General features: G+C 65.9%; 55 protein-coding genes (1 of these 55 running past the window's edge). 22 read left to right on the top strand and 33 right to left on the bottom strand.

The features are described from left to right. Nucleotides 1–2,097, top strand: partial view of an alanine--tRNA ligase gene (alaS, locus tag U8330_RS09560; protein WP_323105008.1) — the 3' portion only. 570 nt of this gene lie to the left of the window's left edge; only the last 2,097 of its 2,667 coding nucleotides appear in the window; its start codon lies beyond the left edge, outside the window; the stop codon is at nucleotides 2,095–2,097. Nucleotides 2,098–2,494: 397 nt separating this feature from the next. Here alaS and U8330_RS09555 read toward each other — a convergent pair whose 3' ends face one another. Together U8330_RS09555 and U8330_RS09550 are read right to left on the bottom strand one after the other, a co-directional pair. Continuing rightward, nucleotides 2,495–3,124, bottom strand: a complete 630-nt coding sequence (locus tag U8330_RS09555; protein ID WP_323105007.1) for a glutathione S-transferase family protein — start codon at nucleotides 3,122–3,124, stop codon at nucleotides 2,495–2,497. A gap of 141 nt (nucleotides 3,125–3,265) precedes the next feature. After that, nucleotides 3,266–4,480: an NADP-dependent isocitrate dehydrogenase gene (locus U8330_RS09550; protein WP_323105006.1), complete on the bottom strand. Its 1,215-nt coding sequence runs from the start codon at nucleotides 4,478–4,480 to the stop codon at nucleotides 3,266–3,268. 179 nt (nucleotides 4,481–4,659) lie between these two features. Between U8330_RS09550 and U8330_RS09545 the strand changes: the two genes are divergently transcribed. The 5 genes from U8330_RS09545 to U8330_RS09525 all read left to right on the top strand — a co-directional run bounded on the left by U8330_RS09545 (nucleotide 4,660) and on the right by U8330_RS09525 (nucleotide 10,557). Next, nucleotides 4,660–6,681, top strand: coding sequence for an FUSC family protein (locus U8330_RS09545; RefSeq protein WP_323105005.1), 2,022 nt, complete (start codon nucleotides 4,660–4,662; stop codon nucleotides 6,679–6,681). Then, nucleotides 6,678–7,193: a hypothetical protein gene (locus U8330_RS09540; protein WP_323105004.1), complete on the top strand. Its 516-nt coding sequence runs from the start codon at nucleotides 6,678–6,680 to the stop codon at nucleotides 7,191–7,193. Before U8330_RS09545 ends, U8330_RS09540 begins: the two co-directional genes overlap by 4 nt. A gap of 78 nt (nucleotides 7,194–7,271) precedes the next feature. Beyond that, entirely contained in the window at nucleotides 7,272–8,141 is an 870-nt protein-coding gene (locus tag U8330_RS09535) for an RNA methyltransferase (RefSeq protein ID WP_323105003.1), read from the top strand. Then, entirely contained in the window at nucleotides 8,131–8,973 is an 843-nt protein-coding gene (gene murI / locus U8330_RS09530; protein ID WP_323105002.1) for a glutamate racemase, read from the top strand. The genes U8330_RS09535 and murI overlap by 11 nt, the downstream gene beginning before the upstream one ends. 72 nt (nucleotides 8,974–9,045) lie before the next feature. Next, nucleotides 9,046–10,557 (top strand): ATP-binding protein, encoded by a 1,512-nt coding sequence (locus U8330_RS09525; protein WP_323105001.1) that lies wholly within the window; start codon nucleotides 9,046–9,048, stop codon nucleotides 10,555–10,557. Here U8330_RS09525 and U8330_RS09520 read toward each other — a convergent pair whose 3' ends face one another. Together U8330_RS09520 and U8330_RS09515 are read right to left on the bottom strand one after the other, a co-directional pair. Continuing rightward, nucleotides 10,558–10,992, bottom strand: coding sequence for a TA system VapC family ribonuclease toxin (locus U8330_RS09520; protein WP_323104999.1), 435 nt, complete (start codon nucleotides 10,990–10,992; stop codon nucleotides 10,558–10,560). After that, on the bottom strand, nucleotides 10,989–11,216 hold the full coding sequence (locus U8330_RS09515; RefSeq protein ID WP_323104997.1) for a CopG family transcriptional regulator: 228 nt from the start codon (nucleotides 11,214–11,216) through the stop codon (nucleotides 10,989–10,991). Before U8330_RS09515 ends, U8330_RS09520 begins: the two co-directional genes overlap by 4 nt. A 267-nt stretch (nucleotides 11,217–11,483) precedes the next feature. Here U8330_RS09515 and rpsD point away from each other — a divergent pair, with 267 nt between their 5' ends. The 4 genes from rpsD to U8330_RS09495 all read left to right on the top strand — a co-directional run bounded on the left by rpsD (nucleotide 11,484) and on the right by U8330_RS09495 (nucleotide 15,014). After that, complete coding sequence (rpsD, locus tag U8330_RS09510) at nucleotides 11,484–12,101, top strand: 30S ribosomal protein S4 (protein WP_323104995.1); 618 nt, start codon at nucleotides 11,484–11,486, stop codon at nucleotides 12,099–12,101. A gap of 114 nt (nucleotides 12,102–12,215) precedes the next feature. Next, on the top strand, nucleotides 12,216–13,166 hold the full coding sequence (locus U8330_RS09505) for a glutaminase (protein ID WP_323104994.1): 951 nt from the start codon (nucleotides 12,216–12,218) through the stop codon (nucleotides 13,164–13,166). Nucleotides 13,167–13,344: 178 nt separating this feature from the next. Next, on the top strand, nucleotides 13,345–14,190 hold the full coding sequence (gene ttcA, locus U8330_RS09500; RefSeq protein WP_323107243.1) for a tRNA 2-thiocytidine(32) synthetase TtcA: 846 nt from the start codon (nucleotides 13,345–13,347) through the stop codon (nucleotides 14,188–14,190). Continuing rightward, nucleotides 14,187–15,014 (top strand): inositol monophosphatase family protein, encoded by an 828-nt coding sequence (locus tag U8330_RS09495; RefSeq protein ID WP_323104993.1) that lies wholly within the window; start codon nucleotides 14,187–14,189, stop codon nucleotides 15,012–15,014. Before ttcA ends, U8330_RS09495 begins: the two co-directional genes overlap by 4 nt. Before the next feature lie 83 nt (nucleotides 15,015–15,097). On the opposite strand, the gene U8330_RS09490 is transcribed toward U8330_RS09495, so the two are convergent. After that, a complete protein-coding gene (locus U8330_RS09490; protein WP_323104992.1) occupies nucleotides 15,098–16,366 on the bottom strand; it encodes a multidrug effflux MFS transporter in 1,269 nt (422 codons plus the stop codon). A 69-nt stretch (nucleotides 16,367–16,435) separates the two neighbouring features. Then, complete coding sequence (locus U8330_RS09485) at nucleotides 16,436–17,683, bottom strand: multidrug effflux MFS transporter (RefSeq protein ID WP_323104990.1); 1,248 nt, start codon at nucleotides 17,681–17,683, stop codon at nucleotides 16,436–16,438. Between the two features lie 376 nt (nucleotides 17,684–18,059). Here U8330_RS09485 and U8330_RS09480 point away from each other — a divergent pair, with 376 nt between their 5' ends. Beyond that, nucleotides 18,060–18,896: a protein-L-isoaspartate O-methyltransferase family protein gene (locus tag U8330_RS09480; protein WP_323104989.1), complete on the top strand. Its 837-nt coding sequence runs from the start codon at nucleotides 18,060–18,062 to the stop codon at nucleotides 18,894–18,896. A gap of 78 nt (nucleotides 18,897–18,974) precedes the next feature. On the opposite strand, the gene grxD is transcribed toward U8330_RS09480, so the two are convergent. The 5 genes from grxD to U8330_RS09455 all read right to left on the bottom strand — a co-directional run bounded on the left by grxD (nucleotide 18,975) and on the right by U8330_RS09455 (nucleotide 23,683). Then, nucleotides 18,975–19,310 (bottom strand): Grx4 family monothiol glutaredoxin, encoded by a 336-nt coding sequence (gene grxD, locus U8330_RS09475; protein ID WP_323104988.1) that lies wholly within the window; start codon nucleotides 19,308–19,310, stop codon nucleotides 18,975–18,977. A 112-nt stretch (nucleotides 19,311–19,422) separates the two neighbouring features. Beyond that, nucleotides 19,423–19,650: a hypothetical protein gene (locus U8330_RS09470; RefSeq protein ID WP_323104987.1), complete on the bottom strand. Its 228-nt coding sequence runs from the start codon at nucleotides 19,648–19,650 to the stop codon at nucleotides 19,423–19,425. A gap of 10 nt (nucleotides 19,651–19,660) precedes the next feature. Then, nucleotides 19,661–19,894 carry a BolA family transcriptional regulator gene (locus U8330_RS09465; RefSeq protein ID WP_323104986.1) on the bottom strand — a complete coding sequence of 78 codons (234 nt, stop codon included), beginning with the start codon at nucleotides 19,892–19,894 and terminating at the stop codon, nucleotides 19,661–19,663. A gap of 11 nt (nucleotides 19,895–19,905) precedes the next feature. Continuing rightward, nucleotides 19,906–22,137, bottom strand: coding sequence for a phosphoribosylformylglycinamidine synthase subunit PurL (purL, locus tag U8330_RS09460; protein ID WP_323104985.1), 2,232 nt, complete (start codon nucleotides 22,135–22,137; stop codon nucleotides 19,906–19,908). Between the two features lie 133 nt (nucleotides 22,138–22,270). Beyond that, nucleotides 22,271–23,683 carry a PLP-dependent aminotransferase family protein gene (locus U8330_RS09455; protein ID WP_323104984.1) on the bottom strand — a complete coding sequence of 471 codons (1,413 nt, stop codon included), beginning with the start codon at nucleotides 23,681–23,683 and terminating at the stop codon, nucleotides 22,271–22,273. A gap of 125 nt (nucleotides 23,684–23,808) precedes the next feature. Between U8330_RS09455 and U8330_RS09450 the strand changes: the two genes are divergently transcribed. Further along, on the top strand, nucleotides 23,809–24,066 hold the full coding sequence (locus tag U8330_RS09450; protein WP_323104983.1) for a DUF1127 domain-containing protein: 258 nt from the start codon (nucleotides 23,809–23,811) through the stop codon (nucleotides 24,064–24,066). A 54-nt stretch (nucleotides 24,067–24,120) separates the two neighbouring features. Here U8330_RS09450 and U8330_RS09445 read toward each other — a convergent pair whose 3' ends face one another. The 12 genes from U8330_RS09445 to U8330_RS09390 all read right to left on the bottom strand — a co-directional run bounded on the left by U8330_RS09445 (nucleotide 24,121) and on the right by U8330_RS09390 (nucleotide 32,704). Continuing rightward, nucleotides 24,121–24,522: a hypothetical protein gene (locus U8330_RS09445; RefSeq protein ID WP_416236837.1), complete on the bottom strand. Its 402-nt coding sequence runs from the start codon at nucleotides 24,520–24,522 to the stop codon at nucleotides 24,121–24,123. A gap of 117 nt (nucleotides 24,523–24,639) precedes the next feature. After that, complete coding sequence (gene purQ / locus U8330_RS09440) at nucleotides 24,640–25,311, bottom strand: phosphoribosylformylglycinamidine synthase subunit PurQ (protein WP_323104982.1); 672 nt, start codon at nucleotides 25,309–25,311, stop codon at nucleotides 24,640–24,642. Beyond that, nucleotides 25,308–25,565, bottom strand: coding sequence for a hypothetical protein (locus tag U8330_RS09435; RefSeq protein WP_323104980.1), 258 nt, complete (start codon nucleotides 25,563–25,565; stop codon nucleotides 25,308–25,310). Before U8330_RS09435 ends, purQ begins: the two co-directional genes overlap by 4 nt. Nucleotides 25,566–25,583: 18 nt before the next feature. Further along, complete coding sequence (gene purS, locus U8330_RS09430; RefSeq protein ID WP_323104979.1) at nucleotides 25,584–25,826, bottom strand: phosphoribosylformylglycinamidine synthase subunit PurS; 243 nt, start codon at nucleotides 25,824–25,826, stop codon at nucleotides 25,584–25,586. Between the two features lie 15 nt (nucleotides 25,827–25,841). Beyond that, nucleotides 25,842–26,606 (bottom strand): phosphoribosylaminoimidazolesuccinocarboxamide synthase, encoded by a 765-nt coding sequence (purC, locus tag U8330_RS09425; RefSeq protein WP_323104978.1) that lies wholly within the window; start codon nucleotides 26,604–26,606, stop codon nucleotides 25,842–25,844. Nucleotides 26,607–26,754: 148 nt separating this feature from the next. Beyond that, nucleotides 26,755–27,318 carry an alpha/beta hydrolase gene (locus tag U8330_RS09420; protein ID WP_323104977.1) on the bottom strand — a complete coding sequence of 188 codons (564 nt, stop codon included), beginning with the start codon at nucleotides 27,316–27,318 and terminating at the stop codon, nucleotides 26,755–26,757. Between the two features lie 71 nt (nucleotides 27,319–27,389). Then, nucleotides 27,390–27,686, bottom strand: a complete 297-nt coding sequence (locus U8330_RS09415) for a PilZ domain-containing protein (RefSeq protein ID WP_323104976.1) — start codon at nucleotides 27,684–27,686, stop codon at nucleotides 27,390–27,392. A gap of 95 nt (nucleotides 27,687–27,781) precedes the next feature. Continuing rightward, nucleotides 27,782–29,083, bottom strand: a complete 1,302-nt coding sequence (gene purB / locus U8330_RS09410) for an adenylosuccinate lyase (protein WP_323104975.1) — start codon at nucleotides 29,081–29,083, stop codon at nucleotides 27,782–27,784. A gap of 60 nt (nucleotides 29,084–29,143) precedes the next feature. Continuing rightward, a complete protein-coding gene (locus U8330_RS09405; RefSeq protein ID WP_323104973.1) occupies nucleotides 29,144–29,767 on the bottom strand; it encodes a hypothetical protein in 624 nt (207 codons plus the stop codon). After that, nucleotides 29,764–30,441, bottom strand: coding sequence for a ribulose-phosphate 3-epimerase (gene rpe, locus U8330_RS09400; protein ID WP_323104971.1), 678 nt, complete (start codon nucleotides 30,439–30,441; stop codon nucleotides 29,764–29,766). Before rpe ends, U8330_RS09405 begins: the two co-directional genes overlap by 4 nt. Before the next feature lie 128 nt (nucleotides 30,442–30,569). Further along, nucleotides 30,570–31,583: a P1 family peptidase gene (locus U8330_RS09395; RefSeq protein WP_323107241.1), complete on the bottom strand. Its 1,014-nt coding sequence runs from the start codon at nucleotides 31,581–31,583 to the stop codon at nucleotides 30,570–30,572. Between the two features lie 17 nt (nucleotides 31,584–31,600). Continuing rightward, entirely contained in the window at nucleotides 31,601–32,704 is a 1,104-nt protein-coding gene (locus tag U8330_RS09390; protein ID WP_323104970.1) for an ABC transporter substrate-binding protein, read from the bottom strand. Between the two features lie 396 nt (nucleotides 32,705–33,100). Between U8330_RS09390 and U8330_RS09385 the strand changes: the two genes are divergently transcribed. From U8330_RS09385 to U8330_RS09370, 4 genes are all read left to right on the top strand, one after another. Then, nucleotides 33,101–33,601 carry a flavin reductase gene (locus tag U8330_RS09385; RefSeq protein WP_323104969.1) on the top strand — a complete coding sequence of 167 codons (501 nt, stop codon included), beginning with the start codon at nucleotides 33,101–33,103 and terminating at the stop codon, nucleotides 33,599–33,601. Between the two features lie 78 nt (nucleotides 33,602–33,679). Next, a complete protein-coding gene (locus U8330_RS09380; RefSeq protein WP_323104968.1) occupies nucleotides 33,680–34,711 on the top strand; it encodes an XdhC family protein in 1,032 nt (343 codons plus the stop codon). Then, nucleotides 34,708–36,318, top strand: coding sequence for a molybdopterin-binding/glycosyltransferase family 2 protein (locus U8330_RS09375; protein WP_323104967.1), 1,611 nt, complete (start codon nucleotides 34,708–34,710; stop codon nucleotides 36,316–36,318). Before U8330_RS09380 ends, U8330_RS09375 begins: the two co-directional genes overlap by 4 nt. A gap of 4 nt (nucleotides 36,319–36,322) precedes the next feature. Continuing rightward, nucleotides 36,323–36,697, top strand: coding sequence for a TfoX/Sxy family protein (locus U8330_RS09370; protein ID WP_323104966.1), 375 nt, complete (start codon nucleotides 36,323–36,325; stop codon nucleotides 36,695–36,697). Here the strand turns inward: U8330_RS09370 and U8330_RS09365 are convergent. From U8330_RS09365 to U8330_RS09340, 6 genes are all read right to left on the bottom strand, one after another. Continuing rightward, the gene (locus U8330_RS09365; RefSeq protein WP_323104965.1) at nucleotides 36,656–37,618 is read right to left on the bottom strand and encodes a DMT family transporter; all 963 of its coding nucleotides are present in this window, start codon (nucleotides 37,616–37,618) and stop codon (nucleotides 36,656–36,658) included. The two genes, U8330_RS09370 and U8330_RS09365, sit on opposite strands and share 42 nt — an antisense overlap. 123 nt (nucleotides 37,619–37,741) lie before the next feature. Beyond that, the gene (locus tag U8330_RS09360; RefSeq protein WP_323104964.1) at nucleotides 37,742–38,161 is read right to left on the bottom strand and encodes an NUDIX domain-containing protein; all 420 of its coding nucleotides are present in this window, start codon (nucleotides 38,159–38,161) and stop codon (nucleotides 37,742–37,744) included. 10 nt (nucleotides 38,162–38,171) lie between these two features. Beyond that, nucleotides 38,172–39,731 (bottom strand): DEAD/DEAH box helicase, encoded by a 1,560-nt coding sequence (locus U8330_RS09355; protein ID WP_323104963.1) that lies wholly within the window; start codon nucleotides 39,729–39,731, stop codon nucleotides 38,172–38,174. Between the two features lie 202 nt (nucleotides 39,732–39,933). Beyond that, on the bottom strand, nucleotides 39,934–41,235 hold the full coding sequence (locus tag U8330_RS09350) for a M23 family metallopeptidase (RefSeq protein ID WP_323104961.1): 1,302 nt from the start codon (nucleotides 41,233–41,235) through the stop codon (nucleotides 39,934–39,936). A 92-nt stretch (nucleotides 41,236–41,327) separates the two neighbouring features. Then, entirely contained in the window at nucleotides 41,328–42,170 is an 843-nt protein-coding gene (locus tag U8330_RS09345; protein WP_323104960.1) for a ferritin-like domain-containing protein, read from the bottom strand. Beyond that, on the bottom strand, nucleotides 42,167–42,634 hold the full coding sequence (locus U8330_RS09340) for a peroxiredoxin (RefSeq protein WP_323104958.1): 468 nt from the start codon (nucleotides 42,632–42,634) through the stop codon (nucleotides 42,167–42,169). Before U8330_RS09340 ends, U8330_RS09345 begins: the two co-directional genes overlap by 4 nt. Before the next feature lie 305 nt (nucleotides 42,635–42,939). Here U8330_RS09340 and U8330_RS09335 point away from each other — a divergent pair, with 305 nt between their 5' ends. The 3 genes from U8330_RS09335 (at nucleotide 42,940) to U8330_RS09325 (ending at nucleotide 47,709) form a co-directional block, all read left to right on the top strand. Next, a complete protein-coding gene (locus U8330_RS09335; protein ID WP_323104957.1) occupies nucleotides 42,940–46,335 on the top strand; it encodes a DUF3971 domain-containing protein in 3,396 nt (1,131 codons plus the stop codon). A gap of 104 nt (nucleotides 46,336–46,439) precedes the next feature. After that, nucleotides 46,440–46,790 (top strand): metalloregulator ArsR/SmtB family transcription factor, encoded by a 351-nt coding sequence (locus U8330_RS09330; RefSeq protein ID WP_323104955.1) that lies wholly within the window; start codon nucleotides 46,440–46,442, stop codon nucleotides 46,788–46,790. Beyond that, nucleotides 46,777–47,709 (top strand): SRPBCC domain-containing protein, encoded by a 933-nt coding sequence (locus tag U8330_RS09325; protein WP_323104953.1) that lies wholly within the window; start codon nucleotides 46,777–46,779, stop codon nucleotides 47,707–47,709. The genes U8330_RS09330 and U8330_RS09325 overlap by 14 nt, the downstream gene beginning before the upstream one ends. A 69-nt stretch (nucleotides 47,710–47,778) precedes the next feature. On the opposite strand, the gene tyrS is transcribed toward U8330_RS09325, so the two are convergent. After that, nucleotides 47,779–49,032, bottom strand: coding sequence for a tyrosine--tRNA ligase (tyrS, locus tag U8330_RS09320; RefSeq protein WP_323104951.1), 1,254 nt, complete (start codon nucleotides 49,030–49,032; stop codon nucleotides 47,779–47,781). 116 nt (nucleotides 49,033–49,148) lie between these two features. Here tyrS and U8330_RS09315 point away from each other — a divergent pair, with 116 nt between their 5' ends. Continuing rightward, nucleotides 49,149–50,276 carry an anhydro-N-acetylmuramic acid kinase gene (locus U8330_RS09315; RefSeq protein ID WP_323104950.1) on the top strand — a complete coding sequence of 376 codons (1,128 nt, stop codon included), beginning with the start codon at nucleotides 49,149–49,151 and terminating at the stop codon, nucleotides 50,274–50,276. Here U8330_RS09315 and U8330_RS09310 read toward each other — a convergent pair. From U8330_RS09310 to U8330_RS09300, 3 genes are all read right to left on the bottom strand, one after another. Then, nucleotides 50,234–50,578 carry a type II toxin-antitoxin system RelE/ParE family toxin gene (locus U8330_RS09310; RefSeq protein WP_323107240.1) on the bottom strand — a complete coding sequence of 115 codons (345 nt, stop codon included), beginning with the start codon at nucleotides 50,576–50,578 and terminating at the stop codon, nucleotides 50,234–50,236. The genes U8330_RS09315 and U8330_RS09310 overlap by 43 nt on opposite strands. Next, nucleotides 50,550–50,798, bottom strand: coding sequence for a transcriptional regulator (locus U8330_RS09305; protein ID WP_323104948.1), 249 nt, complete (start codon nucleotides 50,796–50,798; stop codon nucleotides 50,550–50,552). Before U8330_RS09305 ends, U8330_RS09310 begins: the two co-directional genes overlap by 29 nt. 205 nt (nucleotides 50,799–51,003) lie before the next feature. Next, on the bottom strand, nucleotides 51,004–51,681 hold the full coding sequence (locus U8330_RS09300; RefSeq protein WP_323104946.1) for an alpha/beta hydrolase: 678 nt from the start codon (nucleotides 51,679–51,681) through the stop codon (nucleotides 51,004–51,006). A gap of 249 nt (nucleotides 51,682–51,930) precedes the next feature. Here U8330_RS09300 and U8330_RS09295 point away from each other — a divergent pair, with 249 nt between their 5' ends. After that, nucleotides 51,931–53,097 carry a cysteine desulfurase family protein gene (locus U8330_RS09295; protein ID WP_323104944.1) on the top strand — a complete coding sequence of 389 codons (1,167 nt, stop codon included), beginning with the start codon at nucleotides 51,931–51,933 and terminating at the stop codon, nucleotides 53,095–53,097. Between the two features lie 138 nt (nucleotides 53,098–53,235). Further along, nucleotides 53,236–54,705 (top strand): Fe-S cluster assembly protein SufB, encoded by a 1,470-nt coding sequence (gene sufB, locus U8330_RS09290; protein ID WP_323104943.1) that lies wholly within the window; start codon nucleotides 53,236–53,238, stop codon nucleotides 54,703–54,705. The last annotated feature ends 635 nt before the right edge of the window (nucleotides 54,706–55,340 follow it).

Here is a 55,340-nt window from a genome sequence, read left to right as displayed (position 1 = left end):
CCGGATGAGGATGGCGATCGCTTCATCGAGATCTGGAACCTCGTCTTCATGCAATATGAGCAGGTGACGAAGGAAGAGCGCGTCGCCCTACCGCGTCCCTCGATCGATACCGGCATGGGGCTGGAGCGCATCGCGGCGCTGCTGCAGGGCAAGCACGACAATTACGACATCGACCTGTTCCGCACGCTGATCACGGCCTCGGAAGAGGCGACCGGCGTCAAGGCCGAGGGTGAGCGCCGCGCGAGCCACCGCGTCATCGCCGACCACCTGCGCGCCTCCGCCTTCCTGATCGCCGATGGCGTTCTGCCGTCGAACGAAGGCCGCGGCTATGTTCTGCGCCGGATCATGCGCCGCGCCATGCGCCACGGCGAACTGCTCGGCGCGCGCGAGCCGCTGATGTACAAGCTGCTGCCGGCGCTGGTGGGCGAGATGGGCCGCGCCTATCCCGAGCTCATCCGCGCCGAAGCGCTGATCTCCGAAACGCTGAAGCTCGAGGAAACCCGCTTCCGCAAGACGCTGGAGCGCGGCCTCGGCCTGCTGTCGGATGCGACCGCGACGCTCAGCCAGGGCGATACGCTGGACGGGGAGACCGCCTTCAAGCTCTACGACACCTATGGATTCCCGCTCGATCTGACCCAGGATGCCCTGCGCAACCGCGGCATCGGCGTCGACCTGACCGGCTTCACCGATGCGATGGCGCGCCAGAAGGCGGAGGCCCGCGCCAGCTGGGCAGGCTCGGGCGAGGCGCAGACGGAAACGATCTGGTTCGAGTTGAAAGACCGTTTCGGCGCCACCGATTTCCTTGGCTATGACACGGAAAGTGCCGAGGGCGTGGTCCAGGCGATCGTCCGCGAGGGCGCGTCGCTCGAGCGGGCGGAGGCCGGCGAGACCGTGCAGGTCGTGCTCAACCAGACGCCGTTCTATGGCGAGTCCGGCGGCCAGATGGGCGACACCGGCATCATCGCTGGCGAGGGCGTTCGCCTCTCCGTGACCGACACGCAGAAGCGCGGCGACGGCCTGTTCGTCCATTTCGCCCGGGTCGAGGAGGGCACGCTTGCCGCCGGCCAGGCCGTGACGCTGACCGTCGATCATGCCCGCCGCAGCCGGCTGCGGGCCAATCACTCCGCCACCCACCTGCTGCACGAGGCGCTGCGCGAGGTGCTCGGCACCCATGTGGCGCAGAAGGGCTCGCTGGTGGCGCCCGAGCGCCTGCGCTTCGACGTGTCGCATCCCAAGCCGATGACGGCCGAGGAGCTGAAGCGTGTCGAGGCGATGGCGAACGAGATCGTCGTGCAGAACACGGCCGTGACGACCCGGCTGATGAGCGTCGACGATGCGATCGCCGAAGGCGCGATGGCGCTGTTCGGCGAGAAATATGGTGACGAGGTTCGCGTCGTGGCGATGGGCAAGGCGTTGCACGGATCCAAGGCCGGCAAGGCCTATTCGATCGAACTCTGCGGCGGCACCCATGTCGGCGCCACCGGCGAGATCGGCCTGGTGCGTATCGTCGGAGAGAGTGCCGTCGGCGCGGGCGTCCGTCGCTTGGAAGCGCTGACGGGCGTCGAGGCGCTCGCCTATCTGGGCGAACAGGACGAGCGCGTGCGCAGCCTCGCCTCGGCACTCAAGGTGCAGCCCGTCGATGTCGTCTCGCGTGTCGAGGCGCTGGTGGACGAGCGCCGCCGTCTGGAGCGCGAGCTCGCCGAAGCCCGCCGCCGCCTGGCGCTGACCGGCGGCAACGAAGACAGCGGCTCGGCCGACGCGGTGCGCGAGATCGGCGGCGTCAAGTTCCTCGGCCGCGTGGTCTCCGGCGTCGAGCCGAAGGACCTGAAGGGGCTGGCGGATGACGGCAAGAAGAGCCTCGGCTCCGGCATCGTTGCCTTTATCGGCGTGGCGCCGGATGGCAAGGCCAGCGCCGTCGTCGGCGTCACCGACGATCTGACCGCTCGCCACAGCGCCGTCGAGCTCGTGCGCCTCGCCTCGGCCGCCTTGGGCGGCAAGGGCGGCGGCGGCCGTCCCGACATGGCTCAGGCCGGCGGCCCCGACGGCACCAAGGCATCGGAAGCCCTCGACGCCGTCGCCACGGCCATCGCCGGCTGACCGTTCCCCTGTTCGAACGCAAGGAGGGCCGTGCGCTGCGTACGGCCCTTTTTGCTGCGCGAATGCCTGCACGCCATGCTCGGCCTCTCGCCGGCATGTGACGTGGATTGGCGTGATTGAAGGCAGCGCCGACCAGCCGCGCCGTTCCGCGGAAGAGACGGCAGCAGATCCTCGGGACGAGCCCGAGGATGACGGCGAGGGGTGGGGTCGCCTCCTGTAGTGAATGGCGGGTCGATTGGAGGATGGCCGATCCCCCCGCCTCGTCATGCTCGGGCCTGGCCTAAGCATCCGTCCACGCCGCAACACGCTGGAGATGGGCGCCCCGGGCCGCCGCGCCGTTCGGGTGGAGGAGCCCGGCAATGGCTCCTTGTCATGGGCCCGAGGATGGCGGGAGAGGTCAGGGGGTGGAGTGGAGGGTGGCGGCGTCGGCGTCGTCCAAGTCTTTCGCGCGGAGGGCCGCGGGGCGGGTTGCGAGGCGGGCGGCGTAGGCGGCGAAGGCCGGGCGGTCTTCGATCGTCTTGAAGGCCAGCCCCCAACTGACCGCGCTGCCGACATAGACATCGGCCGCCGTGAAGCGGTCGCCGGCGATATAGGCACTGGCGGACAGGGCTGTTTCCAGCGCATCCAGCGCATGGCCGTAACTGCCATAGCCGACCATGCGCTGCTGCTCGGGCGCGATCTCGACCTTCAACGTGCGGTTCACCACGGCCGATTCGAGCGGGCCGGCGGCGAAGAACATCCAGCGGTAATAGGCCGCCCGCTCGGATGGCGTCGGCGCCAGCCCGGTCTCGGGAAAGGCATCGGCCAGATAGGCGCAGATCGCCGCGCATTCGGTCACGACCCGGCCCTCATGAACGATCGCCGGCACCTTGCCCATCGGGTTGATCGCCAGATAGGCCGGCGACTTCATGCTGCCGCCATAGGTCAGCAGTTCGCGTCGGTAGGGAATGCCGGTCTCCTCCAGCATCCAGCGGGCGATACGGCCGCGCGACATGGGGTTGGTGTATAGCGTCAGCGTCTCGGTCATGGTCGTCCTCCCTGATCCGCGGACGAGACTAGCCGTCGGCGCCGCGAAGGCAACCCGGTGCTTCCTGCCGCGCGATGGGCAGGAACGAAAAAACCCGGCCGCGAGCGCGACCGGGTTTTCATGTCAGGCTGTCTGGAACGATCAGGCGGCCATGGCGGCGCGCAGGTTCTCGTCGATCTTGTCGAGGAAGCCGGTGGTCGAGAGCCAGGGTTGGTCAGGGCCGATCAGCAGCGCCAGGTCCTTGGTCATGAAGCCGGCTTCCACCGTCTCGACGCAGACGCGCTCCAGCGTGTCGGCGAAGCGGGCGAGCTCGGCATTGTCGTCGAGCTTGGCGCGGTGGGCGAGGCCACGGGTCCAGGCGAAGATCGAGGCGATGGAGTTGGTCGAGGTTTCCTCGCCCTTCTGGTGCTGGCGATAGTGACGCGTCACCGTGCCGTGTGCAGCTTCGGCTTCGACGGTCTTGCCATCCGGCGTCATGAGGACCGAGGTCATCAGGCCGAGCGAGCCGAAGCCCTGGGCGACGATATCGGACTGGACGTCGCCGTCATAGTTCTTGCAGGCCCAGACATAGCCGCCGGACCACTTGAGCGCCGAGGCGACCATGTCGTCGATCAGGCGGTGCTCGTACCAGAGCTTGGCTTCCTTGAACTTTTCGGCGAATTCCGTGTCGTAGACATGCTGGAAGATGTCCTTGAAGCGGCCGTCATAGACTTTGAGGATCGTGTTCTTGGTCGAGAGATAGACAGGAACGTTGCGCTGCAGGCCGTAGTTCAGCGAGGCGCGGGCGAACTCGGTGATCGATTCGTCCAGATTGTACATGCCCATGGCAACGCCGGCAGCCGGCGCGTCGTAAACCTCATGCTCGATGGTCGTGCCATCCTCGCCGACGAACTTCATCGTCAGCTTGCCCTTGCCGGGGAACTTGAAATCGGTGGCGCGATACTGGTCGCCGAAGGCGTGGCGGCCGACGATGATCGGCTTGGTCCAGCCGGGAACGAGGCGCGGCACGTTGGAGCAGATGATCGGCTCGCGGAAGATGACGCCACCCAGAATGTTGCGGATCGTGCCGTTCGGCGACTTCCACATCTTCTTCAGGCTGAATTCCTTCACGCGCGCTTCGTCCGGCGTGATCGTGGCGCACTTGACGCCGACGCCATGCTTCTTGATGGCATTGGCTGCGTCGATCGTCACCTGATCGTCGGTGGCATCGCGGTTTTCCATGCCGAGATCGTAATATTCAAGGTCGATATCCAGGTAGGGATGAATCAGCTTTTCCTTGATGAACTGCCAGATGATGCGGGTCATCTCGTCGCCGTCGAGTTCGACGACCGGATTGGCGACCTTGATCTTGCTCATGAAACCATGCCTCGTAGCTGGATGAGGGGCGGGCGCCCCGTGGTGGAACGGATGGTGTTTCGCGCTATAGCATCAGGGCGCCGCAAGGCAAAGCCGGCCCGGGCAAAACTTGACATGCCCGCCGTGCGAGCCTCCATCAGCCCGGATGCGCCGCCAGCGCTTCGCAGGAACGGAACCGCATGACGAGCCTGCTCTCCCTCATCGACTGGATCCGGGCGAACGATCCGGCGCTGTCGCGGCTTCGGCAGGGGCTGCGGGTGATGCTCACCGTGATCTTGAGCACCGGGCTGCTTCTTCTTGCGTCACTCCTGGCGCCGCTGCCGAAGGCGGCCTTTGGCCTTGCCTTGCTGCTGTCGATCCAGAGCGGCATCTCGGTCAAGGATGCGCGGGCGCGCGACCAGCTGGTGACGCGGCTTCTCGGCGCGCTTACCGCCCTTCTCGTCACCGCGCTCGCGGCCCTGCTGGAGACGAACCGGCTGCTCAGCGATGCCGTCTTTCTCCTCGTCACCTTTCTCGCGGTCGCTCTGCGCGGCTATGGGGTGCGGGGGCATGCGATCGGCATGTTCGGCTTCATGGCCTATTTCATCGGCGCTTATCTGCAGCCGCCTTTGACGAGCCTGCCCGCCATGGCGCTGGGCGCCTTCACCGCAGCCGGTATCGGCCATGTCATGCGCGTGCTCGTGCTGCCGGACGATCCGCGCCGGGACCTGCTGCGCGCCTCAGCTGCCATCGAAGCCCGGCTTTCGACCCTTTTCGATCATCTCGACACCATGCGGCGGGCGGATCGCTTCACCCCGGCCGGCCGACGGCGGTCCGAACGGGTGATCACCCGGCTGCGCGAAGCGGTGCTGATGGCAGCGAGCTTTCTGCCGACCGGTTCGGAGGCCAAAACCGAGCGCGGGATTGCCGAAGCGGTGACCATCGCGCTGTTCGACCTGCATGTGGCCGCCGAAAGCGCCATCGTTCTTGCGCGCCAGGCGCCGCCGCCGCCGGCTTTGATGGCAGCACTTCGGCTGGGCGATGCGCAGCGCCTGTCCTTGACCGCCCTGCGCTTGCAGGAGGGTGCCGATCCGCTCCTTCAGGAAACCATCGCTGGAGTGGCGGCGCTGGACCAGGCGCGCCGGCGATTGAAGGAGGTCGTCGTCGAGGCAATCTCTGTCCCTTCCCAGCCGACCGTTGCGGCGGCCGACGCTGCGACCGGGCAGCGCCCGCAGCTTCGATGGTCCGATCCGACCCTGCGCACGGCGCTGCAGATCACCATTGCCGCGGCGCTCGCCATGGCGCTCGGCCAGCTCGTCTCGCGCGAACGCTGGTTCTGGGCAGTCCTGTCGGCGTTCCTCGTCTTCACCAACACGCGGTCGCGCGGCGACACGGCGCTGAAAGCCCTGCAGCGTTCGGTCGGCACCGTGCTCGGTATCGGCGTCGGCCTGGGTCTGGCGACCCTCCTTGGCGGCCATCCGGTTCCCGTCCTGGTGCTCGCCGCGGCGGGCGTCTTCTTCGCCTTTTATCTCTTGCCGGTCTCCTATGCGGCCATGGCCTTCTTCGTTTCGGTCGTCGTTGCGCTGGTCTATAGCCTCATCGGCGCGCTGACTGTCGAAGTCCTTTTGCTGCGGCTTGAGGAAACGGTGGTCGGGTCGCTGGCCGGGCTTCTCACGGCCTTTCTCGTCTTCCCCACCCGAACGGCACCGCTGGTCGATCGGGCGCTGTTCACCTGGACCGGCGCGGTGCGCAGCCTCATCGAATCGGCCGGGGCCGGGGAGCGCGGCTTCCCTCTCGTCCTGCGGTCGCAGGCCGTCGAGCGGGCGATGGTCGATCTCGCACGAACTGCCGCCCCGCTCGGGGCCAGCTGGCGCGTCGTCACGCGGCCGGGGACGGTGCGACAGACGCTCGCGATCCTGATGTCGGCCAGCTACTGGTCGCGCGTCTTTGCCGGTGCGCTTGGTGAGGGCGCGAAAGGCGAAACGGCATCACTGGCGCCGCTTGCGGGCGACTGTCTGGCGGCGCTCGCGGCCATCGAGGCAAAAGGCAGCGCAATTTTTTCGCAGAGCCATGGTGCGCCGCCGCGCAAGCGCCGCCATTTCGCCCTATCGGAGCGGTCGCCGCTGCTGGGATTGGATCGAATGACCCGCGCTCTCGCCCGTCTTGACCCCGACGACCCCCCGCAAGAGGCAGAAACCGAGCCCAAGGACCCCAAGCCGTGACCCGTCTTTTCCTTCTTCTTCTCCTGTCCTCTACCACGGCCGCCGTCGCGGCCGATGCGACCGCGCCGGTGCGCGAAATCATGGCCGAGGCGGAAAACGGCTGGTCGGAAAATCCGAGCGGGGAGCCCAAGGACTATTTCGACGGCGAGCGGCTCGACCGCATCTACAGCCAGGCCTTCGCCCGGACCTACCGCGCCGCCGCCAAGTTTCCGGCCTTCGAGGAGGGCGATTCGCCGTTCGATTACGATGTGATCGTCAACGGGCAGGACAGCTGCGCGTTGAAGGATGTGCAGATCGTGCCGAAGCCGCAGGCCGACGGGCTGACGGATGTCGATGTCAGCTTCGACAACACCTCCTGCTTCGACGGCGTCGCCGAGCCGGGGCGCACGGAACTGCACTTCATGGTGATCGAAGAAGGCGGCAGGCCGGTGATCGACGATATCGTCCGGGCAGGGCAGGGCGGATCGGTCAAGTCGGAGCTAGATGGGATCGCGCGCCAGAGCGCCCATTAGTGACCCCGCGCTTTCCTCGGCCGGCGATTTGTGCAAGGGAAGCGCCTTTCCGGACAGCAAGGGCTTGAGGCTCACGACATGGCAGGCACCAACAGCGAGCGCCCGCTCCTCAAAGAAGGACCGGCGATCATTCTTGTCCATCCCCAGCTCGGGGAAAACATCGGCATGGTGGCGCGCGCCATGGCCAATTTCGGCCTGGCCGAGCTGCGTCTCGTCAATCCGCGGGACGGGTGGCCGAGCGAGAAGGCCCAGGCTGCGGCCAGCCGCGCCGACCATGTCATCGAGGGCGCGAAGCTTTATGACTCGACCGAAGCGGCCATTGCCGACCTGAACTTCGTCTATGCGACGACGGCGCGGGACCGCTACGGCTACAAGCCGGTGCGCTCGCCCGTCGTGGCGGCCGAAACGCTGCGCACCCGCTTCCGCGCCGGTGAGGCAACCGGCATCCTCTTCGGCCGCGAACGCACGGGGCTGACGAACGAGGAGATTGCGCTGGCCGACGAGATCGTCACCTTCCCGGTCAACCCCGCCTTTGCGTCGCTCAACCTTGCCCAAGCCGTGCTGCTGATGTCCTATGAATGGCTGAAGACCGGGATGGAGAGCGTCGAAGAGACGGCCTTTCAGGCCCTGCCGCAGCAGCCGGCGACCAAGGAGGACCTGCAGGGCCTCTTCGACCATGTTGAGGATGCGCTGGATGCCCGCGGCTATTTCCGCCCGCTCGCCAAGCGACAGAAGCTGGTGGAGAACCTGCGCGCGGTGCTGACCCGGCCGGGCTTCACCGGCAGCGAAATTCGGGTCATTCGCGGCGTCATCTCCTCGCTCGATCGCTTCACCCGCGAAACGCCGCGCGGCGCGGGCGCGCCGGCGGATGGCCGCAACGGCAAGCCAAACCCGGCCAGGGCAGCGGCAATGGTGGAAGCCGACGAGGCAGGCAGCGATGCGGACTGAGCCGAAGCCGGTCCTGATCTTCGACAGCGGCATTGGCGGACTGACCGTGCTGCGCGAGGCACGGGTGCTGATTCCTGAGCGGCACTTCATCTATGTCGCCGACGATGCCGGCTTTCCCTATGGCGGCTGGACCGACGAGGCGGCGCTGCAGGCGCGCATCGTCACGCTTTTCGCGGGATTGATCGCCGAACACGATCCGGAGATCTGCGTCATCGCCTGCAACACGGCCTTCACGCTGGCGGGCGCGGCATTGCGGGCCGCCTATCCGCAGATGCGCTTCGTCGGCACTGTGCCGGCCATCAAGCCGGCGGCGGAGCGCACGCGTTCGGGCCTCGTCTCGGTTCTGGCCACCCCCGGCACCGTGCGCCGGGCCTATACGCATGAGCTGATCCAGTCCTTCGCCGCGCAATGCCATGTCCATCTTGTCGGTGCACCGAGCCTGGCGCGCATGGCGGAGGCCTATATCCGCGGCGAGGCAATCGCCGACGAGGCGGTGCGCGCCGAAATCGCGCCCTGCTTCGTCGAGGAGGAGGGGCGGCGTACGGATATCGTCGTGCTTGCCTGCACGCATTACCCTTTCATGGCCAATCTCTTCCGCCGCCTGGCCCCCTGGCCGGTCGACTGGCTGGATCCGGCGGAAGCGATCGCCCGGCAGGCACGGCGTCTCGTGGCGCCGACGGAGAGCCTTCTGCCGCCGGCCGGCATCGACCCGGCGATCTTCACCTCCGGCGCGCCCGATTTTCCGACCCGTCGCCTGATGCAGGGCTTCGGCCTCAGCGTGCCGGCCGGCAACTCTCCTGTGGGTTACGCTGCGCCAAGCTCGGTGGCGTGAGCGTTTCATGATAGGACAGTCGCTTTCCGGCCCGCAGCGCGGCGCGGGGCCATCGAGACAGACGAGGGATGCATGAAGGTCGGCATCGACATGGGTGCGGCGTCCGACGGTAAGCCGGTGCCGCTCGATATCGAGGAACTGCTTGCCACGCGTCTTCTGGTGCAGGGCAATTCCGGCTCGGGAAAATCCCACCTGCTGCGCCGCCTGCTCGAACAGTCCGCCCCCTGGGTGCAGCAATGCGTCATCGATCCGGAGGGCGATTTCGTCACGCTGGCGGACAAGTTCGGCCATGTGGTGGTCGATGGCGAGCGATCGGAAGCGGAGCTGCTCGGCATCGCCTCGCGCATTCGCCAGCACCGCGTTTCCTGTGTCCTCTCGCTCGAAGGGCTCGATATCGAGCAGCAGATGCGCACCGCCGGCATCTTCCTGAACGCGCTCTTCGATGCCGACCGCGAATATTGGTACCCGATCCTGGTCGTCGTCGACGAGGCGCAGCTCTTCGCGCCCTCCGTCAGCGGCGATGTTTCGGAGGAGGCGCGCAAGCTTTCGCTCGGCGCCATGACCAATCTGATGTGCCGTGGCCGAAAGCGCGGGCTTGCCGGCGTGATCGCCACGCAGCGCCTCGCCAAGCTCGCCAAGAACGTCGCGGCCGAAGCCTCGAACTTCCTGATGGGCCGCACCTTCCTCGATATCGACATGGCGCGCGCGGCCGACCTTCTGGGCATGGACCGGCGCACGGCCGAAATGTTCCGCGATCTGAAGCGCGGCTCCTTCGTGGCGCTCGGTCCGGCTCTGTCGCGCCGCCCGCTGCCGGTGACGATCGGCACGGTGGAGACCTCGGCCCGCTCGACCAGCCCCAAGCTGACGCCGCTGCCCGAAGCCATGGCCGATGTCGAAGACCTGATCTTCACACCCGATCCGGACGAACTGATCCGGCCGTTGCCGCGCCGCGTCAGTGCCCAGCCACGCCCCTCGACCGACATCCTCGCCGAACTCGCCCGACCGCGGCCGGAGCCGGTGATGGCGGCCGAGCCGCGGATCTCCCAGCCGGAGATGGCGCCCGAAGAGCGCGAGGCGCTGATCGACGCGATCCTCGCCGATATTCTCGATCAGCCGGGTGCCGCCTTCCGGGCCGATGCCGAGCTCTTCCAGGATTTCCTCGTTCGCTGCCGCATCCGCCGCCTGCCGGGCGCTGCGCCGACGCTTGCCGCCTTCCGCCGCCGCATGGCAATCGCCCGGTCCGGCGTCGATGCCGATCTGGCGGCGACGGACGGCTGGGCACAGGCGCTCGATCTTTCCAGACGCGTGAGCGAGGACTTGCAGGGCGTGTTCCTCCTCGTGGCGCGGGCTGCGCTCGCGGGGGAGGCTTGTCCGTCCGATGCCATGATCGCCCGGGCCTACGGCACCCATTCCGCCCGCCGCGCCCGCCGCCTGCTCGGCTATTTCGAGGAACAGGGACTGGTGGTCGTTCACGCCGACGCCAGCGGCCGCCGCATCGTCGCCTTCCCTGACCTCGCCGCGGAGACGCTCCCCGGCGATCCCAACGCGGCCATGGACAGCGAAACGCGCAGCGCGGCGGAGTGATCAGGTCGGGATGAGGTAGAGGGCAGCCTCCCCGCCGACAACGCTCTCTGGCGAAATCCGGCGATCGAACGTCGCGAGCATGCCGCGATTGTGGACGGCGAGGGCGAGAAGATAGGCGTCAGTGATTTGCAGACCGGAGGTCAGGAGCGGTACGCGGAAAAGGCTCGTGTCGAGAAGACTGATCGACTCGGTCCAGAATGCGTGCCGGCCGCTTGCAAAGATCATGTTTTGTAAACGCGTGACCGCTTCGGATACTCCGATCCGCTGGGGATATTTTACGCCGGACACGACCCGGACCAAGCCATTCTCGGTAATGGGGCAGGTGGCCCAGTCCTGATTCTCCTGCTGCGCGAACCAACGGTGAGCCGGTTCGTGATGGACATGGTCCGGGTCGATCAGCGAGACAAGGACATTGACGTCCAGCAGGCGGATCATTCCGCGTCGTCACGCAGCGCGTTGACGAGGTCGAGCGTGATCGTCGTGCCGTCCCCGCGAGGCGGCAGCAGCGGAACGCCGTTCCGCGTTTCGAAGCTTCTCGCGGCAAGAGCTTCCCGCTCCAGGAGTTCCGAGACGAAGGTCTCCAGCGAGCTCGACTGCAGGTCCGCACGTGACTTCAACAGGGTTGCGGTGTCTTCGTTGATGGTAATCACCAGGTTCATATCCGATCTCCGCGCTCTGTCCCAAACATACTGCGTCTGCGCTGATCGCTCAACGCCTCCCCATGTTGACAAATCCATGACCAGCCCCTAAACACCGCGCCAACGCCGGGCCGCAATGCCCGGTGTTTTCGTTGACATGTCCCGTGGCGCCTGCATTTGCGTAATGCGAGGTGCCTGTCAGATCCGGCAAAATCCGGTTCAGAGGAGGGCGTGTTTCCTTGATCCGGTCTGGCAACAGGCCGGTGTTGTCCGTTGAAAGGAAATACGATGAGCAAGCGCGCGTCGTCCAAGTATAAAATCGATCGCCGTATGGGCGAAAACATCTGGGGTCGTCCGAAGTCCCCGGTCAACCGTCGCGAATACGGCCCCGGCCAGCACGGCCAGCGCCGCAAGTCCAAGCTCTCCGACTTCGGCGTGCAGCTGCGCGCCAAGCAGAAGCTGAAGGGCTATTACGGCGATATCCGCGAGAAGCAGTTCCGCGCGATCTACGACGAAGCCAACCGCCGCAAGGGCGACACCTCGGAGAACCTGATCGGCCTGCTCGAATCGCGTCTCGACGCGATCGTCTACCGCGCCAAGTTCGTTCCGACCGTCTGGGCAGCCCGCCAGTTCGTCAACCATGGCCACGTCACGGTCAATGGCGTCCGCGTCAACATCGGTTCCTATCGCTGCAAGGTCGGCGACGTGATCGAAGTGCGCGAGAAGTCCAAGCAGCTGACGATCGTCCTGGAAGCCGTTGGTCTCGCAGAGCGTGACGTTCCGGACTATATCGAAGTCGATCACAACAAGATGGTCGCCACCTTCGCCCGCGTTCCGGCTCTCAGCGATGTGCCCTATCCGGTCATCATGGAACCGAACCTGGTCGTCGAATTCTATTCGCGTTGATCCAGGCCTTCCGGCTTGCACAATCTTGGAAAAGCCGCTCATCTTGGGCGGCTTTTTTCGTTTCGGTCCGCTGCACCGCACGCGGCCCATGTTTGAGGATTGAGGGCGGACAGGATGATCGAGACGGAGCAGAGGACCCCGGACCTGCAGGCGATCCTCGACGAGGTCTACGCGGCGCTGGAGCCGCGGCGCGGCGAAGGCAAGGTTGCCGACTACATTCCGCAGCTCGCGCGGATCAACCCGCAGCATTTCGGCATGGCGATCGTCACGGTCGACGGCGCGGTCTACACCGCCGGCGATGCCGAGCTGCCCTTTTCAATCCAGAGCATCTCCAAGGTTTTCACCCTAACGCTGGCGCTCGGCAAGCATGGCGAGACACTGTGGAACCGGGTCGGCCGCGAGCCTTCGGGCTCCGCCTTCAACTCGATCGTGCAGCTGGAGCATGAGGGCGGCAAGCCGCGCAACCCTTTCATCAATGCCGGCGCCATCACGGTCAGCGATCTCATCTGCGCCGGCCATTCCCCGCGCGAGGTCATCGGCGAAATCCTGCGATTCCTGCGCTATCTCGCCGATGACGACGACATTTCGATCGATCCGGCGGTGGCGCGCTCCGAAGCCGCGACCGGCTTCCGCAATGCCGCTCTTGCCAATTTCATGCGCGCCTTCGACAAGCTCTCGAGCCCGGTCGATAATGTGCTGGGCGTCTACTTTCACCATTGCGCCATCGCCATGAGCTGCGTGCAGCTCGCCAAGGCCGGGCTGTTTCTCGCCAATGGCGGCAAGCAGGCGCTGACCGGGCGCACCGTGGTCTCGCGCGAGCGGGCGCGGCGCATCAATGCGCTGATGCTGACCTGCGGTCATTACGACGGATCGGGCGATTTTGCCTATCATGTCGGCCTGCCGGGCAAGAGCGGCGTCGGCGGCGGCATCATGGCCGTGGCGCCGGGCCGGGCAGCGCTCGCCGTCTGGTCGCCGGGGCTCAATCAGAACGGCAACTCGCTGCTGGGCTCCGTCGCTCTGGAAATGATCGCCCAGCGCACCGGCTGGTCGGTCTTCGGACCGTGAGTCTTCGGCGCCTTTCCGGCTTTTTCGGCGTGAGGGCGATTAGGTCTTGATCTTGACCGCCCCGGCGGGCAAGGCAGGGCCGATCCTGTTGCCGCGCCTTTTGCCAAAGCCGGAAAGCCCCGCCATGACCCTCGATACGCTCGCAGACCTCGAAGTCCTGGACGCCGACGACGCGTTGATGCGCGCCGATGCCGATGGCGCCGCGATCGATGCACCGTCGATCTTCCGCGCCATGCCGTCCTCCGTCTCCTTCCAGAAGCTGCGCAAGCGGCTGTTGCGTCAGGTGCGGCAGGCGATGGAGGACTTCGCCATGTTGAAGGGTCAGCGGCGCTGGCTTGTCGGCCTGTCCGGCGGCAAGGACAGCTACAGCCTGCTGGCGCTCCTGCTCGACCTGCAGTGGCGCGGCCTGCTGCCGGTGGAGCTGATTGCCTGCAATCTCGACCAGGGCCAGCCGAACTTCCCGAAGCATGTCCTGCCCGACTATCTGACGAGCATCGGCGTCCGGCATCGGATCGAGTACCGCGACACCCATTCGATCGTGAAGGACAAGGTGCCGGAGGGCACGACCTATTGCGCGCTCTGCTCGCGTCTGCGGCGCGGCAATCTCTACCGGATCGCGCGCGAAGAAGGGTGCGATGCGCTCGTGCTCGGTCATCACCGCGAGGATATCCTCGAGACCTTCTTCATGAACCTCTTTCATGGCGGCCGCCTGGCGGCCATGCCGCCCAAGCTCCTGAACGACGAGGGCGACCTGATGGTGCTGCGCCCGCTCGCCTATGCGGCGGAAGAGGAGATCGCCCGCTTTGCGAGCGCCATGCAGTTTCCCATCATCCCCTGCGATCTCTGCGGCTCGCAGGACGGGCTGGAGCGGAATGCGATGAAGGCCATGCTTGCCGATCTCGAGCGCCGCATGCCGGGCCGCAAGGACCGGATCCTGCGCGCGCTCGGCCACGCCAATCCGTCGCATCTGCTCGACCCCGCCCTTTTCGATTTCGCCTCGCTGTCCACGGAGCCCCGTCCATGACCTTCACTCTCGATATCGCCGCGCTCGCCAATCTGATGCAGGAGGCGGCGGCGGTCGAGATCCTGCCGCGCTTCCGCAATTTGGGTGGCGGCGATGTGCGCATGAAGTCGGAGGCGATCGATCTGGTCACGGAAGCCGACGAGTCGGCCGAGCGCCTGATGAAGGCGCGCATGCCCGACATCCTGCCGGGCGCCCTGTTCATCGGCGAGGAATCCGTGGCGGCCGACCCGGCCCTGCTCGAACGCCTTTCCGGCGCCGATCTGGCCGTCATCGTCGACCCGATCGACGGGACCTTCAACTATGCGAGCGGCCTGCCGCTCTTCGGCGTCATGGCAAGCGTCGTGGCCGGCGGCGAGACGGTGGCCGGCATCATCTACGACCCGATGGGCAATGATTGGGTGATCGCCGAGAAGGGCTCGGGCGCCTGGTTCTGCCGGGCGGACGGCACGCAGGAGCAGATGACCGTCACGCCCGCACCGGCCGCACTCGATGCGCTGGTCGGCTGCGCCTCGACCGGCTTCTATCCGCCGGAGGCCCGCCGCGAGATCATGGGGAACATGGCCAAGGTCCGCATCGCCACCAGCTATCGCTGCGCGGCCCACGAATACCGCGCCTTCGCGAGCGGCCACTTCCACTTCCTCATGTATCAGAAGCTGATGCCCTGGGACCACCTCGCCGGCTGCCTGATCGCAGAGGAGGCGGGCGCCACCGTCCGCCGCTTCGACGGAACGCCCTACCGCCCCACCCATACCGACGGAGGCCTCCTCGTCACCTCCGACGAATCCGCCTGGGACATGCTGCGGTCGGAGGTCTTTACGCGCTGACGCTGGCGCGCCCGTCGCTCGCTGAAAGAAAGGCGCCCGCCGGCCGGCAGGCGCCTTTTTTCGTCTGCGTTCTTGCGTGAGCTTCAATGCCCGCCCATGCCCGGCTCCAACGCCGGCTCGTCGCCAGGGTGGGTGAAGAGGTGGCCGCGTTCGGCCCAGAGGATGGCGAGGATGGAGATGAGGCCGAAGAGGGCGAAGCCGCCGAAGAGCGGGCGCACCGTGCCGTCGAACATCTGGCCGATGAGGCCGCCGAGAATGGCGCCGCCGGTGGTGGACACGAAGCCGGTCACGGCGGTGGCCGTGCCGGCGATGTGGCCCATGGGCTCCAGGCAGATCGCGGTGAAATTGGTGGCGATGGCCGCAAAGAACATCAGGATCAGGCTGATCATCAGATAGGTGAAAAGGAAGGGCGGCGTGCCGGCCAATGCCATGCCGAAGGCGATGACGGAAAGCGCGGTGAAGGCGAGCATGCAGGCATGCGAGATCCGGCGCATGCCGAAGCGGCGGACGAAATAGCCATTGGCGAAATTGGCGACGGCAATGCCCGATGCGGTGCCGGCAAAGGCGATCGGCAGCCAGTCGCCGAGCCCGTAGACCGTGCCGAAGATCTGCTGCACCGTGACGACAAAGGTGCAGATGACGGCGGTAAAGACGGTAAGCCCGATCATGTAGCCGCAGGTGATGCGGTTGGTCAGCACCGTGCGAAAGCCGCCGGTGATCGCTGCCACCGACAACGGCAGGCGCTCGGTGACGGGGAGCGATTCGCGCATGCGCATGCCCGCCCAGACGAGGAGGACGGCGCCGACGAGGCCGAGCAGCAGGAAGATCCAGTGCCAGCCGCCATAGAGGAGCACGGCCTGGCCGAAGGAGGGCGCGAGGATCGGCACCAGCATGAAGACGATCATGATGTAGGACATGACCCGCGCCATTTCGCGGCCGCCGAAGCAGTCGCGGGTAATCGCGGTCGTGGTGATGCGGATTGCCGCGCCGCCGATGCCCTGCGCGAAGCGAAAGACGAGCAAGGCGCCGAAGCTTTCGGTCCAGGCGGCGCCGAGGCTGGTGAGGACGAAGATGGCGAGGCCGAGCAGCAGGATCGGCCGGCGGCCGAAGGCATCGGCGAGGCTGCCGAAGATGAGCTGCGCCAGGCCGAAGCCGAGGAAATAGACCGAGATCACCAGCTGCGCATCATTGGGGTTCGGCACGCCGAGCGCGCCGGCAATGGCAGGCAGGGCCGGCAGCATGCTGTCGATCGCGAGCGCAATGCTGGCGGTCATGAGCGCGATGGTGATGACGAATTCGCGGAAGCCGAGCCCGATGCGGGCGGATCCGGTGGTGGGGGACGGACGGGTCATGGAACGGTCGCTTGCAACTATGCGGCATCGGGGAGGCTGCGCCGCGCGGAGAGTGGATTAGGTCCCGGTTCAGTGCCCGGGCTTCGGGTGATGATCGGTGGTGAACAGCCGCCCGCGCTCGGCCAGCAGCACGAAGAACAGGCCGATGATCGACACGCCGAGGAAGCCGAAGGCGAGCGGCGTCACCGATCCGTCGAAGGCCTGGCCGATCAGCGCGCCGATCGTGGCGCCGATGATCGTCTGCATGAAGCCGATGACGGAGGAGGCGGTGCCGGCCACATGGCCGAGCGGCTCCATGGCCATGGCGTTGAAATTCGCACCGATCAGGCCGAACTGGAACATGGCGCCGGAATAGAGAATGGCGAACAGCCAGAAGGGCAGGTGGCCGGCCGCGGAAAAAAGCGCCCAGAGCGCGCTGAAGCTGATGAAGGCAACCAGCGCGATATGGGAAAGCCGGTGCATGCCGTAGCGCTGCACAAGCTTGGAATTGGTGAAGGAGGCCGCCGCCATCAGGCCGGCAAAGCAGGCGAAGACCAGCGGGAAATAGTGCCCGAGCCCGAAGACCCCGACCATGATCTGCTGCGCCGAGTTGATGAAGCCGAACAGGCCGCCGAACAGGAAGGAGGCGGCCAGCGAATAGCAAAGCGCCGTGCGGTTGCCGAGCACGATGGCGAAGGAACGGCCGATATTGGCGATGGTGAAAGGCCGGCGGTTCTTTTCCGCCAGCGTCTCCGGCAGGTTGATGGCTACCAGCGTGAAGGTGACGAGCGCGAAGAGGCAGATGACGACGAAGATCATGTGCCACTCGGCAAACAGCATGATCAGCTGGCCGATGCTGGGCGCGATGACGGGAATGATCATGAAGACCATCATCACCAGCGACATGACCTCGGCCATCAGGCGCCCGCCATAGACGTCGCGCACGATCGAGACGCTGATGACGCGCGTTGCCGCCGCGCCGAGCCCCTGCGCAAAGCGCAGCGCCAGCAGCATGCCGAAGGTGGGCACGAAGACGATAGCCAGCGCACAGAGCGCGTAGAGCGCCAGCCCGGCCAAGAGCGGCAGCTTGCGGCCGAATCGATCCGAGAGGGGGCCGAAGAAAAGCTGGGCGCTGCCCATGCCGATCAGATAGGAGGTGATGACCAGCTGACGGCTGTTTTCATCGGTCACGCCCAGGCTGGCGCCGATCTCCTGCAGGCCCGGCAGCATGATGTCGATCGACAGCGCGTTGATCGCCATCAGCATGGCCATCAGCGCCACGAACTGGTTGCGGCTGAGCGGCATCGACAAGGCGGGTTCGGTGGTCGTGGTGGTCATCGGTCTCAATCCTCTGCCCGGCCGCGAGGCAACGCGCCGGACTGCGGCTCGGGCTGCAGAGAACCCGGCGCAGAAATGGTCTGAACATCCAATTGGTCGGAATCGGCCAAGGGGAGGAGGCGCGCACGCGGCTCCTCTGTCGTCAATCAGTTGAAAGGGTTTGCGCGCGACAAGTCCTTCCGGTTGCGCACACGCGCCAACATAGGCCTCTGACGAGCAGTGCGATATGGCATCCTTGCAACAGCCCCTTCACCTTAGCATCCTCTTTAGATAAGAATATTCTGATAGACTGCGGATGATGGCGGTCTTGCGGCGCTGCCGCCAGGCGTCTGCCAGGTTGGCGCTCGGCGTGTCAGCCGGCAAAGGAGGGTGAGGAATGGCACCTGTGGACCGGCTGGAAGAGGCGCGCAGCTTCCACGCCAAGCTGATGGCCGCGGCCAGCGGCACGGACGATCCGCGCCACGAGCGGGTCTTCCATCTCGTCCCCCGCGAGGTTTTCATGGGACCGGGACCATGGAAGATCGCGATCAACCGGCAATACATCGAAACGCCGAGCGCCGATCCGATCCACCTCTACCAGAACTCGCTCGTCGCACTCGACGCGAGCCGCAGCATCAACAATGGGGAACCCTATCTTCATGCCGCCTGGATCGGCGCCGTGGCGCCCCGAAGCGGCGAGACCGTGGTGCAGATCGGCGCGGGGACGGGCTACTACTCCGCCATTCTCGCCACGCTCGTTCTGCCGGACGGACATGTCTGGGCTTATGAGATCAACGAAGCGCTGGCGCGCCGTGCGACCGATAACCTCGAAGCGTTCGACACGGTGACCGTGGTCTATGCCGATGCGACGACAGCCGAAATGCCGCCCTGCGATCTGATCTATGTGAATGCAGGTGTCGTCTCGCCGCCCGCGCACTGGCTGCAAGCCCTGCGGCCCGGCGGGCGGATCATCTTCCCGTGGCAGTTTTCCGAGGCTGTCGGCGCGACGATGATCATGACCCGGCGCGAGGAAGGCTTTGCCGTTCGTCGGCTCGGATGGTCCTGGTTCATCCCCTGCATCGGCGCGTCCGATGCGGAGCTCTGCAAACTGGCGCCCACAGTTCAGCAGGTGCCGCTTATCACCGAAGGCTGGTTGACGAGCGAGCGCGCACCGGACGAAACGGCCGTGGCCATCTGCGCCTCGGTCTGGTTCACCGCGCAGGAACAGCCTTGAGCGGACGGTGACGGGCCGGCCTAGAAAAAGAAAAGCCCGGCGCAGGGGCCGGGCCGGGGATCGTCCGGGCGAAAAGGATCAGGCCGCGCCCTTGACGGCGATTCCTTGTTCCTCGAGATGCGACTGCAGCTCACCGGCCTGGAACATTTCCCGCACGATATCGCAGCCGCCGACGAATTCGCCCTTCACGTAAAGCTGCGGAATGGTCGGCCAGTTGGAATAGTCCTTGATGCCCTGGCGAAGATCCGCATCGGCGAGCACGTTGATGCCCTTATAATCGACGCCGACATAATCGAGAATCTGCACGACCTGACCGGAGAACCCGCACTGCGGAAACTGCGGCGTGCCCTTCATGAACAGCACGACATCGTTCGTCTTGACTTCGTTGGCGATGAATTCCTGGATACCGCTCATGGCTCACATCCTTTGTCTGGCCCGCTTCAAGGGCGGGGGTGGTGATGGTCTTTAGATAACATGCGCCAGCCGGGATTTCACCGGGCAGCATCGGAAAAACGGCGGGTCTCGGTCAGCTCCGCCAGGCCTTGCTGCGCGCTGCCGCCGTGCGGCGGCGGCTCACCTGCTTGCGGGCGGGCTTGCGCGCCGCCTTTGCCGCCGCCTTCACCCGCTTGAAGCGGCCGGAGGCCGTGCGGGCCTGCCGCTTCCTGCGCTTCGAGGTGCCGGTGGCCTTTTTCAGGATCTCGCGCAGCACCGTGTCGATGACGCCGGTGACGAGCGTTTTGACGAGGTCCGCCATCGGCTCCCCCTCACTCCGGTGCCGAGGTCTGCAGGGCGAGGGCGTGCAGAACACCGCCCATATTGCCCTTCAGCGCATTGTAGACCATCTGGTGCTGCTGGACCCGGCTCTTGCCGCGAAAGGCCTCGGCCACGACTTCCGCCGCATAATGATCGCCGTCGCCGGCGAGGTCGCGGATCACCACCTTGGCGCCCGGGATCCCCGATTTGATCATGTCTTCGATTTCGCCCGGCTTCATCGGCATGGCTCTGCTCCCTATTCCGTGGCCGGAACCTCGCCGGCCATGAAGTCAGGGAACCACGATTCATGGGCCTTTTGCAATCGCTCGATCGCGACCGGCGTCGCCGTGCCGAGGACAAGCGTTGCGCCGCCGGTAATGCCGATCTGCGGGGCGAAGATGCCGCGCGCCTCCGCGATCTCCTGAACTTCGTCGCGGTCGGCCTTCTTGATCGTCACGACGTAGCGGCCCTGATCCTCGCCGAAGAAGGCCTTGATCGGGTGGTTGCCCTCCGGCGCGTCGATGCGTGCGCCGATGCCTGACGCCATCGCCATTTCGGCGAGCGCGACGGCAAGACCACCGGCCGAGCAATCATGCACGGCCGTCGCGAGGCCGTCACGGATGAGCTCGCGGACGAAATCGCCGACCTTGCGCTCCTGGGCGAGATCGACCGGCGGCGGCGGGCCATCGGTGCGGCCATGGATGTCGCGCAGATAGATCGACTGGGCGAGATGGGTGCCGAGGCCGGCCGGCGCGCCGACGAGCAGCACCAGCTGTTCCTCGCCCGCAAAGCGGATGCGGCCCATGCGCGACCAATCCGGCAGGAGCCCGACGCCGGCAATGGTCGGGGTCGGCATGATCGCCTGGCCGTGGGTTTCGTTGTAGAGCGAGACATTGCCGGAGACGATCGGGAAGTCGAGTGCCGTGCAGGCCTCGCCGATGCCCTTGATGGCATGAACCAGCTGGCTCATGATCTCCGGCTTTTCGGGATTGCCGAAGTTCAGATTGTCGGTTGCGGCCAGCGGCAGGGCGCCGGTGGCGGTGATGTTGCGCCAGCATTCGGCAACGGCCTGCTTGCCGCCTTCAAAAGGATCGGCTTCGACATAGCGCGGCGTGACATCGGAGGAGAAGGCCAGCGCCTTGGTGGCATGCCCTTCGACCCGGACGACGCCGGCATCGCCGCCCGGCAGCTGCAGCGAGTTGCCCTGGATCAGCGTGTCATATTGTTCGTAGACCCAGCGGCGCGAAGACTCGTTGGCCGACCCGACGAGGGTGACGAGGGCTTCGGCGAGATCCGCCTCCGGCACGTCGTCCGATGCAAGCGGGGCAGGGGCCGAAAGCGGCGTCCACGGCCGGTCATATTCCGGCGCCTGGTCGCCCAGCTCCTTGATCGGCAGGTTGGCGACTTCCTCGCCCTGATGGATGACGCGGAAGCGCAGGTCGTCGGTGGTCTTGCCGACGATCGCGAAATCCAGCCCCCATTTGACGAAGATCGCCTTGGCGACCTCTTCCTTCGCCGGCTCAAGAACCATGAGCATGCGCTCCTGGCTTTCCGACAGCATCATTTCATACGCCGTCATGCGCTCCTCGCGCACCGGCACCTGGTCGAGCTGCAGCTCGATGCCGAGATCGCCCTTGGCGCCCATTTCGACCGCCGAGCAGGTGAGGCCGGCCGCACCCATGTCCTGGATGGCGATGACGGCGCCGGTCTTCATCAGTTCCAGGCAAGCCTCCAGCAGGCACTTCTCCGTGAAGGGGTCGCCCACCTGCACGGTCGGACGCTTCTCCTCGATCGTCTCGTCGAACTCGGCAGACGCCATGGTCGCGCCGCCGACGCCGTCGCGCCCGGTCTTGGCACCAAGATAGACCACCGGCAGGCCGACGCCCTTGGCTTCCGAGAGGAAGATCGCATCCGACTTGGCAAGCCCGGCCGCAAAGGCGTTGACGAGGATATTGCCATTGTAGCGGGCGTCGAACTCCACCTCGCCGCCAACCGTCGGCACGCCGAAGGAATTGCCATAGCCGCCGACGCCGGCGACGACGCCGGAGACGAGGTGGCGGGTCTTGGGATGATCCGGCGCGCCAAAGCGCAGCGCGTTCATGGCCGCAATCGGCCGGGCGCCCATGGTGAAGACGTCGCGGAGAATGCCGCCGACGCCGGTGGCAGCCCCCTGATAGGGCTCGATGAAAGAGGGGTGGTTGTGGCTCTCCATCTTGAAGACCACGCAGTCGCCATCGTCGATATCCACGACGCCGGCATTTTCGCCCGGACCCTGGATGACGCGCGGCCCCTTGGTCGGCAGCGTGCGCAGCCACTTCTTGGAGGATTTGTAGGAGCAGTGCTCGTTCCACATGGCCGAGAAGATGCCGAGTTCGGTGAAGCTCGGCTCGCGTCCGATCAGGTCGAGAATGCGCTGGTACTCGTCCGGCTTCAGCCCATGGGAGGCGACGAGATCCGGCGTGATCGGGCGGCTGTTCGAAATGGCCATGGAGCGGGCTTCCTACCGATGAAAATATGGCCGGTTCTTAACCGAAGCTTCCGTCTCGCGCGACAGGAAAATGCCGGTCTCCGCAAGGCTTTTGCGCGCCGCCACGGGCATCGACCCGGTGCGGCCAGGCGCCTCAGATGGCGCTGTCATAGGCGGTCAGGCCGCTCTCCAGCAGGCGGCGCAGCGTGAGGAAGCCGCGACGGACGTCCTCGCGCTGGTGGCTGGTGAAGGCGAAGCGCACCTTGTGGTGCATCTTCTCGGCCCGCCCCGCCTTGAACTCGTCCTCGTCATCGACCAGCACGCCGGCGTCGAAGGCTGCCGCCTTGAACGTGCCGGACAGCCAGGGTTCCGGCAGGCTGAGCCAGAGAAAGGGCAGGCGCGGGGAAGAGCGGAAGGATTGGCCGGCCAAAGTTTCGCGGGCGATCTGCTCGCGCGCGGCGAGTTCGGCAATGACATCGGTGCGGATCCGCTCGGCTTCACCGGACAGAACGAGGCGCGCCGTCGCCTCGGCAAGGAGGAAGGCCGTGCCGCCGGTCAGCATCTTGTGCGCCACCTTCACCCGGGCCGCCATGTGCGGCGGGCAGGCAGCCCAGCCACCGCGCAGGCCCGCCGTGACCGCCTTGGACAGGCCGGACACGACAAAGGTGCGCTCGGGCGCAAAGGCAGCCAGCATCGGCGCTTCCTGGCGGATCAGCACGCCGTAGATATCGTCCTCGATCAACAGCACATTGTGGCGCCGCGCGATCTCGGCGATCGCCTTGCGCCTTGGTTCGCTCATCACCGCCAGCGTCGGATTGTGCCCCGAGGGCATCAGGAAAGCGATCGCGGGATGCTGCTGCTGGCAGATGCGCTCGAATTCGTCGGGAATCAGTCCTTCCTCGTCGATCTCGCCGGAGACGATACGCCGTCCCATCAGGCCCAGCGCGCGAGCGACGTGGGTATAGGTCAGGCTTTCGAAGAGGATGCGGTCGCCGGGCACGGTGAAGGCCGCGACGATCGAGACGATGGCCGCATGGACGCCCTGCGTGCTCACCACATCCTCGCTCCGCGGCGACCAGCCGGCTCGCGCGATCCAGCGTGCGCCGGCTTCCTGCCAATGGGCAGGGAAGCTGCGGGAGTAATTGGCGATCTCGATCGGGTGGTCGTCCACCGTCGCGGCAATCGCCGCGCGGATCGCCGCCGCCTGCCCGACATCGGGGGCGCCGGTCGCGTCGAATTTCATCTTGCCGGCCGGCGCTTCGACCAGCCGCGTGCCGTGCATGGAGCGGATCGCCGCGGGCTCCATCCGTTCCGCAGCCGAGGGCTTGCCGAGAACGAAGGTTCCCCGGCCAACCTCGCCCGACACCAGGCCGCGTTCATGCACCAGCGTGTAGGCGCGGCTGACCGTGCCCAGCGTCACGCCGATATCGAAGGCGAGATTGCGCTGCGCCGGCAGGCGCTGGCCTGCAGCCAGTTCGCCCGCCTCGATCGCCGCTTCGATCGCATCCGCGAGCCGCAAATAGAGGGGACCGTCGCCGGCGTTCAGATCGGGAATCCAATTTGTCATGGTGACAAGAATGCCATTGTCGCAATTGCCTGTCAATTGTACTGATTGACATCAGAATTGTTCCGATTGATTTGCAATCTCATGAGCCACTGTTTTGAGCGAGCGATATCCCGATGGCAAGCTACATGGATACAAATGAGACAATGTTCCCCGACGGCTACGAGCGTGAGCGGCTGTTCCGCTCTGCGGGCGACATGCTGTCGCCTGCACGGTTGGAGGGTGCCGGCCTGTTCCGTCGAATCTACGCGTCGCTCCGCGACTGGCGGATGCGGCGCGCCGGGCGGCTGGTTCTGCGGGAAATGGACGAGGACCGCCTGCGCGATATCGGGCTCACGCGGGCGGAGGCCCAGCGTGAGGTGGCGAAGTCGTTCTTCTGGGATTAGCGGCGACGACCCGCTTGATCCGACGGCGCTGCAGACTGCGGCGGTTGTCGAGGGTCAGCAGGCCTTGTCGCCGGTCGACCAACGACGGATATCGCCGACCATGCGCGGGCCGATCGGTTCGGCAAACAGGGGGCCGAAGGCCTGAAGCCGGGCGGGTGAGCCTTCCGCCTGGATCACCGCCAGCGGCCGCGCTTCCGGCGAATGACGCTTGACGAGCAGGATGCGCGGTCGGCCGGAGAAGGAGTTGAGCTCCGGCGCCAGGCGATAGGGCTTGAAGGCCGGATCATTCGACTTGAACCAGCAGGCATTGGCCGCCAGCGCAACGCGCTCCATCATCGGCAGGGCCGCAACGCCCGCGCTGCTGCGCGGCGGCGGGCTCGACTGGCAGGCTGCGAGAAAGGCCGTGCCGGCGAGAACACTCACAGCAAGGGCCGAAAAAGGGGGACGAATGCGCATGCCGGGCCTCCGATGCTGCACCGGCCGAGGCGACCGGGAGAGGCCTGCTCTATAGGCTGCGCATGCTGAACAAGGTCTTAAATGGCCGGGGCCCGTAAGCCCCGGTCGTCGTACGTCTCAGGCCGCGATTACATCCAGCGCCGAAGCGAACAGGCCGCGCCCATCCGTGCCGCCATGCGCGGCTTCGATCAGGTTTTCCGGATGCGGCATCATGCCCAGCACGTTTCCGCGTTCATTGGTGACCGCGGCGATGTCGTTCATCGATCCGTTCGGATTGGTGCCGGCTGCATAGCGGAACACGACCTGGCCGTTGCCTTCGACCGCTTTCAGCGTTTCCTCGTCGGCGAAATAATTGCCGTCATGATGGGCGACGGGGCAGCGCAGGATCTGCCCGGCCTCATAGGCGCGGGTGAAATCGGTCGATGCGTTGACGACCTCGAGCTTCACCTCGCGGCAGACGAATTTCAGCGAGGCATTGCGCATGAGCGCGCCGGGCAGAAGTCCGGCCTCGATCAGGATCTGGAAGCCGTTGCACACGCCCAGCACCTTGACCCCCTGCTCGGCCTTGGCCTTGATCGCCTGCATGACCGGCATGCGGGCCGCGATCGCCCCGCAGCGCAGATAATCGCCGTAGGAGAAGCCGCCGGGAATGACGATCAGGTCGACATCCGGGATTTCGGTTTCTGTCTGCCAGACGGTGACGGGCGCCTGGCCGGAGATCAGCGTCAGCGCCGTGATCATGTCACGGTCGCGATTGAGGCCGGGGAGCTGGACGACGGCGGATTTCATGGGTGCGGTTCGAACCTTGCCTGGGCCTCGGCGAGCTCGCGCAGTTCGAGGCGGTTTTCGATGCGATCGAGGCGGCTCTCGTGCCGCCCCAACACGCAGTAGATGTTGTGAATGTCCTGCTGAACCGAGACAAGCGTGCCGCGCATGCTCTGCATCTCATTCTTCAGTTCACCGATGGCCAGATCGACCTTATCGAACCGCTGGTTCATCCGCTTCAACAGCTCATACATGAGCTCGCTGGTGACATTCGTCATTTCGGGCCCCCGTGAATATTAGGCGAGGGCGATAGTATAGTTCTCAATCACGGTGTTGGCCAGCAGCTTGTCGCACATGGCCTTTACGTCGGTTTCCGCCTTGGCCCGGTCGTCGGTGTCGATCGCAAGATCGAACACCTTGCCCTGGCGAACCTGGTCGACACCGCCGAAGCCGAGCGCGGTGAGCGCGCCTTCGATCGCCTTGCCCTGGGGGTCGAGCACACCGTTCTTCAGCGTCACGGTTACGCGTGCATGGATCACCTGAAACTCTCCAGCTTACTTGACCAGAACAGGGCCGGAGCCGCGCGGCGGCTCGTTCTCGTTCATGATGCCGAGGCGGCGGGCCACCTCCTGATAGGCTTCGACGAGACCGCCGAGGTCGCGGCGGAAGCGGTCCTTGTCCATCTTCTCCTTGGTCTCGACATCCCACAGACGGCAGCTGTCGGGCGAAATCTCGTCGGCGAGGATGATGCGCATCATATCGCCTTCGAACAGGCGGCCGCATTCGATCTTGAAATCCACGAGCTGGATGCCGACGCCCAGGAACAGGCCGGACAGGAAGTCGTTGATGCGGATGGCGAGCGCCATGATGTCGTCGAGTTCCTGCGGGCTTGCCCAGCCAAAGGCGGTGATGTGCTCTTCGGAGACCATCGGGTCGTCCAGCGCATCGGCCTTGTAGTAGAATTCGATGATCGAGCGCGGCAGCACGGTGCCTTCCTCGATGCCGAGACGCTTGGACAGAGAGCCGGCAGCGACATTGCGCACGACGATCTCGAGCGGGATGATCTCGACTTCCTTGATCAGCTGCTCGCGCATGTTCAGGCGGCGGATGAAGTGAGTCGGGATCCCGATCTTGTTCAGATGGGTGAAGATATATTCGGAGATCCGGTTGTTCAGGACCCCCTTGCCGTCGATGACGTCGTGCTTCTTCTTGTTGAATGCGGTGGCATCATCCTTGAAGAACTGGATCAGCGTGCCCGGCTCGGGACCCTCGTAAAGGATCTTGGCCTTGCCCTCGTAGATACGGCGGCGACGATTCATGGGAGTGTGTCTCTTAGTGTTCCGGGCGCATGGGGAGCCGCGCCTCTTGGGTGTTTCAAGGGGGTCCATAGCGGAAATGAAACCATTTCACAATCGGCCTCTCATTCGCTTTTCCTGAATAAGGCCGCGAAAGACCGGCTCTTTTCGCTCAGCCCGGCGGCTTCAGGCGGCTGAGGAACTGGGCGAAGACCATGGTTCCCTCCGGCCAGGGTCCGTGCCCCGATTCGGCATTGATGTGGCCGGATAAGCCCGCATCCACGAGCAGGGATCCCCAGGCATTGGCAATGTCGCCCGCATGGTCGTAGGTGCCGAAATGGTCGTTTCGGCTGGCGACGATCAGCGAGGGAAAGGGCAGGGGATCGCGCGGATAGGGCCCGAAGGTCATCAGATGTTTCGGGCGGATCGATGGGTTGGCGACATCCGGCGGCGCAACGAAGAAGGCGCCGGCGATCTTGCCGGCATTCTCCGGGGTGACAGCATGCACTGCCGTCGCGACGCCCAGCGAATGGGCGACGAGCACGACCGGCTTCACCGCGGCGTCGATTTCCTGTCTCAGCCGCTCCGTCCAGTCCTCGCGCACCGGCTTCGACCATTCCGCCTGCTCCACCCGCCGTGCCGTGGCAAGCTTGCCCTGCCAGCGTGTCTGCCAGTGGTCGGGTCCGGAATTGGTGTAGCCGGGGACGATGAGGATCTCTGCTTCTGAGGCTTTCATAGAGCGGCGATGTGATGCGCCGCTCCGCTCTTGTCAAGATCAGTCGAGAGTTGCGGCCGGTGGCGACCGGCTCAGCGGAAGTATTTGTGGTAGGATGCGAACTTGGCGGCCGTGTTGGACGAGAGGCTGAGGCCGACCTGAATACGGTCGCCGCGGGCCCACTGGACCATGCCGTTGAGACGCCCGAGTTCCGTGCTGTCGATCGAGACGGCCTGGCCCTCGGTCGCCTTGATGTCGTAGCTCAGGCGCAGGGTGATGGAGTTCGATCCAAGGTCCACGACGGCCGCGCTGCTCGTCTGGCCGCGGCAGGTAACCTTGCCGGTCAGCGCAATGCGTGCGGAGGGTTGAATGGATGTGGCGGTCTGCATGGTCTTAACTCCTCTTTCACGAGTGAGCATCGCAGACAGGTCTCATCCAATGATTGCCGCAGTCACTCGCATTTGAGTGACTGCGTTATTTCAGCCTAAGCAAACACGCGGCGGAAGATCGTATCCACATGTTTGGTGTGATAGCCGAGATCGAACTTCTCGCGGATCTCTTCTTCCGGAAGAAAGGCTCGAACCTCGGAATCGGCCAGAAGCTCCTCCAGGAAATCCTTGCCCTGCTCCCAGACCTTCATCGCGTTGCGCTGCACCAGGCGATAGGCGTCCTCGCGCGAGGCGCCGGCCTGGGTCAGAGCCAGCAGCACGCGCTGGGAATGAACGAGCCCGCGGAACTTGTTCATGTTGGCGGTCATGTTCTCCGGGTAGACGAGCAGCTTGTCGATGACGCCGGTCAGCCGGGCGAGGGCGAAGTCGAGGGTGATCGTCGCATCCGGGCCGATCATGCGTTCGACGGAGGAATGGGAGATGTCCCGCTCGTGCCAGAGCGCGACGTTCTCCATGGCCGGGATCGAGAAAGCGCGGACCATGCGGGCAAGCCCGGTCAGGTTCTCGGTCAGCACCGGGTTGCGCTTGTGCGGCATGGCCGAGGAGCCTTTCTGGCCCGGCGAGAAATATTCCTCGGCTTCCAGTACTTCCGTGCGCTGCAGATGGCGGATTTCGGTGGCCAGACGCTCGATCGAGGAGGCAATGACGCCGAGCGTGGCGAAATACATGGCGTGGCGGTCGCGTGGGATGACCTGGGTGGAGACCGGCTCGGGCTTCAGCCCCATGGCGGCCGCCACATGTTCCTCCACGCGCGGATCGATATTGGCAAAGGTGCCGACGGCGCCGGAGATGGCACAGGTCGCCACTTCTTCCCGCGCCGCGACGAGGCGGGCGCGGCAGCGCTCGAATTCGGCATAGGCCAGGGCCAGCTTGACGCCGAAGGTCGTGGGTTCGGCGTGGATACCGTGCGAACGGCCGATCGTCACCGTATCCTTGTGCTCGAGTGCCCGGCGCTTCAACGCGTCGAGCAGTCGGTCCATGTCGGCGAGCAGGATATCGGTTGCCTTGACCAGCTGCACGTTGAAGCACGTGTCGAGCACGTCGGAGGAGGTCATGCCCTGGTGGACGAAGCGGGCGTCCGGACCGACGATCTCGGCGAGATGGGTGAGGAAGGCGATGACGTCATGCTTGGTGACGGCCTCGATCTCGTCGATGCGGGCGACATCGAAGGTGGCCGCGCCGCCTTTTTCCCAAATGGTCCGGGCCGCTTCCTTGGGGATCACGCCGAGATCGGCCAGCGCGTCGCAGGCATGGGCCTCGATCTCGAACCAGATGCGGAACTTCTGCTCGGGTGACCAGATGGCGACCATTTCCGGCCGGGAATAGCGGGGGATCATCGGCTGTCTGCTTTCGTTGGGGAGGATTGGGCCTGCCTCTAGCAAAGATGCCGGAAGAGCTCAATCGCTGGCCGCGTGAAAGGGGCTTGCCACCCGACCTCGGCGGCGCGCGAGATAGAGGCTCATGCCGAGCAGCATCGGCAGGCCGAAGGGAAGATAGAGCCGGATGCCGATCGCGATGAACTGGTAGACGGCCGAGGCGGTGGTGAAAAGGAAGTGCAGCGTCCAGCCATAGGAAAACCGCGTCCCGTGCCACTGCGCGAAGAACAGCCGATACTGCAGGGCGAAGAGCAGGGCAGTGGCGGCGATGGTGAGCAGGGTGAGGCAGAGAAAATGGGCGGCGAAGCGCGTATCGCTGCGCCGTGCCCGCCGAAGGCGAAGCGTGAACTCGGCGGCGAGGATCGAGAAGGGGAAGGCAATCAGGCCGCCCGCGCCGTAAAGCAGGAGAATGGCGGGGAGATGCGGATCGAAGCGCCCGTGCAGGATCAGCGTGCCGCAGACCGAAAGCGCCATCAGCAGGCCCCAGAGCGGCGCCAGCCAAAGGACGGTGCTTGCCAGACGCAACCAGGAGGGAGGCTGGTCGGTCGCCTCGCCACCGCCCGCCGGCGCGAGCGGGCCGGAGACTGCCGGATCTTGCGAGGCGACGCCGTTTTGGGGGACAAGACGGCGCAGGGCCTGGTTCACCCACGCCCCCGCTCGGCCTCGGCGCGCAGCGCCGCGATCGTTCTGCTATAGGCCTCCTGCGACCGCCCGGAGAAGATGGCGGAGCCGGCCACGAACACAGTGGCACCGGCACCCGCCGCTGCGGCAATGGTGTCGATGGTGATGCCGCCATCGACCTGAATGTCGATCGGCCGGTCGCCGATGAGCGTCCGCAGGCTGCGGATCTTCTCCAGCGTTGCGCCGACGAAGCTCTGGCCGCCGAAACCGGGATTGACCGTCATGACCAAGACCATCGAGACCTCGTCCAGAACCGTCTCGACAGCGCTGATCGGCGTTGCCGGATTGATGGCGACGGCCGCCTTCATGCCGAGCGCGCGGATGGTCTGCAGCGAGCGGTGGAGGTGCGGGCCGGCTTCGGCATGGACGGTCACCCGGTCGCATCCGGCCTTGGCAAAGGCCTCGAGATAGGGATCGGCCGGCGCAATCATCAGGTGGCAGTCGAAGGTCTTGTCGGTGGCGCCGCGCAGCGCGCGGATGACGTCGGGCCCGAAGGAGATATTGGGGACGAAGTGGCCGTCCATCACGTCGAGATGGATCCAGTCGGCACCGGCTGCCGCGACATCCCGCACCTCGTCTCCCAGGCGGGCGAAATCGGCAGCGAGGATCGAAGGGGCGATCGTGATGGGCAGCGACATGAACTCTCTCCGGTGAAAACCGGCACCGAAATATCACCGCCACCCTGCGCGAACAATTGTTAAAGCGCGGTGACCAAGGGTCGTCCGTCTGGTCTTATGCTTTCCGCTTCCTCTCGCGCTTTCCGAGCTCAGCGCGCCGGCCGTCCGGCCAGATCCGACCAGCAGGGTTTGACATCATGAGGCGCCGGGCGTGCCGCGTGAACGCCGCGCGCGATGGCACGGGCCATGGTTGCGCCTGCCGCCGCACAAAGCGCCACCATCGTCGCGGGCTCTGCCGGCGCCGGTGCCTGTCCCGTCGAAACCGCGAAGATGAGATCGCCGTCGAGCGGCGTGTGCGCCGGCCAGAGCGCGCGGGCAAAGCCGTCATGCGCCGCCATCGCCAGGCGTCGGGCCTCCGCTTTGGTCAGCGCCGCGTCGGTGGCGATGATGCCGATCGTCGTGTTGCCCTGTGGCACGGGATCAAGCTTGGTACGGATCAGCCGGGCCTCGTCCGGCAAGGGGAAGGGCAGGCCAAGACCGCCGAACTCGTCCTGTTCCTCGAAGGGCGCAGCCCAGAAATGCGGACCGTCGCCCACTGTCGCCGAGCCGAGCGCATTGACGGCGACAAGCGCTCCGATCGTCACGCCATTCGGCAGAAGCGTCGAGGCAGTGCCGAGGCCACCCTTCAGCGTGGCCGTCAGCGCCCCGGTCCCGGCGCCGACACTGCCGAGCGCGACTGCGGTGCCGGACGCCATTGCGGCTTCGAAGCCGAGCGCGCGATAAGGCGGGTAGCGGCCCCAATCCTTGTCGCCGCCGTTCAGGAGATCGAAGAGAATGGCGGCGGGGACGATCGGCACCCGGACGGGGCCAACGGCGAAGCCGCGGCCTTGCGCTCTGAGCGCCGCCTGAACGCCGGAGGCGGCATCGAGGCCGAAGGCCGAGCCGCCGGACAGCACCAGGGCATCCACGGCCTGAACCGTCGCATCGGGCGCAAGAAGATCGGTTTCCCGCGTGCCGGGCGCGCCGCCGAGCACGCAGACGCTCGCCGTGGCCGGCGGGTCGCAGAGGAGAACGGTGACGCCGGATTTTAGCCGCTCATCCTGCGCGTGACCGACTGCCAGGCCGCTCACGTCGGTGATGGCGTTCAGCGGGCCCGCCTGCATCTTCATGCCTGCTCGGCTCACGGCGTGTTCCCGGCGGGGGCGGGCAGGGGCTGGAAGCGCCCGTCCCGCCATTCCATCAGCCGGAACGGGTTTTCCGCCAGCTCATGCCCGCCATCGAAGCGGATGGGGCCGAGCGCGGTGGCGTAGGGGCCCTTGGAGAGAGCGGCGGTCAGGGGCGAACCGTCCGCCTCCGCCTGGTCCTTCGCCTGTTCCAGCAGGCTCACGGCGGCGAAGGCCGGCAATACATAGCCATCGGGCTGCAAACCGGCCGCGCGCATGGATTGCACGGTCTCCGCCGCCGAGGGCAGGGTGGCAGGCTCGGGCCGCGTCACGGCGAGAACGCCATCTGCAAGCGGCACGGGCTGGTCCGGCGCATTCATCGCATCACCGCCAAGGATGGTGAGCGGCACCGATTCGCTTGCCGCATCGCGGGCGATGATGGCGATGTCGCTGCGGTCGCCGCCGACGAGGACATGGGTCGCGCCACTGCGGCTCAGGCGCCGCACCAGGCCGATCTGCTGGTCCTGCGCGGGACGGAACGTGTCGGTGAAGGTCGCCGTCACGCCGATTTCGCCGAGCGCCGTCCGCACGCTGTCGATGATCTCGCGCCCATGGATGGTCCCATCGTCGATCAGGGCCAGGGGTTCGCCCCGCCAGCGCCCGAGAATGACCTCGGACAAACGCAGCGATTCCATGCGGGCGGTGGGCGCGAGCCGCCAGAACGGCCAGCCATTCTTGAGCGCATCTTCCATCAGAATCTCGGAGCGCACGCTGAGCGTGATGGCGGGCACGGCCTGCGGGCCGAGGTCCGGCAACACCGCCTCCAGGCTCTCCGTGCAGAGAAAGCCGATCGCCGCCTCGGCCCCTGTGGCCTTGAGGGCCGCCTTCAGGCTTGCCGCATCGCTCGCCTCACAGGTTTCGGTCACCGGAACGATCTCGGTGCCGCGGGCCTCCGCTCCGAAGCGCGCGCCCTCCAGGATTTGCCGCCCAAGCGGCGCCAGCAACCCCTCCACCGGCGCCACGACCGCCACCTTCAGCCCGGCGGCGAAGGCGGACGGGACGAGAAACGGTGCAGCACTGGCGGAAAGAGCAAGAAAAACAGCGGCAAGCGGGCGGATCATATCAAGGTTCCAGTCTCCGGCCCATGTTGGGGAAGGAGGGGCGGGAGGTCAAAGGAAAAGTGGGGGTGGGTTGGTGATCAGTGAGTAGTGATCAGTGATCAGTGAGGAGTGATGAGAGAAGGGGTGTTTTAGGGGTGCTTCCAGCTGGAAATGGTGGTTGCTCCTGACGTATCGACGATTTGACGAAAAAATCATTGACGACCCCAACCGACCCCCGCGATCTTCTGCTCACTGCTCACTGCTCACTGCTCACTGCTCACTGCTCACTGCTCACTGCTCACTGCTCACTGCTCACTGCTCACTGCTCACTGCTCACTGCTCACTGCCCGAAAAAACCCCGCCACCCCCGCTTTTCAAATCAAGGTGAGCCTGTATGTCTAGGGGCCCATGCAGGAGATGCCGAATTTGGAGAAGAGCCGTCTGGAGCCGCCGCATTATCGGGAGGCGATGAGCCGGCTTGCCGGGCATGTGCATATTGTGACCGCCGGAAGCGGCGACGAGCGTCGTGGGGTGACGATCACCGCCGCCTGCTCGGTTTCCGATGATCCGCCTTCGCTGCTTGTCTGCCTGAATGCCGGCAACCCGCGCAATGCGATCTTCGCCTCGGCCGGCGCCTTTGCGCTCAATATGCTCGGCGCCAGCCAGCAGGCGCTTGCCGATATCTTTTCCGGGCGGGCGAAGATAGCCGCCGAGGAGCGGTTCGCGCATGGCGTCTGGCGCGTGGGCGAAACGGGCGCGCCTGTTCTCGACGAGGCCGTTGCCACCTTCGAGTGCCGGCTGACCGAGATGAAGACCATCTCGACCCATACGGTGCTGTTCGGCGCGGTCGAGGCGGTGCATCTCGGACCGCGCCAACCGGCCCTTCTCTATCACGAGCGGCTCTATCGCACCCTCTGACACAGGCTCTTTTCGTTCGAGCGCCCTGACGAAGCGATGGCGGGACCCTAGATCAGGGAGATCTCGAAAGGATCCGCCGTGCCAGAACCCGACAACGCCCCGCCACCCTCCGCACCTTCCTCCGCCGCCCGCTCCATTCCGGAGACCGCGCGAGATTGGTTGACCGCGGGCCGGTCGGTTGCGCTCGCGACTGTGATCGAGACCTGGGGTTCGGCGCCGAGGCCGGCCGGCAGTCATCTGGTGATCGACCAGGATGGAAGTTTCGAAGGGTCCGTGTCCGGCGGTTGCGTCGAAGGCGCTGTCGTGGCCGAGGCGCTCGAGGTGATCGAAACGGGCCGATGCCGCCTGCTCGAGTTCGGCGTGGCAGATGAAACGGCCTGGCGGGTAGGCTTGTCCTGCGGCGGGCGAATCACCGTCTTCGTCCAACGGCTCGGCGAGGGCTTTTCACACGACGATCTTATCCGGCTGGCGGATGCCGCGCGGGATCGGAAGAGCGCGGTCGCGCGGATCGACCTGACGAACGGCGCGACCGCGGTCTCGGTTGAAGGGGAGGAGGGCTTGCGCGACGATGGCCGGCTCGCGCGGCGCGAGGGGGACCTGTTCGTCTCGCCCTACCGGCCGGCGCCGCGGCTTGTCGTCATCGGCGCCGTCCATATCAGCCAGGCCTTGGCGCCGATGGCTGCGTTGGCCGGTTTTGCGGTCACCATCATCGATCCACGCAGCGCCTTCGCAACGCCGGAGCGTTTCGCGGGGATCGACCTTGTCGCCGACTGGCCGGACGACGTGCTGGCGGGGCGCCCGCTCGACAGGCACACGGCACTCGTGGCGGTGACCCACGATCCGAAGATCGACGACCCCGCTCTGACCCTGGCTCTGCGAGCCGGCTGCTTCTATATCGGCGCGCTCGGCAGCCGGAAGACGCATGCCGCGCGCGTTTTACGGCTGCAGGCCTCCGGTTTTGCGACCGGGGAGATCGACCAGATCGCCGCGCCGATCGGCCTGCCGATAGGCGCGGCGACGCCGGCAGAGATCGCGGTGGCGATCCTCGCGCAGCTGATCGCGACGCTGCGCAGCCCGGCCGAGGCGGCGCGCGTCGGTTCGGCGCCATGAAGTTCGGTTCTGTTCCGCTGCGTGATGCCTGCGGTGCCAGGCTCGCCCATTCGGTGCCGCTTGCGGCAGGGCGGCTCGCCAAGGGGACCGTGCTCGGCGAGGCCGAACTCAGCGCCCTAGCCGAGGTGGGCTTGAAGGAGGTGGTCGTCGCCCGGCTGGAGCCCGGCGATATCGGCGAGGACGAGGCAGCCGCACTGATCGCCGATGCCTTGCCGCAGGACGCTCTCCGCCGATCCCCGGCGGCAACAGGCCGCATCAACCTCCACGCCAAGGCCGATGGCCTGTTCGTCGCCGATTCGGTGCTGGTCGATGCGGTCAACCGCATCGATCCCGCCATCACGCTCGCCTGCCTGCGCGATCATGTGGCGGTGCGGGCCGGGGATATGGTGGCGACCGTCAAGATCATTCCGCTCGCCGTGGCGCAACGGCCGGTCGAGCAGGCCGCGGCGCGGCTTCGCGAGGCCCGGGCCTTTTCGGTCAAGCCGTTTCGCGCCCGAACCGTCGGGCTGGTGGCGACGGAACTGCCGGTGCTGAAACGGAAGACCATGGACAAGACCAGGGCTGTGCTGGAGGCTCGCCTGTCCCGCTCGGGCAGCCGACTCTCGGACGAGCAGCGCGTGCCGCACCGGGTCGAGCCTGTGGCCGCGGCCATTGCCGATCTCGCGCAACGGGTGGAGATGATCGTCGTCTTCGGCGCCTCGGCCGTGACGGATTCAGAGGATGTGATTCCCGCGGCAATCCGGGCGGCGGGCGGCATCGTCACGCGGGTCGGGATGCCGGTCGATCCCGGCAATCTCCTGGTGCTCGGCTGCGTAGGCTCGGTGCCGGTGATCGGCGCGCCGGGCTGCGCGCGCAGCCCGAAGGAAAACGGCTTCGACTGGATCCTCGACCGGCTGATGGCCGACGAAGAGGTCGGCGACATGGAGATCGGAGGGCTCGGCGTCGGCGGCTTGCTTGCCGAAATCGCCAGCCGCCCGCGCCCGCGCAATCTCTCGACGGACGCTTACGAGGCGGTGCAGCTTGTCGTGCTGGCGGCCGGGCAGGCGCGGCGCATGGGGCCGGGCGGTGCGCATAAACTGCTGGCGGAGTTCGACGGCGTGCCGCTCGTGCGCCGTAGCGTCGAGACGGCCATGGCCGCAAGCGCCGCGCCGGTCATCGTCGTCACCGGCCACCGGGAGACGGAGATCCGGGCGGCGCTCGAAGGCTGCCGCGTCCGTTTCGTCAGCAATCCCGATTATGCGAGCGGCATGGCCTCCTCGCTGCGCACCGGCGTTGCTGCGGCGCCACGGGCTGCCGGCATCATGGTCGTGCTTGCCGACATGCCGGCCGTGACCGCGCAGGACCTCAAGCGGCTGATCGCGGCCTTCAAGGCGGAGGATGGCGCAGCCGTGGTCAGGGCGGTGGCGGATGGCAAGCGCGGAAACCCGGTGATCCTGCCCCGCGCCCTGTTCGACGCCATTGGCGACTTGACGGGCGATGTCGGCGCGCGTCATGTGATCGAGACCGGCGGCCTGCCGATCGTCGATGTCGAGATCGGCCCCGGCGCCCATCTCGATCTCGATACGGTGGAGGCGATCGAGACGGCCGGGGGCGTGCTGAGGGGCTGAAGGCATGGACACTGCAGCGATCGAGGATCTGTTCAGCGCGCTCGGGCCCGTCAGCATCCGGCGCATGTTCGGCGGCAAGGGCATCTATTTCGACGGCGTCATCATCGCGATCGAGCTCAACGACGAGATTCTGCTCAAGGCCGATGCCGACAGCGCGCCGGCCTTTGCGGCGGCCGGCGCCCGGCAATGGGGCTATGAGAACAAGGCCGGCCGGCCGGTGCTCATGCCCTACTGGTCCATCCCCGACGAGGCGCTCGACGATCCGGAGACGCTCGCGCTCTGGGTCCGCCGCGCCTATGAGGCGGGACGGCGGGCTGACGCGCGCGCAGCCAAGCCCTCATCCGCCCGAACGCGACGGCGCAGCCTCGACGGCGAGTGACCGTGCGATCCGCCTGTCGGCCTGGAGGAAGAGCGAGATGGCCCAGAGCACGCCCGCGATCTGCAGGGACGCTCCGAGCGCCTCCGAGGGGAGCGGCAGGCGGCGCTCGAACAGGAACCCGTAGAATAGTCCGAACACGGTTTCGGCCACGATCAGCTGGGCGCTCAGCGTCAGCGGCAGGCGCCGCGCCGCCACCACCCAGGCCCAGGTCGCAAGCCAGGAGGCAAAGGCGCCCATCAGCACGGCCCAGGCGACGAAGGTCAGCGTTACCGCGACCGGTAGCTGCGCCGGCATGTCGAAGGAGGCGAAGGGCAGCAGGCAGAGGCTTCCTGCCAGCGCGCCCAGCCCCTGGATGCCCGTCCAGCGCAGCGGCGCCGGCGCGTCCGGGGCCCGCATCGTCTCGGCGTTCACCAGCGCATACGCCACCCAGATCGCCAGCGCTGCCAGCGATGCGAGAAGGCCGAGCAGCATCGTCCGGCGCGCGCCGAAATCCGCACCATGGAGGAGAGCCACATCCGTTACCGCGACGCCGCCGGCGATCAGCAGCAGCGGCAGCGCAAGGGCGCGCCAGCGCAGCGCCCGGTCCCGGCGATTGGCGATCAGGGCCAGGATCACCGGCATGGTTCCGACGATCAGCGGCGGCAGCGCCGGCCCCGCCAGCTTCACCGCCGTCGCAACGCTGGCGAAATAGCCGACATAGCCGAGCAATCCCATGAGAAAACCAAGCACCAGCCGGCGCGGCGCCATGCCGCTCGGCCGAAAGCGGGGGTCGATCATCAGCATGAGGCAGATGAGACCGAAGGTGGTGTAGCGGCCGACGACAAGATCCAGCGTCGTAAACGGCTCGACAACCCGGGCCGCAACGAAGGTGAGACCCCAGAGCGCGCAGGTGGTGAGGCCGGCGAGGATTCCGAGAAGCATACGGTCAGCTCCTGGTTGCGGCGGATAGGATACCGGGTTCCGATCGGCCCAGATCCCGGGCAGCGCGCGGCGGCGTCTGTCTCGAAGGCTGTCCTGGACAGTCGAAGTCGCCGGGTGGCCCGCCTAGACTTCGCGCGCGCGCAGAGCGCGGATGGCGTCCTTCGCGAAGACGGAGAGTGGCGAGGGGAGGGCGTCGAGGGGGAAGAAGGCGGTGTCGGCGAGCTTGTCCGGCTCGGTCAGCCCTGGTTCGCCTTCGGCATCGCGCGTCACGTAGATCAGCGAAACCCAGTGCTGGCGATCGGCCATGATGCGCTGTTCGCTGAGGCAAAGAAACTCGATCGCGCCGATCGAGAGGCCGCTTTCTTCCTCGGCCTCGCGTCTGGCAGCGTCTTGCGAGGCTTCCATGAAGTCGATCTTGCCGCCGGTGATCGTCCAGTGCCCGGCTTCGGGCGCCTTCAGCCGGCGGCAGAGCAGGATGCGATCGTCCCGCAGGATCGCCAGCCCGCAGCCGAGGCCGGGACTATCGAGACCGGGCTTGGCCACTTGAGGTCGCTCAGGCCTTGCCGGCGATCAGCATGAAGGCGGGAATGTCGTCGCCGAAGCCGACAGGGGTCGGGCCGTCGTCCTGGTCGCGCCGATGGCGGTTGCGGCGATCGCGATTGTCGTCGTTCGCCGGGTAATGAGAGGGCTGACGGTTGCCGGAACGGCCGTTGTTCTGCTGGCGGGTGTCTGCCTTGCGTTCTGCTCTCACGGGGTCCGTCCCTGTTGCGACCGATTCGGGTTCGGCCTGATGATCGTCGGCTTTGATGTCGGCCTTGTGACTGCTGTCGCGCAGCGCATCCTGCGGGACGGGCTGGCGCGATGCCCGGTCGCGATCGCGCTCCCGGCCACGGCCGCCGCGCTTGCTGTCGCGATCCCGCTCGCGGCCGCCCTTGCGCTCGCCGCGCCCGGTGTCGATGGTTTCCATCGGCGGCGGCAGGTCGTCGAGGCCGCCGCTCAGCCATTCGATCTTCTGGTCGATCAGCTTCTCGATCGCATCGACGAATTTCGTATCGCGGCGGGCGACCAGCGTGAAGGCGGCGCCCGAGCGGCCGGCACGGCCCGTACGGCCGATTCGGTGGACATAGTCTTCCGCGTGGATCGGCACGTCGAAATTGAAGACGTGGCTGACGGCCGGAATATCGAGGCCGCGGGCCGCCACGTCGGAGGCCACCAGCAGCGTGATTGCATTGTCCTTGAAGCCAGCCAGCGTCTTGGTGCGCGAGCTCTGGTCCATGTCGCCATGCAGCGCGCCCACCGAGAAGCCGTGGCGCGTCAGCGACCGGTGGAGGTCGGCGACATCGATCTTGCGGTTGCAGAAGATGATGGCGTTCGTCAAATCCGTCTGGGCGCGGATCAGGTCGCGCAGCACGGCGCGCTTCTCGTAGTCCTTGCCATGGCAGGCGACGAGGCGCTGCGTCACGGTCTTGGCGGTCGAGGAGGGCGGCGCCACTTCGATCCGCTCCGGGTTCTGCAGGAAGCGATCGGCCAGCTTCTGGATTTCCGGCGGCATGGTGGCCGAGAAGAACAGGGTCTGGCGGGTGAAGGGAATGAGCTTGGCGATGCGCTCGATGTCGGGAATGAAGCCCATGTCGAGCATTCGGTCGGCTTCGTCGATCACGAGGATCTCGACGCCGGTCATCAGGAGCTTGCCGCGCTCGCAATGGTCGAGCAGACGGCCGGGCGTGCAGATCAGCACGTCTGCGCCGCGCTCCAGCTTGCGGTCCTGCTCGTCGAAAGAGACGCCGCCGATCAAGAGCGCGATGTTCAGTTTGTGGTTCTTGCCGTATTTCTCGAAGTTCTCGGCCACCTGGGCCGCCAGCTCGCGGGTCGGCTCCAAAATCAGGGTGCGCGGCATGCGAGCCCGGGCGCGGCCCTTTTCGAGGAGGGTCAGCATCGGCAGCACGAAGGAGGCGGTCTTGCCCGTTCCTGTCTGGGCGATGCCGCAAATATCCCTCCGCATCAGGGCCGGCGGGATCGCGCCCGCCTGAATCGGCGTCGGCGTCGAATAGCCGGCGTCAGTGACGGCAGAGAGGACTTTTTGGCTCAGGCCGAGATCAGCGAATGTGGTCAAAGGGGAAACTGTTTCCGTTCCGGTTCGTGCGAACACAGGTGCCAAGGGCCGACTGGGCGGTCCGTTGCCCGGCTCCATAGGCGCGGAATGCGGGAAAGTCAAGAAATCCGGCGCTTTGCGAGGGGTCTCATTGCCGCAGGCGGGTCAGATGGCGGCTTTTGCCTGAAGAGCGTGCCGAAATGAGACAATTCCGCACGGATTCCTATTCGACATAGCTCTTCAGCTTAAGGCCGGCATTGAGGAAGCGCATCGGGTCGACGGCCTCGCCGTTCAGGCGGATCTCGTAGTGAAGATGCGGCCCGGTCGAGCGTCCGGTGCTACCCGATTTCGCGATCGGATCGCCTTCCTTCACGACGTCGCCGACATTGACGAGGATGGTTGAGAGGTGGGCATAGCGGGTCGTCACGCCTCGGCCATGGTCGATCTCGACCATGTTGCCATAGCCGCCATTTCGGCCGGCGACGATGACGCGTCCGGGAGCCGCCGCGGCGACGCGGCTGCCGACGCCCAACCGGAAATCAATGCCGGCATGCAGCGCCAGACGGCCGAGAAAGGGGTCGAGGCGGTTGCCGAAGCTCGAGGTGATCTCGCTTTGCGGGGCGGGATTGTCGAAGGGCAGCTTGCGCACTTCGCCGCGCACCGCTTCCAGCCGTTCCAGCGCCGTGTCGAGCGTGACGAGCGAGCGGTCGAAGTCATCCTCGCTCCGCGGCGCGACATAGGGGCCGCCGACGGCATCCTGGGCCTCGGCCGGCGCGGAAACACCCGCATCCACCGTCATCTTCAGCCCCGTACGGGCGACGATGGTCTCGATCTCGTCTGCCGTGTCGCGGGCGCCCTCGGTGAGCGCGGCGATGCGGGCCTGCTGCTCGCGCTCGAGATCCTTCAGCGACAGGGTCACCTTTGAAAACATCCGGTCGGCGCGATCGGAGATCGACTCGCCCGGCAGCGGGGCAGGGGCAAAGCCAAGCGCCGCGACGGTCTCCTGGGCCTTCGGCTTCAGCCCGATCAGCCGCTCGATCGCCTGGACGCCACGCGCAGCACCCGCTCCCGCATGGTCCTCCGAAAATGCAGGCATCGACGCGCGCGGCGCGGAAAGCCCTGAGTCTTCGGCCCGTTCGATCAGTGATCCCAGACGCCCGTGCCGCGAGGACAGCGCCTGCTGCTGCTTGAGCAGCGTCTCGACCTTGTCTTCCACCACCTGCTGGTCGAGAAGCTGGCGGCTCGTGACACGGTCGACCTGGGCGCGCAGCGCGGAAATGCGGTCTTCATAATCATGCTGCATGCGGGCCTGGCGTGCCATGGTGCCGCCGATCAGATCGTCGCGCAGGACGAGATAGGCGGTTGCGGCGAGATAGCCGAGGCTGAGAAGGCCGACGAGGCAGAGTGCCGTTGCCGTCATCCAGGGCCGGACGCGCATGTGGCGCACGTCCTCGCCACGGGCGAGGATCAGGATAGGCAGTTCCTTGCGCGTTCCGAAGATGCGGCTTGCCGATCCCTGCGACACGATTCGACCCTCTTCCCGCTTGCCTGATGCGAGGGGATTAGAGCCTGTTAAGGTTAACGATCCGTATACGGATGGACGGCGGTCGCGCCGTCTCAGATATTGGTGGAAGCGGTCATCGAGCGGTAGAAGGAGGGGGTCAGACCGGCCTCGGCGCGCGCGACATCGTTGAAGGGCGCCTTGAGCGGGCCGCGAAAATTGGCCCGCACCAGCGCCTGGAACGCGGCGGCCGGATCGCGCTTCTCCCGCGCGCAGAGAAAGCGGAACCATTTTGCGCCCACGGCGACATGGCCTTTCTCGTCCTCATAGATCACGTCCAGCACGGCGGCGCTCTCATGGTCCCCGGTTTCGCGCATCTTCGCCTGCAGGGCCGGCGTCACGTCCAGCCCGCGCGCTTCCAGGATCAGTGGCACGACGGCCAGGCGCGCCGTCAGGTCGTTGCGCGTGTCATGCGCCGCCTGCCACAGGCCGTCATGGGCCGGCAGGTCGCCATAGTCGGCGCCGAGTGCCTGAAGCCTCGCCCGGACCAGACGGAAATGCTTCGCTTCCTCGAAAGCGACCTTCATCCATCCATCGAAGAACGAATTCGGCACCCGTGCGCCGGCGAAGCGGGCAACGATATCGAGGGCCAGGTCGACCGCATTGAGCTCGATATGGGCGATCGAATGCAGCAGCGCGATTCGCCCGCGCAGCGAATGCAGGGAGCGGCGCGGCACCTGCTGCGGCGGAATGAGGGTCGGCCGCGCCGGCCGCCCCGGACGATCGGGGACAGCGTGGTCGAGCGGTGAACGGAGCGACAGCCGCCGCTCCATCCAGCGCCTCGCCGCGTCCTGGGCAAGCTCAGTCTTGAGGTCGAGGTCATCGGCCGCAATGGCCCGCGCCGCCCCGTCCCGCAGCGAATGGAGGCGGACCGGCGGTGTCGGCTGCGCCGCGATCATTCCGCCTGCGCCGCGGCCAGGACCTCATCGACATGGCCCGGCACCTTGACCTTCTCCCAGACCTTCCGGACCGTCCCATCCGGGCCGATCAGCACCGTGGTGCGCTCGACGCCCATATATTTGCGGCCATACATGCTTTTCTCGGCCCAGACGCCATAGGCTTCCAGTGTCGACTTGTCCTCGTCGGAGGCGAGCACGATGCCGAGGCCGTGTTTCTTGATGAATTTGTCATGCGCCTTGACCGGATCCGGCGACATGCCGATCACCACGGCACCGGCCTCGGCGAAATCTTCGACCTTGGCGGTGAAATCGATGGCTTCCACGGTGCAGCCGGAGGTGTCGTCCTTGGGGTAGAAATAGAGCACCACGGTCTTGCCGCGATAGTCCGAGAGGGACACGGTGCCGCCACCGTCGCGCGGCAGAGTGAAGTCAGGTGCGGCAGTGCCTTCGGCGATGGCTGTCATCAGCAGATCCTCGTCGTCAATTAGAGGTTTCGACCACTTCTCGCCGCAGTTATATGGTGGAGGAAACGCTTCGTCCAAGCCTGCTTCGCGCCGGCTGGAAAGGCCGTGCGCTGGCGCTTCGTCCCGTATGGCCGTCTCCCCGTTGACGGGATCGTTCGCAACGCCCGCGCCTGCAAGGCTCGGGCAGGATCGATCCGGCACGATCGCTTGAGCCGCGGGCCTGCTCCGCCAAAAAATGGAACGACGACCCTGCAGTATCCTCCGTTCACTCCGGTCCATTCCATTGATCCCCGAAGGCCTTGCCGATGAGCGAGATCCGCGGCGAAAAAGTCCGGTTCCGCAAGCAGGACATCGTGGCTCTGCATGCCTTGCCGTCGGCGCAGGCGCATGATCCCTGCATCGTGCACTCGCCCAACCCACGCAGCCTGACGCGACGCTGCGCGACAGGAGCGGTCTGGCTGGTGGCACTCGTGCTGATGCTGGTGGCCGGCGTGGTGGTGTCCGTCGAGAGCGGCATGCTTGACCGTGCGCTGAACGAACGCGCGGAAACCGCCCTGAACGCGGCGCTTGGCGAGGGGTATCACGCCGATGTGGGGCGCACCGTGGTGCGGTTGACGAGCTCCGGCGCGCTGGCCCTGAAGGCGAACGACGTGACGCTGAAGCGCAGCCAGGACCAGGCGCAACTCCTGACGACCGATTCGGTGTTCATCGAACTCGACCTGCTCGGCCTGCTGTCCGGCCGGCTTGCGGTCTCGCGCATCGAGGCGGAAGGCGCGACGCTGGCCTCCGCCCTCATGCCGCGCGGCAAGCCGCTGGACCTGACCGCCCTGCAGATCCGCAACTTAGGACCTGGCGTCGACGGCATCTTCGAGCAGATCGACGCGATTGCGGCGCTGATCGCCCGCAGCGGCACCGAACTCGTACGGATTGCCGATGTCTCCGTTCCCCTGTCCGGCCCTAGAAACCGCGTCGTCAATCTCGATATCCACGCGCTCGACTTCCGCCGGACCGCGGAAGGCGCGATGCGGATCGATGGCGCCTTCGCCGTCGATGGCCGGGGGGCGGAGCTGCATCTGACGGCAGCCCCGGTCAATGGCAAGATCGTCCGGCTCGGCGGCTTCGCGAGCGGCCTGCCGACCGCTGCCCTTCTCCTGCGCTCCGCAACGGCCAACGAGCCGGCCTTCGGTCTCGATACGACCGCCACCGTGTCGGTCTCGCTGGCGCGCGCCGGCGAAGGGGTCGATCCGGAGCTGAAGATGACGGCGCAGATCGACGAGGGCACCTTTGCCGCCGCCGGCATGACCTCCGAGGTCAAGCCCTCGGCGATCAACATCGTCTATGATTTCGCCCGCGGCGACATCGACGTCGTTGGATCGACCGTGACTGTCGCCCGGTCGGTCTTCCCCTTCAGCGGCACCATCAACGACCTCGACGCCGCATCCGCGGGCGCCGAGAAGGGTTTTGGTCTTGCGCTCGATTTCGACAAGGCAGTGGCCTCGCCGATCGATGTGTCCGATCCGCCGCTTCCCTTCAAGGCCCGTATCAAGGGGCAGTTCCTGTCCGAGGCGCACCGGCTCGTCTTCCAGGAACTCGGCGTCGACAGCCCGCTCGGCGGGCTTGCGGGATCGCTGGCGATCCAGTTCGGCGAGACCTCGCCGCAAATCAATTTTGCTGCCGTCACCGACGCGGTCGAGACCTCGGCCGTCAAGCAGCTCTGGCCCTGGTGGGTCGGCCGCAAGGGCCGCGCCTGGGTCATCAACAATATCGTCGGCGGGACGGTAACCAATGCCAAGATCGGCGTTTCGATCGGGCAGGGGCGGCTTGCCGCCACGCCGGGACCGGTGGATCTCAACGAAGAAGAGCTGACGATCGGCTTCGACATTGCCGACGCCCGGGTCAATATTGCCGGCGATATCCCGCCGCTGCGCGACGCGGCCGGCCATTTCTCGCTGCGCGGCCAGGCGATGGATGTCGCGATCAAGGGCGGAACCGCCTTCTTCCCTTCGGGCCGGCAGGTCGCCGTGAACAGCGGGACCTTCGCCATCCCCGTCACCTCCGCCAACCCACTAATGGCGGAGATGAAGATCCAGGTGGCGGGCGAGGCGGATGCCATTGCCGAGCTGATCAGCTACCGGCCGCTCCAGGCGCTGCAGAAGACACCCTTCAAGGCTGAGGACTTCGCCGGGCCGATGACCGCCAATGTCGGCGCGCGGTTCGGATTGATCAAGGACCAGTCTCCGCCCGCGCCGCAATGGCAGGCGGAGATGCTGCTGAACGGCGTGACCCTGAAAACGCCGATCGCCGGCCGGTCGATCTCCGCAGTGGACGGCACCCTGCGCGTCGATCCGCAGAAGGCCGTGCTCGACGCCAAGGCAGCGATCGAAGGCGTGCCGATGACGGTCGATCTCGTCGAGCCTGTCGGCGCCGACAGCCCGGCCGAGCGCAAGCGCGTCATCACCGGCACGATCCCAGGCGACGCGGTGGCGAAGTTCGCACCCGGCCTCGACGGCATCGTGTCCGGTCCGATCGGTCTCGACCTCACGCTCGGCACCGAGGACCGGCAGGTCGTCAAGGCCGATCTGCAGGAGGCGACAGTCTCTCTCCCCTGGATCGGCTGGAGCAAGGGGCGCGGCATTCCGGCCCTGCTCACCGTCACCGCCCAGGCACGGGATGGGGTGACTAGCCTCAGCGACTTGAAGCTCTCCGGCGACAATTTCGGTGCGAGCGGCGGGTTGACGTTGGACAAGGCGGGCCTTGCCAGCGCCGACTTTACCTCCGTCAAGCTCGCTGCCGGCGATGACTATGCCGTTTCCGTCAAGCGGCAGAAAGCGGGCTACAGCGTCTCGGTCAACGGCAGCGCGGCCGATCTGCGCCCGGTGATCGACAGCATCAAGGCGCCTGCCGGCGGCAGCGGCGGAACGGAGACGCCGAAGCGGATCGCCGTCGAGGCAAAGCTCGCGCGCGTGCAAGGCTTCCACTCCGAGGCCTTGACCGGATTCGACCTCCGCTACACGGCGCGTGGCAAGCAGATCGAGGCGGTCAATGTCTCGGCCGTGACCGAGAGCGGACAGGCAGTGGTGGCGAAGCTCGTCCCGTCGGGTCCCGATTCGATCCTGCAGCTGACGAGCGGAGATGCCGGGGCGCTCGCCCGCTTCGCCGACATCTATGGCAACATGCGCGGCGGGCTCCTGAACCTGAAGCTGCGCGACCGTGGCGCGGGCTCGTGGCGCGGTACGCTGGACCTGCGGAAATTCTCGCTCGTCGATGAGGCCCGGCTGCAGTCGATGGTGTCGGCCCCCAGTGCCGACGGGCGCAGCCTGAACCAGGCCGTGAAAAAGAACATCGATGTCAGTACGGCGCGCTTCGAGCGCGGCTTCGCAAATCTGGCGCTTGATGGCGGACGGATCGAGGTCGCCAATGGCGTGGTGCGCGGAACCGATGTCGGCGCCACCTTCCAGGGCATCGTGCGCGATCCCGATGGCCAGATCAACATGACCGGCACCTTCATGCCGGCCTACGGGCTGAACCGGCTGTTCGGTGAATTGCCGCTGATCGGGACGCTGCTCGGCAATGGGCGCGATCGCGGGCTGCTCGGCATCACCTTCAAGGTCACCGGCTCCTTCGCCAAGCCGAACCTCGTCATCAACCCGCTCTCGATCATTGCCCCCGGCGTCTTCCGCAACATCTTTGAATTCCAATGAGGCGAGCGGGCGAAACGGGGCGGTCGCGGCACATTGATCGATACTTAGCTGACTGGCAAAGTTTTTTCTTGCCTCTTGTTGGCGGCGGATCGATAGTCCGCATCATGAGCCAGCATCACCCCGATCTCTCGCTGATCTTCCGTGCCTTGGCGGACCCGACACGCCGGTCGATCCTGACGCGGTTGATGCTGGGTCCGGCAAGCGTGAGCGATCTTGCCGGACCGACCGGGTTCAGCCTGCCCACGGTCATGCGTCACCTCGATGTGCTGGAGGAGGCGGGCCTGATCACCAGTGCAAAGGATGGGCGCATCCGCACATGTGCCGTCAGGCCGGAAGCGCTGACCCCGGTCCGCAGCTGGCTCGATGACCAGCGCGCTGTCTGGGATGCCAGGCTCGACAGGCTGGAAGCGACCGTAATGTCCATGATGAAGGATGAGGACGATGAGCGAGAGTGAGCGAGCATCACCGCGCGAGGCATGGGCGGTGGGAGAAGAGTCAGGGGGAAGCGGGTCGTTCCACACCTCCACCCTGCATGACGAGCGGCTGAGCAGTGCCTCGCTCGAAACGCTCTGGCAGGCCTGGACCGCACCGGCCGCCCGTCGCCTGTGGGCAGTATTGACGGGTGAGGCGACGGTCCTCGATGAGCGCGATGTCGGCGGACCGCGGAACGCCGTTCGCCAGCCGGAGGGAGAGGAAGAGCTGCGCTGCACGCACACTTGGCTCTCTCTACGGCCCGCGAGCTTCAGCGTCAGCGCGGCGACGGAAACCGTTGGCGGCCGCTTTCTCTCCGCCTCGCTGATCACCGCAACCTTCTCGTCCGACCAGACAACGAGCCGCGTGCGGCTCACCGTGCAGCGCTCGGCGGCATGCGGCGAGACGGATGAGGGTGCGGCATCGCGCCTTGCCGCCGGTCTCGATGCTCTGGTCGATGTGGCCGCACGCACCATGCTGATCGAGCGAGTGATTCCCGCCTCACGCGAGCGGGTATGGAGTGCCTGGATGAACGAGACAAGGCTGCCGACATGGTGGGGCCCGGACGGTTTCACCTGCCGCACGACGCGGATCGATCTGCGCCCCGGCGGCGAATGGGTGTTCGATATGATCGGGCCGGACGGTACGGTCTTTCCGAACCACCACCTGTATCACGAGATCATCCCCCACGAGCGCTTCGCCTACAGCCTTCTGTGGGGCGAGAACGGGCCAAAACATGCCGACGCCTGGGCCTCGTTCGAACCGACAGAGGGCGGAACGCTGGTGCGCCTCGGCATGGTGTTCAGTTCGGTCGCGGAGTTTCAGACGGCCGAGGGGTTCGGAGCGCCGGCGCTTGGGCATCAGACGTTGGGCAAGCTCGAGCGCGCGCTCTTGCAGCCCTGAGACCTGCGACCCGCCCTGTGCCGGCTGCAACCGGCGTGCATGCCGGTCGCTGCAGAAAACGGACCGTGCTTAGCTCGGGCGAACGAGGATGTGCTTCTTCTTGCCGAGCGAGAGTTTGATCACCTGATCGCTCGTCACCTCGCCACTGCCGATCAGGGCGCGCTCGTCGCCGATCGGTGTATCGTTGATGCGCACCGCGCCGCCCTGAACATGACGGCGGGCTTCCCCGTTCGAGGCGGCAAGGCCGGCGCGGACGATGAGGCTGAGAAGGCCGATGCCGGCCTCCAGCTCGGCGGCAGGAATGGCGATCGAGGGCAGGTCGGCGGCCAGCGCGCCTTCCTCGAAGGTCTTGCGCGCCGTCTCGGCAGCGGTTTCGGCTGCGGCCCGGCCATGCAGAACGGCAGTCACCTCGGTCGCCAGCGTCTTCTTCGCCTCGTTGATCTCCGCACCGCCAAGGGCCGCCAGCCGGGCGATCTCGTCCATGGGCATTAGCGTGAAGAGCTTGAGGAAGCGCTCGACATCGGCATCCTCGGTGTTTCGCCAGTACTGCCAGAAATCATAGACCGGCAGCAGCTCGGCATTCAGCCAGACGGCACCCGAGGCCGACTTGCCCATCTTCGCGCCCGAGGAGGTGGTGAGCAGCGGCGAGGTCAGCGCGTAGAGCTGCGGCGTGCCCATGCGGTGGCCGAGATCGATGCCGTTGATGATGTTGCCCCACTGGTCCGAGCCGCCCATCTGCAGGCGGCAGTCATGGCGCTTGGAGAGCTCCACGAAATCATAGGCCTGCAGGATCATGTAGTTGAATTCGAGGAAGGAGAGCGACTGTTCGCGATCGAGCCGCGTCTTGACGCTGTCGAAGGCCAGCATGCGGTTGACCGAGAAATGCCGGCCGACATCGCGCAGGAATTCGAGATAGTTGAGCGGGCGCAGCCAGTCGGCATTGTTGATCATCATCGCGCCGTTGCCGGGGCGGTCATAGTCGAGATAGTTCGCAAAGATGCGCTTGAGCGAGGCGATGTTCTCCTCGATCGTCTCGATCGTCATCAGCTTGCGCGCTTCCTCCTTGAAGGAGGGGTCGCCCACCATGCCGGTGCCGCCGCCCATCAGCGAGATCGGCCGGTGCCCGGTCTCCTGCAGCCAGCGCAGCATCATCACCTGGGTCAGGTGGCCGACATGCAGGCTCGAGGCGGTCGGATCATAGCCGATATAGGCCGTCACCATTTCCTTCTGGAACAGCTGGTCCAGTCCGGCCTCGTCGGAGACCTGGTGGATGAAGCCGCGCTCGTCGAGCGTGCGAAGGAAATCGGACTTGAACCTGGACATGGCCTCACTCTTTCTTCAACCCGTCTTTTGCCGGCGCCTGTAGCATTGTTTTTTGCGCTGTGCATCCGTCTCGGTCATCAATGGACGCGGGACGGCACAGATTCGAAGGAGGCGGGATGAGCAGGATACGCACGGCGATCGGCCTGATGAGCGGCACGAGCATGGACGGCATCGATCTCGCCATCCTGCGCAGCGACGGCGAGGACCAGGTGGCGCGCGGTGCGAGCCTGTCGATTCCCTATCCGGAGAGCTTCCGGGACCGCCTGAAGGCGGGGCTGGTGCAAGCGAAAGCGATGAGGCGCCGGGAGGACCGCCCTGGCCTGCTTCACCGGCTCGAACGCGACCTGACGCTGCTGCATGCGGTGGCGGTTCATGATCTTCTGGCGGAAGCAGGATTGTCACCGGCCGATATCGACGTGATCGGCTTCCATGGGCAGACGGTGCTGCACCGGCCCGAGACGGCGCTGACGGTGCAGCTGGGCGACGGGCCGCTGCTGGCGGCGGAAACCGGCATCGACGTCGTCTACGACATGCGCGCCGAGGATATGCGCCACGGCGGGCAGGGGGCGCCGCTCATTCCGGTCTATCACCGTGCCCTGGCCGCCGGGCTCGATCCGGCGCTTCCGCGGCCCGTCGTCTTCGTCAATATCGGCGGAATCTCGAACCTCACCTTCATCGCCGAGGACGGCACGTTGACGGCTTTCGATTCGGGGCCGGGAAACATGCTGATCGATCAGTGGGTGGAGGCACACGGGCAAGGCAGATTCGATGAGGGCGGGGCGATCGCCGCTTCCGGCTCGCTGGTGCCGTCGCTCGCCGAGCACTACCTCGGCGCTCCCTTCTTCAGCGCCAACACGCGCCGCTCCCTCGACCGCGGCGATTTCCTGCCGCCGCCAAAAGGCGCGGTGTCTCTGGATGACGGGGCGCGCACGCTCGCCTGGCTGACCGGCGCCGCCATCCTGCGTTCGGCCGAGCATCTGCCGGCGCGGCCAAAGACCTATCTCGTCTGCGGCGGCGGGCGGCTGAACCCGATCATCATGACCGAATTCGCGTCGCTCGCAGCAGTGCGGGACGGGGCTCGGGTCATCGCGGCGGAAGCTCAGGGTTTCGACGGCGGGGCCATGGAGGCCGAAGCCTGGGCCTACCTCGCCATCCGCGCCCTCGACGGAAAGCCGTTGACGTTTCCGGGGACGACGGGGGTTCAGGAGCCGGTGTCGGGCGGGGTGGTGGCGAGGGGAAGGTGAGCGCTTGGGTCCTGCCGGACGCCGAGCACGCGCAACACGAGGATCGAGGTTGGCAAGACCTCATAATAGATCACGTGTTGGCGGCAAAGCAGCCGGCGCGTACCGGCTCTTACGCTGGAACGGTCGGCACCGAGGTAGGGGTTGTCTTGCAGCGACCGGAACGCTGTCGTCAGCGCCGCACGATAACGGGACCAGACTGACGCACCGAAGCTTTCCCGCGTATAAAGCTGAACAGCAAGAAGGTCGGCTTCGGCATCGCGCGTGAAGCGGAGTTCAACCACGGCGCTTTGCGCGCTGCTCACCAAGCTGGAAGATCTGCTCCAGAGAACGATCGCTCACGCCGCTTCTGGCCGCAGCGTCGAGCATCTGACCCAGAGCCGCATCATCGGCCGGCTCGATGCGCTGGTCGCGGGCCACGAGATCGGCAAGATAAGCAGCAGGCGAGGCGTAGCCCTCTTCCGCCATGCGCTGGTTCATGACCCTGTCGAGCGACTCGGGCAGTTCGATCACATGCTGCGGCATTGGCTGTCCCTTCGCCTTGACGCTGATCCGCTCCTGATGATGCGCGTGCTCGCAGGAATTGGCAATGCGTCAAGCCCCCCACGAGCTCCGACGATGGATTGATCGTCCTCGATGCTTGGCCGATCAGGGCTGTCTCTTGAACACCGAACGCCCTGAGCCTTCCGGCACCAACAGTTGTCAAGCCGTCGATGACGACCCGCAACCCCTACCGAATCCGCTTGGCCGCGGGCTCAGGCACAAGGTCGCCGGCCAGGCGGCGGTCCAGATAGTCTTCGCATTCGGCCATCAGGGTCTCCGTCTGGCCGTTGAAGAAGTGGTTGGCGCCCGGCACGGTTCGGTGCGTGATCAGGATGCCCTTCTGCGTCTTCAGCTTCTCGACAAGGTTGTTGACGTCCTTTTCCGGCGCCACCTTGTCCATCTCGCCGTTGATGATCAGGCCCGAGGAGGGGCAGGGGGCGAGGAAGGAAAAATCATAGGTGTTCGGCTGCGGGGCGATCGAGATGAAGCCTTCGATCTCCGGCCGGCGCATCAGCAGCTGCATGCCGATCCAGGCTCCGAAGGAATAGCCGGCCACCCAGCAGCTTTTCGAATCTGGGTGCATGCTCTGCACCCAGTCGAGCGCCGAGGCGGCATCCGACAATTCACCGGCGCCATGATCGAATTCGCCCTGGCTGCGGCCGATGGAGCGGAAGTTGAAACGCAGCGTGGTGAAACCGCGCTTCTGAAACATATAGAACAGCTGGTAGACGATCTGATTGTTCATCGTGCCGCCGAATTGCGGATGCGGATGCAGCACGATGGCGATCGGGGCGTTCTTCTGCTTGGAGGGCTGATAGCGTCCTTCCAGACGGCCTGCGGGTCCGTTGAAAATGACTTCGGGCATGGATTCTCCGGCATGATGCGATGGTTTTGAAACCGGCAATTGGGGCCGAGCAGTCTTGACGAAAGCACTCAGCTTTTCTAGAACCAGTTTAGAACCATTCAAAACTTGGACACGATGAGCGTGCGGGTGTCGTCTCTTACGGCAAGCCACGCAAGACATTCAAGGAAAATGCGGCAGCAGCGTCCGGATTGACCGGCGGCCGACTGCCTTTTCGCTCGCAGCCCCTCCCGGGCACCAATGGCAGGACAGATGGCAGCTCCGCGCATCTATATGGACTGGAATGCGACCGCGCCGCTTCTTCCCGAGGCGCGCACGGCCATGCTGGAGATGCTCGACCGAACCGGCAACGCCTCGTCGGTCCATTTCGAAGGTCGCGCTCTGCGCGCCGCGATCGAGGCCGCGCGGCGCGATATTGCCGCCCTTTGCGGCGCCGCGCCCGGTGCGGTGATCCTGACCAGCGGGGCCACCGAGGCCGCCAATCTGGTCCTCACCCCGCAGTTTCGCATGGGGCGCACGCCGCTTCGCATCGGCCGGCTCTATGTTTCGGCCATCGAGCATCCCGCCGTGCGGGAAGGCGGCCGGTTTGTGCCGGAGAATGTCGTCAGCCTTCCGGTCGATGGCGATGGCGTGCTGGACTTGGCTGCACTCGACGCCGCGCTGTCGAGCCACGATCGCGCATCCGGCCTGCCCATGGTGGCGGTCATGCTGGCCAACAACGAGACCGGCGTTCTTCAGCCCATCGCGGCGATCGCGGCGCGTGTGAAGGCCGCTCATGGCCTGCTGGTGGTCGACGCGGTGCAGGCGGCCGGGCGCGTTCCGCTCGATCTGCCAAGCCTCGGCGCCGATTTCCTGATTCTCTCCTCCCACAAGATCGGCGGGCCGAAGGGCGCTGGCGCTCTTGTTGCGGCGGGCGAGGTCTTGATGCCGGCGCCGCTGATCCGCGGAGGCGGGCAGGAGCGGGGCCACCGTTCGGGCACGGAAAACCCGATGGCGATCGCCGGATTCGGCGCGGCGGCGCGCCATGCGGCAGGCGAAATCGACGGCCGGATGGCACGCGTCGCTGCGCTCCGCGCGACGCTCGAGACCGGCATGCGGACTTTGGCGCCGGATGTGGAGATCCATGCGGCGGGGGTTGCGCGTATTGCCAATACGAGCTTCTTCAGCCTGCCGGGCCTGAAGGCCGAAACCGGGCACATCGCCTTCGATCTCGAAGGCATCGCGCTTTCGGCGGGATCGGCCTGTGCCTCGGGCAAGGTCGGCAGGAGCCATGTCCTGTCGGCGATGGGGCGCGATGAAGGAGAGGGCGGGCTGCGGATCTCGATCGGCGAAACCACCAGCGCGGCGGAGATCGGGCGCGTGCTGGAGGTCTTCGGCAAGATCGCCGCGCGGCGACGGCCGGCAGGCGCTGCCGCTTGAGATTGATGGGCGAAAAGATGGGTTTTCGCCGGGCCTGTGGGGTGCAATTGCCCCAGGCTATTCTTAGATAAGGGGCACACCCACCTGTGCCGAACGAAATGGCCGGAGCCTTGACCTCCGGCGAGACGGGAGAATGCTATGGCTGCTGTGCAGGAAACGATCGATCAGGTCCGCCAGATCGATGTCGACCAGTACAAATACGGGTTCGAATCGTTGATCGACATGGACAAGGCCCCGAACGGCCTGTCCGAGGAAATCATCCGGCTGATCTCCGCCAAGAAGGACGAGCCCGACTGGATGCTCGAATGGCGTCTGGAGGCCTATCGCCGCTGGCTGACGCTCGAAGAGCCGAACTGGGCGCGCGTCGACTATCCGAAGATCGACTTCAACGCGATCTCCTACTACGCCGCACCGAAGAGCCAGAGTGGCCCGAAGTCGATCGACGAGGTCGATCCGGAGATCCTGAAAATCTACGAAAAGCTCGGCATTCCGCTGCGCGAGCAGGAGATCCTCGCCGGCGTCCAGACGTCGAAGATCGCCGTCGACGCCGTGTTCGATTCGGTCTCCGTGGTCACGACCTTCAAGGAGGAGCTGAAGAAGGCGGGCGTGATCTTCATGTCGATCTCCGAAGCCATTCGCGAGCATCCGGATCTGGTGCGCAAATATCTTGGCACCGTCGTGCCGACGACCGACAATTATTATGCGACGCTGAACTCGGCCGTCTTCACCGATGGCTCCTTCGTCTTCGTGCCGAAGGGTGTGCGTTGCCCGATGGAGCTCTCCACCTATTTCCGCATCAATGAGAAGGGCACCGGCCAGTTCGAGCGCACCCTGATCATCGCGGAAGAGGGCGCGTATGTCTCCTATCTGGAAGGCTGCACCGCGCCGCAGCGCGACGAGAACCAGCTGCATGCGGCGGTGGTCGAGCTCGTGGCGCTCGATGACGCCGAGATCAAATATTCGACCGTCCAGAACTGGTATCCGGGCGACAAGGACGGCAAGGGCGGCATCTACAACTTCGTCACCAAGCGCGGCGATTGCCGCGGTGCGCGTTCCAAGATCTCCTGGACGCAGGTGGAAACCGGTTCGGCGATCACCTGGAAGTACCCGTCCTGCATCCTGCGCGGCGACGAGTTGCGCGGCGAGTTCTATTCGATCGCGGTGTCGAACGGCCACCAGCAGATCGACAGCGGCACGAAGATGATCCATCTCGGCAAGAACACGTCGAGCCGGATCATCTCCAAGGGCATCGCCGCCGGCGTTTCGCAGAACACCTATCGCGGACAGGTCTCGGCGCACCGCAGGGCGACGAATGCGCGCAACTTCACTCAGTGCGACTCGCTGCTGATCGGCGACCGCTGCGGCGCCCATACGGTTCCTTATATCGAAGCGAAGAACTCGACTGCCCAGTTCGAGCACGAGGCGACCACGTCGAAGATCTCGGAAGACCAGCTGTTCTACTGCCTGCAGCGCGGCATTCCGGAAGAAGCGGCGATCGCGCTGATCGTCAACGGCTTCGTCAAGGAGGTCATCCAGGAGCTTCCGATGGAGTTTGCGGTCGAAGCGCAGAAGCTGATCGGGATTTCGCTCGAGGGAAGCGTCGGCTGATGCTCGTCTGGCGTCATCCTCGGGCTTGTCCTGAGGATCTGCTGAGCCAAGCGGAGAACTCGGCACTCGCGGGGGCGTGGTTCGATCCTCGGGTCAAGCCCGAGGATGACGAAGTGCCTCAGTATGACCGAAGGCCTAAGTACGACGGAGAAAGGTAGATGCCGTGGTGAACACGGCTCGTTCTCACTCGGAAAAGTCCATCGCCCCGGTGTCAGCATTGCAGAAGTCGATCGCGACGTCATGAAAGGTTCGGTGGCCGATCGACCCGCCCGGCGTCATCCTCGGGCTTGTCCCGAGGATCTGCTGAGCCAAGCGGAGAACTCGGCGCTCGTGGAGGCTTAGTTAGATCCTCGGGACAAGCCCGAGGATGACGAAGGACCCGAGGAAGACGGAAAAAAGGTTGATGCCGCGGTGGACAGGGCTTTCCGTCACTCGGAAAAGTCCATCGCTCCAGTGTCAGCATCGCAGAAGTCGATTGCGGCGTTGTGAAAGGTTCAGTGGCTGAGCTACCCGCCCGGCGTCATCCTCGGGCTCGTCCCGAGGATCTGCTGAGCCAAGCGGAGAACTCGGCGCCCGCGGAGTCGTGGTTAGATCCTCGGGACAGGCCCGAGGATGACGGAAAAGGATGAAGACTA

It is taken from the genome of Rhizobium sp. CC-YZS058 (assembly GCF_034720595.1).
Lineage (GTDB): Bacteria > Pseudomonadota > Alphaproteobacteria > Rhizobiales > Rhizobiaceae > Ferranicluibacter.
This window is presented reverse-complemented; position numbering and strand designations above follow the sequence as displayed.

Bases quoted from the DNA above. Each gene is read 5' to 3' on its own strand.
- U8330_RS09385 (WP_323104969.1), top strand. From the start codon at position 33,101: ATGCCGAATTTGGAGAAGAGCCGTCTGGAGCCGCCGCATTATCGGGAG.
- tyrS (WP_323104951.1), bottom strand. From the start codon at position 49,032: ATGTCCAGGTTCAAGTCCGATTTCCTTCGCACGCTCGACGAGCGCGGC.
- U8330_RS09325 (WP_323104953.1), top strand. From the start codon at position 46,777: ATGAGCGAGAGTGAGCGAGCATCACCGCGCGAGGCATGGGCGGTGGGA.
- U8330_RS09555 (WP_323105007.1), bottom strand. From the start codon at position 3,124: ATGACCGAGACGCTGACGCTATACACCAACCCCATGTCGCGCGGCCGT.
- rpe (WP_323104971.1), bottom strand. From the start codon at position 30,441: ATGTCGCTGCCCATCACGATCGCCCCTTCGATCCTCGCTGCCGATTTC.
- U8330_RS09545 (WP_323105005.1), top strand. From the start codon at position 4,660: ATGACGAGCCTGCTCTCCCTCATCGACTGGATCCGGGCGAACGATCCG.
- U8330_RS09365 (WP_323104965.1), bottom strand. From the start codon at position 37,618: ATGCTTCTCGGAATCCTCGCCGGCCTCACCACCTGCGCGCTCTGGGGT.
- U8330_RS09445 (WP_416236837.1), bottom strand. From the start codon at position 24,522: ATGCGCATTCGTCCCCCTTTTTCGGCCCTTGCTGTGAGTGTTCTCGCC.
- purQ (WP_323104982.1), bottom strand. From the start codon at position 25,311: ATGAAATCCGCCGTCGTCCAGCTCCCCGGCCTCAATCGCGACCGTGAC.
- sufB (WP_323104943.1), top strand. From the start codon at position 53,236: ATGGCTGCTGTGCAGGAAACGATCGATCAGGTCCGCCAGATCGATGTC.
- U8330_RS09315 (WP_323104950.1), top strand. From the start codon at position 49,149: ATGAGCAGGATACGCACGGCGATCGGCCTGATGAGCGGCACGAGCATG.
- U8330_RS09505 (WP_323104994.1), top strand. From the start codon at position 12,216: ATGATCGAGACGGAGCAGAGGACCCCGGACCTGCAGGCGATCCTCGAC.
- U8330_RS09520 (WP_323104999.1), bottom strand. From the start codon at position 10,992: ATGATCCGCCTGCTGGACGTCAATGTCCTTGTCTCGCTGATCGACCCG.
- U8330_RS09525 (WP_323105001.1), top strand. From the start codon at position 9,046: ATGAAGGTCGGCATCGACATGGGTGCGGCGTCCGACGGTAAGCCGGTG.
- U8330_RS09375 (WP_323104967.1), top strand. From the start codon at position 34,708: ATGAAGTTCGGTTCTGTTCCGCTGCGTGATGCCTGCGGTGCCAGGCTC.
- U8330_RS09395 (WP_323107241.1), bottom strand. From the start codon at position 31,583: ATGCAGGCGGGCCCGCTGAACGCCATCACCGACGTGAGCGGCCTGGCA.
- U8330_RS09470 (WP_323104987.1), bottom strand. From the start codon at position 19,650: ATGGCGGACCTCGTCAAAACGCTCGTCACCGGCGTCATCGACACGGTG.
- U8330_RS09495 (WP_323104993.1), top strand. From the start codon at position 14,187: ATGACCTTCACTCTCGATATCGCCGCGCTCGCCAATCTGATGCAGGAG.
- purC (WP_323104978.1), bottom strand. From the start codon at position 26,606: ATGAATCGTCGCCGCCGTATCTACGAGGGCAAGGCCAAGATCCTTTAC.
- U8330_RS09535 (WP_323105003.1), top strand. From the start codon at position 7,272: ATGGCAGGCACCAACAGCGAGCGCCCGCTCCTCAAAGAAGGACCGGCG.
- U8330_RS09335 (WP_323104957.1), top strand. From the start codon at position 42,940: ATGAGCGAGATCCGCGGCGAAAAAGTCCGGTTCCGCAAGCAGGACATC.
- U8330_RS09330 (WP_323104955.1), top strand. From the start codon at position 46,440: ATGAGCCAGCATCACCCCGATCTCTCGCTGATCTTCCGTGCCTTGGCG.
- U8330_RS09295 (WP_323104944.1), top strand. From the start codon at position 51,931: ATGGCAGCTCCGCGCATCTATATGGACTGGAATGCGACCGCGCCGCTT.
- U8330_RS09340 (WP_323104958.1), bottom strand. From the start codon at position 42,634: ATGACAGCCATCGCCGAAGGCACTGCCGCACCTGACTTCACTCTGCCG.
- purL (WP_323104985.1), bottom strand. From the start codon at position 22,137: ATGGCCATTTCGAACAGCCGCCCGATCACGCCGGATCTCGTCGCCTCC.
- U8330_RS09490 (WP_323104992.1), bottom strand. From the start codon at position 16,366: ATGACCCGTCCGTCCCCCACCACCGGATCCGCCCGCATCGGGCTCGGC.
- U8330_RS09305 (WP_323104948.1), bottom strand. From the start codon at position 50,798: ATGCCGCAGCATGTGATCGAACTGCCCGAGTCGCTCGACAGGGTCATG.
- U8330_RS09345 (WP_323104960.1), bottom strand. From the start codon at position 42,170: ATGATCGCGGCGCAGCCGACACCGCCGGTCCGCCTCCATTCGCTGCGG.
- grxD (WP_323104988.1), bottom strand. From the start codon at position 19,310: ATGAGCGGTATCCAGGAATTCATCGCCAACGAAGTCAAGACGAACGAT.
- ttcA (WP_323107243.1), top strand. From the start codon at position 13,345: ATGCGCGCCGATGCCGATGGCGCCGCGATCGATGCACCGTCGATCTTC.
- U8330_RS09455 (WP_323104984.1), bottom strand. From the start codon at position 23,683: ATGACAAATTGGATTCCCGATCTGAACGCCGGCGACGGTCCCCTCTAT.
- murI (WP_323105002.1), top strand. From the start codon at position 8,131: ATGCGGACTGAGCCGAAGCCGGTCCTGATCTTCGACAGCGGCATTGGC.
- rpsD (WP_323104995.1), top strand. From the start codon at position 11,484: ATGAGCAAGCGCGCGTCGTCCAAGTATAAAATCGATCGCCGTATGGGC.
- U8330_RS09450 (WP_323104983.1), top strand. From the start codon at position 23,809: ATGGATACAAATGAGACAATGTTCCCCGACGGCTACGAGCGTGAGCGG.
- U8330_RS09485 (WP_323104990.1), bottom strand. From the start codon at position 17,683: ATGACCACCACGACCACCGAACCCGCCTTGTCGATGCCGCTCAGCCGC.
- U8330_RS09515 (WP_323104997.1), bottom strand. From the start codon at position 11,216: ATGAACCTGGTGATTACCATCAACGAAGACACCGCAACCCTGTTGAAG.
- U8330_RS09465 (WP_323104986.1), bottom strand. From the start codon at position 19,894: ATGCCGATGAAGCCGGGCGAAATCGAAGACATGATCAAATCGGGGATC.
- U8330_RS09435 (WP_323104980.1), bottom strand. From the start codon at position 25,565: ATGACGAATGTCACCAGCGAGCTCATGTATGAGCTGTTGAAGCGGATG.
- U8330_RS09480 (WP_323104989.1), top strand. From the start codon at position 18,060: ATGGCACCTGTGGACCGGCTGGAAGAGGCGCGCAGCTTCCACGCCAAG.
- purB (WP_323104975.1), bottom strand. From the start codon at position 29,083: ATGATCCCCCGCTATTCCCGGCCGGAAATGGTCGCCATCTGGTCACCC.
- U8330_RS09420 (WP_323104977.1), bottom strand. From the start codon at position 27,318: ATGAAAGCCTCAGAAGCAGAGATCCTCATCGTCCCCGGCTACACCAAT.
- U8330_RS09370 (WP_323104966.1), top strand. From the start codon at position 36,323: ATGGACACTGCAGCGATCGAGGATCTGTTCAGCGCGCTCGGGCCCGTC.
- U8330_RS09390 (WP_323104970.1), bottom strand. From the start codon at position 32,704: ATGATCCGCCCGCTTGCCGCTGTTTTTCTTGCTCTTTCCGCCAGTGCT.
- U8330_RS09300 (WP_323104946.1), bottom strand. From the start codon at position 51,681: ATGCCCGAAGTCATTTTCAACGGACCCGCAGGCCGTCTGGAAGGACGC.
- U8330_RS09550 (WP_323105006.1), bottom strand. From the start codon at position 4,480: ATGAGCAAGATCAAGGTCGCCAATCCGGTCGTCGAACTCGACGGCGAC.
- U8330_RS09415 (WP_323104976.1), bottom strand. From the start codon at position 27,686: ATGCAGACCGCCACATCCATTCAACCCTCCGCACGCATTGCGCTGACC.